Origin of the sequence: Paenibacillus sp. NFR01 (assembly GCF_900111565.1) — a bacterium.
In the GTDB taxonomy this organism is placed as follows: Bacteria; Bacillota; Bacilli; order Paenibacillales; family Paenibacillaceae; genus Paenibacillus_AQ.
This window is the reverse complement of the sequence record NZ_FOIK01000002.1, coordinates 517,360-574,231: the sequence shown is the minus strand read 5'-3', so window position 1 is coordinate 574,231 and position 56,872 is coordinate 517,360. Positions and strand designations below refer to the sequence as shown.

Here is a 56,872-nt window from a genome sequence, read left to right as displayed (position 1 = left end):
GGTGCCAGAGCCGTCCGGGACCTGGAGGGCCGTAGTATCGCTGTCGCTGTCCGAGCCTTTGCTGCTGCCTTCCTGCTCCTGATCGATTAAAGATTGCAGCTTGGCCTCCAGCTCATTGACGTTTTTCAGCTTGTCTTTAATGTTCTCGGCTTCCTCCGATAATTCCGTCACCTGACTGCGGAGCTGCTGTAAGGTCTGCTCTTTGTCGGCCACCTTGATTTCCATCTGCATATTGGTCAGGGACAGCGCAGCCGCCTCCGCTTCGAGATCGGCGATCGAGCGGGAAGCATGATAATGCATGGAGGTGACGAGGCTGGAAATGGAGAGGGCGGCTGCCGCCGGCAGCGCAAGGGCCATCGGTTTGGATAGCTGGAGCTGCCGAACGGGCCGCCCGGCATCGCGGACGACAAGCAATGTAATCCGGTTATGATCCGGCTGACGTTTCATAGCTTCTCCTTTCTGCGGCCGGACGGCCGCCTTTTACTCTCCGGCAAGTGTCCTACTATTCTATGTATTCCATGCCTTGGCCCAACATGACTACCGCTGCCTGAATAAAGTGGATGCGTTCGGGCAAAACCTGTAATAGTCTGCATTTGATTTGGCGAGGGGGGAGCAAATGATCACCGCAATTTTGATATTATCCCTGTTTATCGCGCAGCTGCTGGCGATTCTGCTTCTGGAATACCGCCGTCCGGAACGGGCGCTGGCCTGGCTGTTTCTTTCGTTCTGCTGCCCTCCGCTCGGACTGGCGTTTTATTATTTTCTAGGCGCCGCGTATTGGCATAACCGGCGGATCCGGCGCCGGGGAGCGCCGCTGCTCCGCGAAATCCGCTCCCACGTAGCCGGGAAGATCACGCCGATAAAGGAGGCTTCGGACAGCCTGAACCGTCCAATGGCCGCGCGGGGAGAACTGCTCCGCCTGTTGACCGGTTTGTCCGGAAGCGCCGTCACTGCCCGGAATCGCAGCCGGGTGCTCGGCAGCGCGCAGGAGGCGTATGCCGCCATGCTGGAAGCGATCGAAGCGGCGCATGAGACGATACATATGGAGTTTTATATCTTCCGCGCGGACGCAACCGGCTTGAAGTTCCGGGATGCCTTGATCCGCAAAGCCCGCCAGGGCGTCAGGGTCAGACTGCTCTGCGACGGGCTTGGCAGCCATGGGCTGGGACGAAAATTTCTGCAGCCGCTGCGGCAGGCCGGCGCGGAGGTTCACCTGTTTCTTCCGCCGCTGCTGGCGCTGCTGGAGCGGCGCTTTAATTTCCGCAATCACCGGAAAATCCTTGTGGTCGACGGTAAAGTCGGATTTACCGGGGGACTCAATATCGGGGACGAGTATTTGGGCATAGATCCGAAGATCGGTCCATGGCGGGATACCCATCTGCAGCTTGAAGGCGACAGCGTTTACCATCTGCAGTATATCTTCATCAAAGACTGGCGCCTGGCGGCAGGCGATTGCATGAGCCATCCGCGATTTTTTCCTGCGCATGACTGCAAGGAGCAGGAAGAAGTGCTAGTCGTCGCCGGAGGTCCGGAAGGGGCGATCGACGCCAGCCAGGAAATGTTCTTTACGGCCATCAGCGAGGCCAAGGAGAGGCTGTGGATGACGACTCCGTATTTTATTCCCGATCCGGCGATCAGCCGGGCACTGAAAAATGCGGTTATGAAAGGAGCAGACGTGCGGATCCTGATTCCGGCCAAGCCGGATAATCCGCTGGTTTATCAGGCTTCGCTGGCGTATCTGGATAACCTGCAGGATGCCGGAGTGAAGTTTTACCGCTATACGGCCGGCTTTATGCATGCCAAGGTGATGATCGTGGACGGGCTGTTCGCCGCAGTCGGCAGTGCCAATCTGGACATGCGCAGCTTCTATTCGAACTTTGAATTGACGGCGCTGCTGTTTTCCCCAGATACCGTCAAAGGTCTCGCCGCTGCCTTCGAACGGGACCTCGGCGACAGCGAGTGGATCGACCCGCAAATATTTAAACAGCGAGGCAGGAAAGTCAAGCTCATCCAAAGTCTTTGTCAGCTCTTATCGCCCCTTTTATGACGAAAAAAGCGGGTTAATCCTTCTATTTCAGAGCGCTGAATATGTTCAAGTCACGTTTTAGCGCTCTTTAGCTCTCTTTTATGCTATAATATAGGGTATAGAGAATAAGATTAAATAAGCTCGCAGGCGAGCAGCATTCATTAATCTTGATTCATCCAATATTCATAAGGGGGAGTTCTATGACTGTAATGGAACAAATGTTGACGAACGATGAGCAGAAGAAGCCGCAAATTCCCGCCAACGTCAGGGCTGCAAGGCTGGCCCAGCGCATCGTAATGCTGATTATCGGCGCTGCTATGATGTCGGTCGCCCTTGAAATTTTCCTAGTCCCCAATCATCTGATCGACGGCGGCATCACCGGCATTTCGATTATGCTGTCCCATATTTTTGGCATTCCCCTCGGTATTCTCTTGACCTTGCTGAACCTCCCGTTTCTCATTATCGGTTACAAACAAATCGGTAAAACCTTTGCCTTATCCACTTTGTTCGCCGTTATCCTGATGTCCATCGGTACGCAGCTTCTGCATCCGGTAGCTCCGATGACCGGGGAACCGCTGCTTGCGGCCGTCTTCGGCGGGGTCATTCTCGGCGTCGGCGTCGGTCTGGTCGTCCGGTATGGCGGCTCGCTGGACGGAACGGAAATCGTTGCGATCATTGTAGCCAAACGGATGCCGTTTTCCGTCGGCGAAGTTGTGATGTTCTGCAACCTGTTCATTCTCTCCAGCGCAGGTTTCGTCTTCGGCTGGAACAATGCGATGTTCTCCCTGATTGCCTACTACATTGCTTTTAAAGTGATCGACGTAACTTTGGAAGGTCTGGACCAATCGAAATCGGTCTGGATCATCAGCGATAAATTCCGCGATATCGGCGAAGCATTGACGGAGCGTCTGGGACGCGGTGTAACGTATCTGGATGGCGAAGGCGGTTTTTCCGGCGATAACAAAAAGGTGATTTTCGTCGTCATCACCCGTTTGGAGGAAGCCAAACTTAAGTCTATTGTCGAGGATTGGGATTCTGAAGCATTTGTCGCTATCGGCAACATCCATGATGTCAAAGGCGGACGCTTTAAGAAAAAAGCAATCCATTAGCAGCTGCCCTCACAAAGCTACGGGCGGCGTGGATGAAGGAAGGTATTTTTACGGAAGAAGAATCATTAACCACGCAATAAACCCGCAGCCGAAGCCGGCATGCGGGTTTATTGCATTTCAGGGCAGAATAGGGGGAGTCCGCGTAACTTACCGCAGCCGGGATACGATCTCTTCGACCGGCTGGGGCGGAACGGCAGCGATCAGATCGCCCAGCGTCTCCAGGCGCTTCTCAATGTTGAGAAGATGGAAATCGGTGGGCGAGACATTCCGCGATACCTCTTCCCACAGCAGCGGCGTGGAGACTGTCGCCAGCGGACGCGCGCGCGGCGTGTAAGGCGCGGCCAGTGTTTTGCCGCCGTAATGCTGCAGGTAGTCGAAGTAGATTTTATCGCCGCGGTTTTTCTTGAGCCGCTCCAGCGTAAACAGCTGCGGATGTTTCTCGGTAACATAACGGCCGACCAGATGCCCGACTTTGCGCAGATCCTCAAAAGTTACGCCCGATCGGACAGGGACGATGATCTGCACCCCGGTGGCGCCGGAAGTTTTGGGCACGGAGGCAAGGCCCAGCGATTTTAACACTTCGCCCACGAGATAGGCGGCCTCCATGATCCGCGGCTCCACTTCCAGGGAAGGATCCAGATCGATCATCCATTCGCAGGGGAGCTCGCTGCCGACATAATGCAGGGAGGGATGGAACTCCAATGCGGCCAGATTGCCCAGCCACAGCAGCTCCGGCAGCCCCTCCAGCACAATGTAGGTAATTCCGTCATGCACGGCGGTGCGGACAAAATCCGGCAGCGGCTGGGGCGCGTTTTTCTGGTAGAAGGACATCCCGGAGACGCCGTGCGGATAACGGATCACCGTTAGCAGGCGGTCACGGCAATACCGCAGCAGATAAGGGGAGAGCGCGGCAAGCTTTTGCAAATAAATGCGCTTCGTAATGCCGGCTTCCGGCCATAACGGCTTGTCCGGATTGGTGATGTCCAGTTCCCGGCCGGCAACGACAATACTGCCTTTTACGGTCGTCGGCATGGCTTACCCCCTTTCGCGTGCTTCGAGCAGGCATTGCTTCGGCGATTGATTGACCTGTGCTTGAATGACGGGCTGGCGTAAAGTTCCCGACGGGTTCCATTCCAGAAAGTGGAGCTTGAATACCAGCTCCGGCGCGATCCATAACGCATCCTTGCTGCGTTCCGGCGTATTTACGAACGGCATCTGCCCGATCGCCAGACGGCGCGCTTCTTCGGTCAGCGCCCGCCAGTCCTGGACGGTCAGCTTTCCTGCTCCGGCATGGCCGATATAATGCAGGCGGCCCGCCCCATCGTACAGGCCGAACAGCAGAGCATTAACGATGCCGTCGCGGAAGGTAACACCGCCGGCGACTGCGGTTACATCAAGGATGTTTTTGCGTTTCTGCCAACGCTTGTCTTTGCCTCCGGGAGTATACGTACTGCCGGTATCTTTGCACACGATGCCTTCAAGGCCGGCCTTTTGCGCCGCAGCGAACAATTCTGCGGGATTCGTATAGCTCGGTACGTTCTGCACATGCGGATGCGGAAGCAGGTGTTCGCCGAGCATTTGCTGGCGTACGGACAGCGGCTGATCGAGCAGCCATACCCCGTCGCAATACAGGATATCGAACACCATATACAAAACGGGAATGCGCGGAGCCGTGGCCCGGATGGCGGACTCTATCTTCAGACTGTCCCGGCGCATGATCTCGTGAAAGGACGGCTTCCCGCTTTCAAGGGCAATAATTTCGCCGTCCAGAATGCAGGATTGGGCCCGGCAGTAGCTTGCAGGCTTTGCCAGCTCAGGGTACTGTAGCGTACGGGGATTGCCCCGCCGGTTCACCAGCGCGGCTTCGCTGCCGTCGAAATAAGACAACATTCTTACGCCGTCCCATTTGAGCTGGGCGATCCACGGGTCCCCTGCCGGCAGTCCGGTCGCCAGTACGGGTTCAAAGGGAACAAGCGGCTTCAGTTTCATCGCCGGGTCCCTTACGAAACCGTATCTTTCGTTTTGGCGCTTGTCCGTTTGCGCTTCGGCACAATGACCGGAATCGGGCCGGTGGCCTCGTTCATGACCGCCGTTCCGGCAGGTACATCCGGTGCAGCCGTCTTGGCTTTAGTGCCGGCTTTGCGTTTCGCCGCTGGCTTCGCGGCGGCGGGAGCGGTGCCGGGATCGGCGGGAATGTGCTGGACTGCCTCGATGCTGGCCTGCAGCGCCGCCATTAGATCGATGACGCTGCTCTCCTGCTTCGCCGGGGCGATGTGGAACTCCTCGCCGGCGATTTTGTGGGAGATCAGATCCAGCATCCGCTGCCGGTAATCATCCGTGTATTTGGCCGGCTCGAACGGTGTGGACAGCTGGGAGATCAGCAGCTTGGCCATCTCCAGCTCCTTGTCGTTCACGGCTCCCGGTTCCGGCAAGCCGGGAACCTGGGAGACCGGCCGGACTTCGTCCGGATAGAAGATCGTTTCGATGGCCAGGCAGTCAGCCAGCACGCGGATGGCGGCAAGGCTGCTCTTGGAGCGGATGGAGATTTTGGCGATGCCGATTTTACCCGTTTGGCGCATGGCCTCCATCAGCAGCCGGTAGGCGTTTGACCCGGCCTGATCGGGTGACAGGTAATACGTCTTTTGGAAGTAGATCGGGTCGATCTCCTGCAAATCCACAAAATCGAGAATCGTTATATTTTTGCTGCTTTCCTCGGTCAATTGCTCCAGCTCGTCCTTGTCGAACAGCACGAATTTGCCTTTTTCATATTCGTAGCCTTTGCCGATTTCCTCCCACGCGACCTCCTTGTCGCATACCGGACATTTGCGGACGTACGACAGCGGGCTGCCGCATTCCTTATGGATGTAACGCAGCGAGATATCCTTGTCCTCCGTAGCGGAGAACATTTTGACGGGAACATGGACCAGCCCGAAGCTGATCGCTCCCTTCCAGACCGTATGCATGGCGTTCGCCTCCTGACGATAAGTGCTTTGGTTTAGTATGGGTTGGAAGGGCGACTTCTAGCCTGCCGCATTATTTGTTTGGAATGGGAAAAAATAAAACCGCTGCACAATAAGCAAATGGAGGCGCAGACGTGAGAGAAGACGAGCATGCCATTTCCGACGCGCTGGATGCCCTCTCCGAGCAGGACATTCCGGCGGAGGCGGTAGATTGGGCCAGCATTACGGCCCGGCCGGAGAACGAGACAGAGGATGCTGCTGAAGCGCAGCGGCTGGATGCCGAAGCGACGATCGAATCGTCGCTGCCGGAAATCGAGTAACGGCGCTGGCCGCCGACTAAATTGGAAGGGAGCAACGATAAGGTGGACGTGAAACGCGCAAAAGATATTTACACTTCGAAAGAAACGATTGCCGTTCATTTGGACGGCGAGCCGGTCTGGATCGAGCATGTGGACGAAGCCAATAAGATGGCTACCGTACAGGTAGGCTCGCGGCCGACCAATACGCATACAGTGGGCGTCGAGCGGCTGGAGGAAGGCTAACCGGAAAATACCGCTCGCATCGGGCGGCTATCAAAGACCAAGCCGGATACACGCACGAGAGTCGGAGGACGGCTGAACTGCAAATATAGCAAAAATGGCCTGGGCGGGAAACCGCCGGGCTTTTTTTGTCTCAGGAAAATAGGGGGCGCGATTGGCTGACCCGGTGAGGTTTAATGCCGCCCTGATTTGCGGCTTGACCCCGGCTTCGTGTTCTAACGGACATGAGCGTCGCTATTTGCAGGAAATAGGCCTATTTCCCAGTCTAACGGACATCAAAGCCGTTAATGCCTTCCATAACGCTTGAAATCAGCCCTCTGCAAGGAAATAGCGTCTCTCAGGTCCGTTAGTTCCATTTATTACGCGTTTTGGGCGAAATAACGGCTCCCATGTCCGTTAAGAGCGTAGGAGGATTGGGAGGTATCCGGCGTGCTGCGTGTAACCATGTGGTGACGAGATTGATGTCAGAAACATTGCAAGTGTACCGCGATAATCCAGACGTTTTGGAGGGAATAACAGCCCTCAGGTTCGCAGATCCGCAGGTCCGCAAGGTCGCAGAAAGCAGTATTTTTCGAGAAGTATCGGCTCCTGTGTCCGTTACGGGATCATCCGTTGCTGTACAGTTGGGAAGAAGACCGGGAGTTCTCCCCCTCTGCGGACTGAAGTTGGCGTTGCTCGAGCGGTGTCCCTGTGCCGTAACTTTGAACTGCGGTTCCCTCTGCTGTTGCGGCGCAACTGTCATGCCGATATAATTAAAAGTATTGTTAATCCCGGTAAAAGACATGAAAAAGGGTGGTAGTTGCGGTTTGAATAATTACTCGGAAACGGTGTTCACCTACCGTTCCTTCGGCTTGCAAGATACGCAGCGGCTTGCAGAAGCGCTTGCCGGACTTTCCTTCGGCGGCATGGTCATCGGCCTGGACGGCGACCTTGGCGCGGGGAAAACGGCATTCTCCCAGAGTTACGCCCGCCATTTGGGCGTGGCTGGGATTGTCAGCAGCCCTACGTTTACGATCATAAAGGAATATGAAGGCCGCTTGCCGCTGTACCATATGGACGTTTACCGTATTTCTTTGGCGGAAGCGGACGAGCTTGGGCTGGATGAATATTTTTACGGGCAAGGCGTCAGTTTGGTGGAATGGAGCAGCATAATCGAGGATTTGCTGCCGCAGGAGCGGCTGCAGATCGGCATCGAAACGACGGGGCCGGATGAACGGCTCATTACGGTGACGGGAATCGGGGAGCGGTACGGCGAGGTATGCCAGGCCCTTCAGACGAAATGGGGAAATCAGGATGAACATGAAAAATAACGGGCCGCGCAAGCGGCTTTTGGCGCTGGATACATCGACGGCCGTGCTCGGGGTCGCCATTACCGAACAGGGAGAATTGATCCGCGAGATCAACGCGACAGGCGAACGGAATCACTCGGTGCATCTGCTGCCGATTATACAGGAAGCGCTGCGGGCGTCCGAGACGGCGCCGGACCGGCTGGAGGGCATTGCCGTAGGCATCGGTCCGGGCTCCTATACCGGTACCCGCATCGCGGTGACGGCCGCCAAAACGCTGGCCTGGGCCTGGAACGTCCCGGTCATCGGCATCTCCAGCCTGCATGCCTTGGCTTGGGGCGGGTACCAAGCGGCATCAGCCGAGCGCGATAGTGCAAGACCGGAAACGGAATGGATCGTGCCGCTGATCGACGCACGCCGGGGGCAGGCTTATACCGCCGTATACGCTGCGGAAAGATCGGCGCCGCCCCGCCGCCTGGCGGCGGACGGCATCCGGCTCATGGCCGATTGGGTGCTGGAGCTGAAGCAGCGGATCGCGGAAGCCGAAACCGAAGGCCAAAAGCCCGGGATCATCCGGTTTGTCGGGGAGACGTCGCTGCACGGAAGGAACGAAGTGCTGGAGCCTCTGTTCCTCGAAACCGAGGTGGCAGTCGCTCCTTACGAACTGGAGGGCCGCTGGGTTGGACTTTTGGGGGCGAGCGGCATTTATCGTGCTGCGGATGACGCGCATGATTTAATTCCGAACTATACCCAGCTCTCCGAAGCAGAAGCCAATCTCCGCCGGAGCCGGGAAGGGAGCCTGAATCAGCCATGAGCGAAGCGGAGTCATACAAAGAGCAGGAATCGCGGCTGATTTTCCGGCCGATGAAACTTCAGGACATCCCGGAAGTGATGGAGATTGAGCATGAGGCGTTTACGATGCCGTGGACGGCGGAGGCGTTCCGCAATGAGCTGACCCATAACCATTTTGCCAAATATATGGTGATGGAGCTGGACGGGCGCATTATCGGTTATGCGGGGATGTGGGCGATCGTCGATGAAGCGCATGTCACCAACATCGCGCTGCTGCAAATGTTCCGCGGGCGCAAATGGGGCGAGCGACTGATGGACGAGCTGATGAAAACGGCGGTACAGGTCGGAATGAAGTCCATTACGCTGGAGGTCCGGGTCTCGAACGAGGTAGCACAGAATCTGTACCGCAAAAAAGGATTCCGGCCCGCCGGCACCCGCCGGGGCTATTATTCGGACAACCGGGAGGACGCGCTCATTATGTGGGCGGATTTGCCGGCTTATGAGGAGCCGGGAGTGATGGAAGGAAGAGTGGATTACCCATGACGAAGTTAACGGGCGCGGCTGCGCCCGCATTGATATTAGCCATTGAAACCAGCTGCGACGAAACCTCGGTTGCCGTCGTCAAAGGCGGAACCGAAGTGCTGTCCAACATCGTGTCCAGCCAGATCGAAACGCATCGCGCCTTTGGCGGCGTCGTGCCGGAGGTGGCTTCCCGCAAGCATGTGGAAGTCATCACTCGAATTGTCGAGGAAGCGCTCGCCGAGGCGAAGGTCAAGCCGGCTGAGCTGACGGCCGTCGCCGTGACGCAAGGCCCGGGGCTGGTCGGCGCGCTGCTCGTCGGCGTCGTAGCGGCCAAAGGACTGGCGCTGGCTTGGGACAAGCCGCTCATCGGCACGCATCATATCGCCGGGCATATATATGCCAACCGTCTCGTTGAGGAGCTGCAGTATCCCTGTATGACACTGGTCGTTTCCGGCGGCCACACCGAGCTGGTGCTGCTGGAGCGGGAGGGCAGCTTCCGTATCATTGGCCGCACGCGGGATGACGCCGTTGGCGAGGCTTATGACAAGGTAGCCCGTGCGCTTGGGTTTCCGTATCCGGGTGGCCCGCATGTGGACAAGCTTGCGCGCGAAGCGGAGGAAGCGGTGCCGCTGCCGCGAGTCTGGCTGGAGCCGGGCTCATACGATTTCAGCTTCAGCGGCCTCAAATCGGCCGTACTGAATGTCGTTAACCAGAGCAAGATGAAGGGGCTCGAGCCCGATGTGGCCGGCATTGCCCGCGGCTTCCAGGAATCGGTCGTCGAGGTGCTGGTGGAGAAGGCGGTCCGCGCGGCCAAAGCTAATGACGCTAGACAGCTGCTTCTGAGCGGCGGCGTAGCCGCGAATAAAGGGCTGCGCGAGGTGCTGATCCGCCGCTGCGCGGAAGAGGGCATCAAGCTGATCATTCCGCCTCCGGTCTACTGCACAGACAATGCGGCGATGATCGCGGCGGCCGCCGATGTCAAATGGCGGCATGACGGCGGCGCTCCGCTGGACCTGGTCGCCGATCCGGGGCTTTCGCTGGAGAATTGGTCGGTCAGGGAACCCGCCTATTGACATCCCGGATGGGCGATGGGTATAATGTTCCCAATTATAAAGTGAAACGCAATGAAGGGAAGCAGTAGGGAAGCTCCGGGTCAAGAGAGCTGCGGGTGGGTGCGACGCAGCCGATGGAGTCCTGAACTCGTCCATGAGCGGAACGGTGGAAGCGGGCGGCGCCTAATGCGGGCGGCAGCGCGATGTACATCGTGTACGGGTAGCCTCCGTGATCGGGCATTGAGGTGGGTCTTTGGGCTTCGGGCGAATGTAATGCCTGAGGAGAAGATCAACAAGAGTGGTACCGCGGCGGTCATTCGGCCCGTCGTCTCTTGCAGGAGACGACGGGCTTTTTTGCGTCTCCATCATTTTAGCTGAGATCAAAACATGACTCGTGAAGAACGGGAGCAGTAAATGCCGGGGGCGAACAGAGAGCTGCGGGAAGGTGCGACGCAGACGCCAGCACAGGCATTGAACTCGCCCGGGAGCGGAGCGGCGGAAAGCGAAGCAGCGTACGCCGTTACGGCAGGTCCCCGTTATCGGACTTCATCGCCCTGTTACCGGTTCGGCCAAACCGGCGGCAGGGCGGCGGATAAGCTGGGCGCAGCAGAGGGTATGCCGGTAGGCAGCCTCAAGCGCCAATGAGAGTGGTACCGCGGTGGGGCAACCCGTCGTCTCTTCCGGAGACGGCGGGTTTTTTGCGTTTGCAGGAATAAAGATTGGATGTTAGGAGGCTCACGCACAGTATCGGCATGGCTCAACAGCATGCGCGCCGCTTTGCGAGGATTGTTTAGGGGGACGCTGCCGGCAGCAGGCGGGCGGGGAAAGGGCAAGGCGCAGGTCGACATGCGTTTTGCAGGCAAGTGAATCAGGTGTGAAATCAACTGACCAGGAGGAACGAAGATGATTATTCCCGTGAAAAAACGTATCCAGATTTTTGATACCACGCTGCGAGACGGTGAGCAAGCGCCCGGCGCAAGCCTGACGCCGGAGCAGAAAATCGTGCTGGCCAAAAAGCTGGCCGCCCTGGGCGTCGATGTGCTGGAGCCCGGCTTCCCGGTGTCCAGCCCCGGCGACTTCGCGGCGGTAGAGACGATCTCCCGGCTCGTTCACGGCGTTGAGATCTGCGGCTTTGCACGCGCGGTCAAGGGCGATATCGACGCCGCCGTCCGCGCTACCCGCGATGCCGAACGCCGGCGGATTCACCTGTTTATTTCCTCGTCGGATATCCATCTGCGCCATCAGCTGCGCAAAAGCAGACCCGAAGTAGTCGCGGCTGCGCGTGAAATGACGGCTTACGCCAAACAATTCAGCGATGCCGTGGAATTCACGGCGATGGATGCGGCGCGGACGGGAATCGACGATTTGATCGAAATGGTCGAGGCCGTCATTGAGGAGGGGGCGACGATCATCAACCTGCCCGATACCGTCGGGTATGCGCTGCCGCAGGAATACGGCGAGATGTTCCGCCGCGTGCGGGCCGGCGCCCGCGGTGCGGACCGGGTCGCGTTCAGCGCACACTGCCATAACGACCTGGGGCTGGCCGTCGCGAACAGCCTGGCGGCGATCGGCGGCGGGGCGACGCAGATCGAAGTGACGGTCAACGGCGTCGGCGAGCGCACCGGGAACTGTGCGCTCGAGGAGCTGGTGATGGCGCTGGAGACGCGCGGAGACGCACTGAACGCCAAGACCGGCATCGCCCTGGAGCAGCTGTACGAAACGTCGCGGATGATCAGCGGCGCGATGCATTTTCCGATCGCTTACAATAAGCCGGTCGTCGGCCGCAACGCGTTCCAGCATGAATCAGGTATCCATCAGGACGGGCTGCTGAAGGATCGCAGCAACTACGAGATTATGGATCCGGAGCGGCTGGGCATCCCGCGCAGCATGATCGTGCTCGGCAAACATTCCGGCCGGCATGCCTTGAAGGACCGCGCGGCCAAATACGGCATCGCGCTGGAAGGCCAGGAGCTGGACGCGCTGTATGACGCGTTCAAGGTGGCGGCTGACCGCCAGAAGACGGTCAGCGACGACGAGCTGCTGCGCATGGTCAGCAGCGCCACGGGCCAAGGCGTCCAGGTGTATGAACTGGGCGACGTGCAGGTGCTCGCCGGCAGCGCGCCGCACCGCGTGGCGGCCGTGTCGGTCCGCCACCTCAGCAGCGGCCGCGAGGCATCTTACACGAGCACGGGCAGCGGCCCGCTCGAGGCGGTCATTTCGGCGATTGCCCAAGGCATCGCCGAGGAGATTGCCTTCGCCGGGCTGGAGCTGCACTCGCTGGGCAGCGGTGAGGATGCCCAGGCGGAAGCGGCGGTGATGGTGGAGCGCGGCGGCCGGCCATTCCGGGGGACAGCGGTCCACCGCGATATCGTAATGGCGGCCGGCCTGGCCTACATCGCGGCCTGCAATTCAGCGCTCCTGTCTTCCGAAGAAGAGGAGAATGCCGCAGCGGCTCAATAAATGCCGCAGTCTTGACGAATTCCGGCATTTTTTGGATAAAGGGATTTGTCAAGCTGTGGACAAGGTTATCCACATATTCTTGCGGTTTTGTGTAAAAAGCGTGTAAAATCAGCAAATCCGCCGATTTTTTTAACCCGGTTTTTCCCTGTAAAAGGCGGCGCGCCTTTCTGTGAGAATTGTGGATAATGTGGATAAAATGGTGGATAAAAAGTCCTTGACAATTAAAATGGCGGTATAACGCATAAAAAAGGCCCAATTGGGCCTTTTTTAAACCGCACTTATGCACGGAAACTGTGGATGAGCTTGTGTATAAGCGGATATGAACAAAATCGGAAAGTTAAAAAATATTTCGACGGTGTAAACCGGCACTATTCGCCGGCCAGCGTCTCCCATTCGTCGAACCAGGCGGCAAGAAGTGCCTTTTTCTCCTTCAGCTGACTCTCATGTTCCTGCAGGGCCATGTAATCCTGATACACTTCGGGTTGGGTCATTTCGGCTTCGATTCCGCCAATTTCCGTCTCCAGCCGGGCGATGGATTCCTCCAGCTCCCCAAGCCGCCGCTGACGGTTACGCTCTTCGCGTTTGGCCTGTTTATCGGCTTCATAGGAAGAAGCGCTGCTTTTATCGGCAGACAGGGGATCCGGCTCCGCAGCTTTGGAGGTTTTAAGAGCTGCCTGCTCCGCCTCGTCCAGGGCGATGGCTTCGAGCTCGCGTTTTTTCTCCGTATAGTCGTCATAGTTACCGAGATAATGGTTCACGCCGCCGGGATGCAGTTCCAGCACGCGCTCGGCCATTTTGTTCAGGAAGTACCGGTCATGGGAGATGAACAGCAGCGTGCCTTCAAAATCGATCAGCGCCGCTTCCAGCACCTCGCGGCTGACCAGGTCGAGATGGTTGGTCGGTTCGTCGAGAATGAGCATGTTGGCGCCGCGCAGCATCAGCTTGGAGAGCGCGACCCGCGCTTTTTCGCCGCCGCTTAAGGCGGAGACCTTCTTCAGGACATCTTCGCCGCTGAACAGGAAATTGCCGAGCACGGTCCGGATGCGCGCTTCCTCCAGCATCGGATATTCGCTCCACAGCTCTTCCAGAACTGTATTCTTCGGATTCAGACGCGTCTGCTCCTGATCGTAGTAATCAATCTTGACCTTGGCGCCCCAGTTCACCGTTCCGGCGGAAGGCTGACGGCTTCCGGTCAGGCATTGCAGCAGCGTCGATTTGCCGATCCCGTTCGGCCCGATCAGCGCGGCCGTTTCGCCCCGGCGCAGTTCAAAGGATACGTCCTTAAACAGCGGCGCGGCGCTCTCATTAAAGGCCACGGAGACATTGCGGACCTGCAGCACTTCCTTGCCGGACATGAAATCCGGCTCAAATGAGAAGCTCGCCTTTTTCAGATCGCCGAGCGGTTTCTCGATACGGTCCATCTTCTCCAGCGCCTTACGCCGGCTCTGTGCCCGCTTGGTGGTGGAGGCGCGCACGATGTTCTTCTGTACAAAATCCTCCATCCGCTGGATTTCATCCTGCTGCTTCTCGTATTGCTTCATGCGGGATTCGTATTCCGCCGCTTTCAGCTCGATATACCGGCTGTAGTTGCCGGTGTACCGGCGGGACTGATGGCGTTCGATCTCGACGATGGTCGTCACCAGCCGGTCGAGGAAATACCGGTCATGGGACACGACGAGGATGCCGCCCGGATAGCTGCGCAAATAATCCTCCAGCCAGGTCAATGTCTCGATGTCCAGATGGTTGGTCGGTTCGTCGAGCATAAGCAGATCCGGTGCCTGCAGCAGAATGCGGGCGAGCGCGAGCCGCGTCTTCTGTCCGCCGCTGAGCGTGGCGATCGGCGTGTCCGGGGCAAACGAGCCAAAGCCCATCCCGTGCAGCACGCTGCGGATGCGCGTCTCCATCTCATAGCCGCCGTGGTCCTTGAACCAGTCCGAACGTCGGGCATAACGCTCCAGCAGCTCTTCGTACCGCTTCTCGTCCTCCGCCAGCACCGGATCGGCGATGTCCGCTTCCAGCTGCCGCAGCTCCGCCTCGGCTTCGATCAGCGGGGCGAAGACGGCCAGCATTTCCTCCTGAATGGTTTTGTCGGATTGCAGGCCGCCGTTCTGGGCCAAATAGCCGATCGTCGTTTCTTTGGATTTAAAAATCTGCCCGCCGTCATAAGACATTTCGCCGGCCAAAATTTGCAGAAAGGTCGATTTGCCGGCGCCATTGACGCCGACGAGCCCTACCCGTTCCTTTTCGCCGACCTGCAGGCTGATGCCGTCCAATATGTTTTGAATTCCGTATGATTTTGTGATTCCTGTCGCTTGAAGAAGCATACCGATTGAAACCTCCGCCCTTGCGTATTTCAAGCGGAGCTTGAAGCTCCGCGCGTTTAGACTTTTATCTTCTAGTTTACATGAAAAGCAGCCGCCGCGCGAGATGATTCGCGTAACAGGCGGTATGACACGACCTTGGCGAACCGGGGAGAAGAGTGGTAAACTGAATTTACATACGATGATACGCTTTGCAGAAAATCCATTAGAGGAGGCACGCCGATGGAAGGCAGCCATTCCGCGGCCAGCCTGAAACGGCAGCTGCGTGCCGAGTGTGCCGCCGCGCGGGGCGGCCTGTCTCCTGAAGAAAGACGGGAGCTGTCGGTCCGGGCCTGCGCGCATGCGCAGGATTGGCTTCAGGCCTCAGGCGCGGAAACGCTGCTCGCTTACATGCCGCTGCGGTCGGAGCTGGACACGCGGCCGCTGATTGCCGCGGCCTGGGCGGCCGGGCGACGGGTCCTGCTGCCCCGGGTCATTCCGGGCAGCAGCTCCATGAGTTTGCATGAGGTGCGCTCCTGGGAAGAGCTGGCGCCCGGCACTTACGGCATTCACGAGCCGTTGCCAAGCATCCTCAGCTGGGATGCCGTACCGGATGCCGTGCTGGTTCCCGGGCTGGCCTTCGACCGCCGGGGCGGCCGGTTGGGTTACGGCCAGGGATATTACGACCGGCTGAGGGCGCTGTGGCGCAGCGAAGCACCCCGCGGCGGCGTACAGCCGGTGTGGGCCGGGCTGGCCTATGAATTGCAGCTTGTGACAGAGGTGCCGATGGAACCCCATGACGCCTTCATGGACATGCTGATCACCGAGAATGGCATCTGGCGCTGCCGGAAGGAGAACAAATGACGGAATTCACCCATTTTAATGAGCAAGGCCGGGCACGGATGGTGGATGTGAGCGAGAAGGATATTACGAAGCGCTCCGCCACGGCGCAGAGCATGGTAAAGATGGCGCCAACAACGCTTACGGCCATCAAGGCAGGCAAGATCGGCAAAGGCGATGTTCTGGCCGTGGCCCAAGTTGCAGCAATCATGGCGGCCAAAAAAACCGCCGACTGGATTCCGATGTGCCACCCGCTGCCGCTGACCGGCGTGGATGTCGGCTTCGCGGATAACAACAACGATGAGCTATATATAGAAGCAACAGTGAAGACGACCGGAAAAACCGGCGTGGAGATGGAGGCGTTGACGGCCGTCTCGACCGCGGCATTAACGGTGTACGACATGTGCAAAGCGCTGCAAAAGGATATGGTGATCGGGCCGACGCGGCTGGTTGCCAAGAGCGGCGGCAAAAACGGGGATTACTCGCTGGAAGACAAGTCTTCTTTGGACTCCGGCGAAGGCGGGGCATAATTGAAGCAGCAAGCCTCCGCTCATATACATATATATAAAAAGGGAGGGACCAACCATGGCATGGAAAACAGCGATCCTGACGGCCAGCGACAAAGGAGCCAGAGGCGAACGGGAGGATACGAGCGCCCAAGTCATTCGGGAGCTGGTGGAGGAGGAGCTTGGCGGCGAGATCATCGAATACCGGATTGTGCCGGATGAGCAGGATGAGATTATCGCCGCTTTGATTGAACTGACGGATTATTTCCAGGCCGATTTGGTTTTGACGACGGGAGGCACGGAACTGGCCATCCGCGATGTGACGCCCGAGGCGACGCGGCGGGTCATCGAACGCGAAGTGCCGGGACTTTCCGAAGCGATGCGCAGCACGGTGATGCAGAAAAATCGTGCGGTTATGCTGTTCCGGGGCATTTGCGGCATCCGCGGCCGGACGCTGATCGTCAACTTGCCCGGTACCCCCAAAGGGGTACACGAGAATCTGGCCGCCGTAATGGACCAGCTTCCGGAAGCGCTGTTGATGGTCACCGGACAATATCGGGAGTAACATCCTTTTCTTCTTGCCGACATAATAAAACACTACTGCGCGCTTGGATGTGTGACATAAGTTATGGTATTATGAATATATTGATAACGATACCATGGAACGGCAAGGGACAAGGAGGACTGTTATATGCTCAACTCGATTGGTGCTCCGGGAATTATTTTATTGGTGATTCTGGCGCTTCTGCTGTTCGGGCCGAACAAACTGCCCGAGCTGGGACGAGCGGTGGGACGGACATTCAGAGAATTCAAAGACGGGGCGCGGGAGATCATCAGCGAACCGCAGCCGGCCTCAAAAAGCGAGACGCCCGCAGCAGCGGTTGCCCCGCAAACCGTGGCCGCAGAGCTTCCGCAGGACAAACGCCTGCCGGAATAATATCAGTACCATTTACGCGGGGGCGTTGCACTCAGTGCCGGAGAATCACTGGGAGGGCAGCCCTCTTTTTTTGCGATTGTTAAAATTCCCGGGAGAAGTAAAGAAGGTTTTGGGGTCCCCGCAAAGTACCTGGCCCGGCTTCGGAGCAAATGCTCCACTTTGTGGGGAGATTTTACATATGAATCGGGTGGTGTCTTTCATGGCCGCTATTGACGAAGAAATGTCCGTCGTTGATCATTTGACTGAGCTTCGTAAAAGAATCATTTACATTCTGCTCGTATTTGTGGCGGGTCTCATCGGCGGACTGTTTGCCGCCAAGCCGATTTACGATTATCTCGTTACCGCCGATTCGGTCAAAGGGTTCGTCCTGCACGCGTTTTCCTTCTGGGACGGGATCGGCATGTACATGAAAATCGCCGGTGCCGTGTCTCTGGTGTTCACCGTGCCGTTTACGGCCTATCAGCTGTGGGCGTTTGTCAGCCCCGGCCTGCGCCCGGTGGAGCGGAGCGTAACGCTGCGGTATGTGCCGTATGTCTTTGTTCTTTTCGTGCTCGGGCTTGCGTTCGGCTATTATGTGATTTTTCCGATGGCCTTGTCGTTCACCGTTTCGGTGACACGCAGCATGGGCCTGGAGGAGACGTATGGCATTGCCGAATACTTCAGCTTCATGTTTTCGCTGGTCATTCCGCTTGCGCTGCTCTTCGAGCTGCCGCTGGTTGTCATGTTTCTGACCCGGCTGCGCCTTCTGAACCCGCTGAGATTGCGGAAAATCCGCCGTTATGCCTATTTTGCGCTCGTATTTATCGCGGTGGTTATCACGCCGCCCGATTTCATCTCCGACCTGCTCGTCACTGTCCCGCTGCTGGCGCTGTACGAATTCAGTGTACTGTTGTCGTCGCTGGTGTACCGCAAGCAGCTTGCGGCGGACGCCGCGCGGGAAGCCCGATATGTCCGGGGAGCGGAATCTTGAACCTCTGGCGGCACACTTACCGTGCCGGAGAAGCTGCGGTAACCCGCGCTTTTCCGGCAAGCATATTTTTCCTGACGGTGGCAACAATGTATGAAGGTGTGAAACGGACAGGCCCCCGCACCATATTTTTTCCAAAAACGAAGCGTTTTTACGCAAAAGGACTTGAAATCCGCAGACAGTTTGAGTATCATAAAAATTGTTGTTAGCACTACTGAGTGTCGAGTGCTAACGTAGGAAAAAACATATGGAGCCCCACGGGGCAAACAACATAATTTCAAAGGAGGCTATTTTTCATGATCAAACCACTAGGTGAACGCGTACTGGTACAGCCTATCGAGCAGGAACAAACCACTTCTTTCGGAATTGTGCTTCCGGACTCTTCCAAAGAGAAGCCGCAAGAAGGCAAAGTGATCGCAGTCGGCAATGGCGCTGTAAAAGACGGCGTGCATGTTGCGCTGGAAGTAAAAGTCGGCGACCGCGTGATTTTCTCGAAATATGCCGGAACCGAAATCAAATACGAAGGTAAAGAATACCTCATCATGAAGGAAAGCGACATCCACGCGATCCTCGAATAGGCCGCAGCCGCTTCATAAGCAAGCCGAAGACCAAGTACTTAATTAGCGAATAACCATACATTAGGAGGGTTTACACAATGGCAAAAGAAATCAAGTTCAGTGAAGACGCACGCCGCTCGATGCTGCGCGGGGTTGATGCTTTGGCAAACGCGGTAAAAGTAACGCTCGGACCGAAAGGCCGCAACGTCGTGCTTGAGAAGAAATTCGGTAGCCCGCTGATCACGAACGACGGCGTAACGATCGCCAAAGAAATCGAACTCGACGACGCGTTCGAGAACATGGGCGCACAGCTCGTTAAAGAAGTTGCCACCAAAACCAACGATGTAGCCGGCGACGGTACTACAACTGCAACGGTTCTGGCTCAAGCGATGATCCGCGAAGGCCTGAAGAACGTAACGGCAGGCGCTAACCCGATGGTCATCCGCAAAGGCATCGACAAAGCGGTTCGCGCAGCTGTAACCGAACTGCAAAACATCGCCAAACCAATCGAAGATTCCCAAGCGATCGCACAAGTAGCGGCCATTTCCGCTGCCGACGAAGAAGTGGGCCAACTGATTGCCGAAGCGATGGAAAAAGTGGGCAAAGACGGCGTTATCACCGTTGAAGAATCCCGCGGCTTCCTGACCGAGCTGGAAGTGGTTGAAGGCATGCAATTCGACCGCGGCTATGTGTCCCCTTACATGATTACCGACACCGACAAGATGGAAGCGGTTCTCGACAACCCTTACATCCTGATCACCGATAAGAAAATCAGCAGCACCCAAGAAATTCTTCCGCTGCTCGAAAAAATCGTGCAACAAGCCCGTCCGCTCGTCATCATCGCCGAGGACATCGAAGGCGAAGCGCAAGCGATGCTGATCGTGAACAAACTGCGCGGCACATTTAACGCTGTAGCTGTAAAAGCTCCTGGCTTCGGCGACCGCCGCGAAGCCATGCTGCAAGATATCGCTGCCCTGACCGGCGGCCAAGTGATCACCGAGAAGCTCGGTCTGGACCTGAAGAGCACAACCGTAGATCAATTGGGTAATGCCCGTCAAGTGCGCGTAACCAAAGAAAACACGACGATCGTTGACGGCAGCGGCGACAAAGCCGACATCACGGCCCGCGTGAACCAAATCCGAGCTCAACTGGAAGAAACCACTTCCGAGTTCGACAAAGAAAAACTGCAAGAGCGTCTGGCGAAGCTGGCTGGCGGCGTAGCCGTAGTCAAAGTCGGAGCAGCTACCGAAACCGAGCTGAAAGAACGTAAACTGCGCATCGAAGACGCCCTGAACGCAACCCGCGCTGCGGTTGAAGAAGGCATCGTATCCGGCGGCGGTACCGCCCTGGTGAACGTATATGCTGCTGTGGCTGCCGTAGAAGCAACCGGCGACGAAAAAACCGGCGTGAACATCGTTCTGCGTGCGCTGGAAGAGCCTGTACGCACCATCGCTGCCAACGCAGGCGAAGAAGGTTCCGTTATCGTTGACCGCCTGAAAAAAGAAGCGGTAGGCGTAGGCTACAACGCTGCTACCGGCGAATGGGTGAACATGTTCGAAGCGGGGATCGTTGACCCTGCCAAAGTAACCCGTTACGCGCTGCAAAACGCTGCTTCCGTAGCGGCTATGTTCCTGACCACCGAAGCGGTCATCGCCGACAAGCCAGAGCCTGAAAAAGGCGGCGGCATGCCGGATATGGGCGGCATGGGCGGTATGGGCGGCATGATGTAATAAAGGGTTAAAATCCTCCGCAAGACGTTAAATTAGAGGCTTTGCATGAGTTGTGATAACTTGTGCGAAGCTTCTTTTTTTATTGTCCTGGTAGTTGCATGTATGAGCGTCGGGATTGGTTAATGGGTCCGGAGCCACTAAGTCTGGGTGGACGGGTGATAGGGGGGGCCGGGAGAGGGGCCTTGACAAAAGGTTACCTGCAAAATATTAACCTATTGTACACTATTATGGGGTTAATATGGCTTGGTCGGAGCATCCGGGTGTGATAAAATTAAAGTATAAACTACGACTCGGTTGCTTAAGGAGGACCTTATGACGACTACATTCCATTTCTATTCCGGCAATCCTTCCTTGGACTTGATCAATACCGAAGAAATGAAAAGAGGTAAGCGGGTCGATTCGCTCTCCGGGCCTGAGGACCTCGCCCTCTGGGTGCAGACCTTGATCTCCATGGGTGCCTTCGTACAGGAGCAGTTCGGTGGTTCCACGGAGAAGGTAAATGAGGCTGTGCTGTCCGAGGTGAAGGTGCTCAGAGCCAAGCTCCGCGAGCTGTTCGAGAAGAGTGCCGATGGTGGAACACCGCCGCCGGAATGCATTGGATACCTGGAGCTTCTCCTCAGGAATGCCCCATTGTCATACCAATATAAGGCGGATCGCCTGATTCCTGTACCCTTGGGCTCCTTTCAGGCCTCGCTGCTCTCCTTAATCGCGCTGGATGCGCTGGAGATCTGCACAATCGGCAAGCTGCAGGGGCTTCACCGCTGCGGCAATCCCAGATGCATCTGGCTCTATCTGGATTATACCGGCAAGCGGAAGTGGTGCTCAATGAAGCTGTGCGGAAACCGGATGAAGGCTTCCCGGTTCAAGGTGAAGTCCGAAGGACAGCAGGAGGAGCTAACCTCTCTATAAAAAGCGCAATAGGGCAGGCCTCCACGGTAAGCAAGGAGGCTGCCCTTGTTCTGTGCACCTCTATTACGACGGTGTGTTATGATCGGTGTTACCGGATTTCCACAGCGTGTTGATCCGGTCAAGCTGGCCCAGAGTATAAGCAATATGGCACAGGTCATGCACGAGTACCCATATCGCGGTACGGCCTTCGGGAGGAACCTCTCCCCAGCACAGTACACCACGGCTCAAATCAATAGGGCTTGGCTGCAATTGGCTGTCCTGCAGCTGATCAAATGTCTTGATCAGCCGTGCTCTGGTGTCGGAGAGCAGAATTTCCAACTGCTCATGGTTCCCGGATACGCCGAATTCATTGGCCCGGATGCGGTCTGTTGGTATACCGCCCACTACCTCGCCAATCCAATATCCTGCGGAGCCGAGCAGGTGATAGGCGAGAACATACGGACTATTGTTCATATGCTCCGGCTTCCAATTCAGTGCTTCGGGCGGGAGATTCCGAATGATGCGGAAGACATCCTCCAGCAGGCCTTCCCCAATCACCTTCAAATCTTGGCCGATCTCCGCGGCTACTGCCGTGTGTTGTTCATGTACTGACATATCCTCTCATCTCTCCTTCATTTCGTGTGGAATTCGGTAATGACTGAATCATAGTGGAACAACAGTGGCAGACCCCCGGTATGTACGAATACCACCGCATCATATGAAGTCAACTGTCCTGATTGTCCCATGTGGAGCAGTGCCGCCATCGCCTTGCCGGTGTAGACCGGATCAAGGAAGAGGCCCTCCGCTGTCGCAGCGGTATAAATAGCTTGTCTGCATTCTTCGGTAATCGCGCCGTACCTTTCACCGATAAAACGATCTTCAATCCAGATATCTTCTTGGCTCACCACATGATCGTATCCGGCAAGAAGCAAGGTCTCCGTAGCTACCCGTGCCGTCTTCTCCAGCTTGATCGGCGTTTTGCCGCTCACACTGACCCCCATAATGTCCAATGAAGAGGATAATACGCTTGCGCCTGCCACTAGCCCCGCCTGGGTTCCGCAGGTGCCTGTGGCAACGACAAGCAGCAGACGCTTTCGCTCAAGTCCGAGCGGCTTAAGCTGCTGAATCAACTCTTCCATGGCGAGAATATAGCCGACCGTCCCCAGAGCATCTGTGCCGCCTTCGGGAATAATGCAGGGAATGCCGCCTTCCGCCCGGATCGTGCCTGCTACCTGATCCATGATCTTATTGACCACCTCCAGCGGAGGACGGTCAGCAGGAGGCGTCGCAAAGGTAACCCCCGCATGCATCAGATGATCCAGATACAGGTTGCCGTGTTGTTCTTCGCTGGGGGTACCACTCAGCACGAGATGGGGCTGGAGTCCAAGCCTGCGGGCAGCGGCGGCGGTAAGGTGGGCATGATTGGATTGGATGGCTCCCGTCGTGATGACATGGGTTGCGCCGTCTTGTACAGCTTTGCCAAGCTGGAATTCAAGTTTTCTGGCTTTGTTACCGCCTCCTCCAAGCCCGGTCATATCCTCTCTCTTAATATACAGTGGACATCCCAGTTGCCTGGATAATTGTTCTGCAGGCTGCAAGGGTGTGGGCCAGGTTCCCAGGATGACCCGCGGCAATGAGTTAATTCTGTTCAAGTTCTCACTTCCCTTCAGGGGATTCTTTCAGCAGTGGCCGGTCGGGGCGGATCACCAGCCATAAGACGATGGAGCCGAGAACCGGGAGGATATTCAGCAGAATGGTTTTTTCCCAGCCGAAGGTCTGAGCCATCCAGCCACAGATTATCGGTGCAATAACCCCGCCTGTGCTGCCCCATACGTTCATCCATCCGCTCACGGAACCGGCGAATTCCTTGCCCAGATCATTGGCGAGCGCCCAGGATACGACAAAGGGCAGTCCCAGCGCCCCCAGTCCCACGGTAAGCCAGAGAACATTCAGCGCAGGTGTGCTGGCATAAGCCGCCATGTATAAGCCCAGGATGAAAACCAGAAAACCCGCAATTGCGACATAACCTCTGGATTTCATCAGCGAGCGCGTGGACCGCAAGAGCATGTCGGAGAAGGCTCCGCCGGCGATGGTGACGATACACAGCGCCAGCCAAGGGAAGCTTGCTGCAACGCCCATAGATTGGAGGGAGAAGCCGCGCGCCTCCATCAGATACGTGGGTAGCCAGGTCAGGAAGAACGTGTTCATATACAGAACGACCAGATATTGGCCTCCGATGGCCCAGAACCGGGGATTCCGCAGATATTGTCCCCAGGGCGCCTTAGCGGTTGAGCTGTTCGCGCTCCGGTTCGCCAGAATCAGCCGCTGCTCTGCTTCCGAGATCCAGGGATGCTGCTCGGGTCTGTCGCGGCCAATGATGAACCATACGATGGCAATGAGAACACCGGCCCCGGCGAACACGTAGAATACGGCCTGCCAGCCAAAAGCGGTCATAATGGCAACCCCCAGTGTCGGGGCAATCACCGGACCGAAGAAGGAGCCTGACAGCAGCGCGCTCGCAGCGCGGCCCTTCTCATGCTTCTGGAACCAATAGGAGTTGAAGGAGGCGTTGCCCGGATACATCGGCCCTTCGCCAACGCCGAAGAAGAACCGGACAATGCACATCATGACGTAAGAGGCGGCAGCGGCTGTGAATGCGGTAAACACGGACCAGAAGGTTATCGCGATAGCGATGATTTTGCGGGCCCCATACCGTTCGGCGAGGATGCCCCCGGGAATCTGGGCAAGGCAGTATCCCAGAAAGAAGAGGGAGGTTAACAGACCGAACTGCACCTTGTTGATATTGAGATCCTCCATCATAGGCTTGGCAACGATGGAAATGTTGGAACGGTCCATATAAGCGATGAGGCCGATGACGAAGAAGATGACGGCCATTCCCCAGCGCAGGCCCATTCTCTTCGGTTTCATTACAACAGCCGTACTGGCAGCTTGCAGCTTCGCTCCGGCTTGATTGTTCTCCATGCTGAACCACTCTCCTTCCCGTATTTGGATTGTATCCGATGAAGCGAGCGCTCAACCCCTTCGTGTAACTTAATTTAACATCACCAAAACTAACCGTCAATATAATTTTGAAGGGTTAGTTAATAAATTTTGATTTCTCTTCATTCGGCCTATGCTTTTTTGGGTTGTTGGGGCATGAATGTTACGAAAGATAACACATAATCAGGAGCCCAGCCGACGGGACTGAGTAGCCGCGTGGCTGGACATCGTTGAGCAGCCATAGAGGTACATGGCGATGCTGCTGTATGGCCCTTTCGGCTAAGCAGTCATAGAGCAGCACGAAAGGCACCCCGAAGGGTGCTTTTCGCAGTGATTATAATCCGTGAACCGGCTGATTTTTGGGCTGCTTATTTAACCCATTTATTGGAATATTTACTCTGGATCTGATACAATGCTGTTATAAAGGAGCTGATGGTATGAGTATTCTTTATTCGCTTGGCTTCCTGATTCTAGCGGCTGCTCCGCTGGTGTGGTATCAGGCGGCCCTCGGCAAAAGGATCAGCGAGGAAGAGAGGAAGGCCGGACGCGATCTGACCGGCGAAATCAATCCTTGGACCGGCGGCAGATGAATAGGAACGGCATAGGCTCTGCGGATACCGCAGGGCTTTTTCATTTAAAGTTTTAAGTATCACATGTGATCAAATTTTTATCTTGCGGGATGTGATGGCAATTCTCAGAAGTACCGCTGAATCAATCAAGCTGCAATGGCTTGGGCAAGGATATGCAGTGGTGCCTAAGGCAGTCATGCACTTTTATGTTTTACGGTTTACTTGCTGGTGGGAGGAACAAGGCTGGCCCCCGCTGCGTGGGCAAATCCAGCCCCACCAATATCTATGGGATATTCTGACCAAACCGGCGCTGCATGCGGCATTTGAAGCTGTGACAGGGGTACGCGAGCTTTGGGTCGACTTTGCCCCGCAGCCGTCGCAAGGTGCCTTCGGCTTGCTCCCTCCGTGAAGGCGCCGACCGGCTGACCCTGCTGAGAACGGATGGGGATGTGCGACGGATAAAGGATAATGACGTTGATGACGGTAATTTCAGGTATAATATTATGGGCACTTTTATGTACAGTAATCGTAGTTTCAGCCAGCTATCCGCTCTCCCTCGGGGAGCCGGAAACGGGATTGAAGAAGCGGAGCAACACTGCGCGGGACCCGTTTGCGATTCTGTTTGAAGCGTAGAGGGATGATGTGTGCGGAAAAATAGAAAGCCTCTCCGGGAAGGATTTGAAATGCGCCGCTGGAGAGGTTTTTTTGCTGCCGCTGCCCGGTACAGGTAATATTCCGGGAGCTTGGCAACAAAACTCTCGGAATACCCAAACAGCAATTCTATCAATTGAATATTTTATAGTATAAACCACGGGCTCCCCTGTGTCGTTGATTCGGGGACAAAAGATGGACGAGACCTCCTCCTGCATTACCCGGCGGCAGCTCTTGGCGGATGAATGGAGGGATACGGATGGATGTAGGCGCATTGACTGATCTTTTTAGCCACAATAACGGTTCAGTCGTGCTCAATGTGCTTTTGTCGATTGCCTTGATCTGGAGCATCAGGCAAATCGCCAGCAAGGAAAAGGTCATACAGAATTATCAGAAGCGGGACGAAGAAAACGAAAAGCAGCTGAGCGAATACAACCGTACCCTCGTCAAACTGCTCCTTGAGCGAGGCGGCAGTGAGAAATCAAGCGGTGAGGAGGTCGATCACAAGTGAAGCTCCTCGATATTTTCAGAACACAAGCGATCAAACCTAGCCGGGTCAAGCATGAAATCGACAAGCTGGGAAAAATCCAGAAAGCATTGGAATCCGACGACATGGAGAGCCTTATTGACCTGCACCGTTCGGGGCTGGGCAAGAGAGGAGATGATTTGCATGGACATTATTGATCTGACGTTGATTACGCTCGAAGCGATCGCAATGCTTGTGTTTGCCGCTTATGTGGTCCGCTACCGGAAATTTTTTCTCGGCCACGGGGAAGAGCGGACGTACAATCTATTTTTGCGGAGCGTGTGGATTACGTACGGCGCGGTGGCGCTGCTCTGCATGAATCTGCTGTGGGGCCGGCTTAATATTATTCTGGGCCTGAATTTCGGCAGCTTGTCCAATACGCTGCGGGAATATGTCATGGTTCTGACGATGATCCATCTGCTTTACGCCGGCTTGATGCATAAGGACCTATGGAACAACAATAAGCGAAAATAGGCTTACCGGCGGCTTTTGGATATAATGGATCCAAAAGGAGGCAGCAGCCTATGGAAGAACCGAAGTCGTTGAAAGAGGAGCGGGCCACGTTTGCGGGCGGCTGCTTCTGGTGTATGGTCAAGCCCTTTGACGAGCTGCCGGGCATTGTCTCGGTCGTATCGGGGTATACGGGCGGAACGACGGACAACCCTACCTATGATGAGGTGGGCATGAATACGACGGGGCATGCGGAAGCGGTGCAAATTACGTTTCAACCGGAGCTGTTCCCGTATGAGCGGCTGCTCGACATTTATTGGCAGCTGATCGATCCGACGGACGACGGCGGGCAGTTCATGGACCGCGGGGAATCGTACCGGGCGGCCATCTTCGTGCACAGCGAAGAGCAGCGGCGGCTGGCCGAGGCGTCGCGGGCGGCGCTTCAGGCGAGCCGCCGGTTCAAGAAGCCCATCGTCACGCCGATCCTTCCGGCGGCGGCTTTTTATCCCGCGGAGGCGGTTCATCAACACTACTACAAAACGCATCCGTTCGATTACAAGCAGTATCATAAAGCGTCCGGGCGGGATGAATTCGCGGAGCATCACTGGAACCGCGCGGAGGACCAGCGGAAGCGGCTGGCGGGATTAACGCCGCTCCAGATTGAAGTGACGCAGCGCAAGGCGATGGAGCCGGCATTCGCCAATGCCTATTGGAATTTCAACGGCGAAGGGCTGTACGCCGATGTATTGAGCGGCGATCCGCTGTTCCACTCCGCGGATCAATACGACGCCGGCGACGGCTGGCCGGCGTTCACGAAACCGCTTGCCGAGGGGCTGGTCCGCCGGGAGGCGGACCTTGGCGGCGGCAAGCCGAAGACGGCGCTGCGCAGCCGGCTCAGCGGCGCTTATCTGGGCCGTCTGCTGCACGACGGCCCCGGCCCGGACAAGCTGCATTACCAGGTGAACTCGGCGGCGCTGCGCTTTATTCCGAAGGAAGCGCTGGCGGAGCAAGGGTTCGCCCGATACCTGCAGCTGTTCCCTTAACCTCAAGCAGGCCCTTGCCGGTTCCTACGAACCGGTCAAGGGCCTGCTTTGTTTGTAAGGTAAGGCATGCTGAGCAGCATGCCGCACCGCTTGCCGCATTCCGTGCTGCGCACAGCAATGCCATCACCGGAACTAGCCGCGCAGAATGGTTTCGATCTGCTCCAGCTCTTCGGCGGTGAGCTCCGGCGCATTCAGCGAGGCGACGGCATCTTCGATCTGGCTGACCTTGCTGGCGCCGATCAGGGCGGAAGTTACCTTGCCGCCGCGCAGCACCCAGGAGAGGGCGAGCTGGGACATCTTCTGGCCGCGGGCAGCGGCGATTTCGCTCAGCTTGCGCACTTTGCCCAGCACTTCTTCGGTTACCGCGTTTTCGTTAAGGAACACGCTCGGTCCGGCGGCGCGGGAGTCCGGCGCGATGCCGTTCAGGTAGCGGTCGGTGAGCAGGCCGCCCTGCAGCGGCGAGAAGACGATGGAGCCGATGCCTTCTTCCGCCAGCACGTCCTGCAGCCCTTCTTCGATCCAGCGTGAGAACATCGAATAGTTCGGCTGATGGATCAGGCAAGGCGTGCCTAGGCGGCGGAGAATCTGCGCCGCTTCGCGGGCTTCGGCCGGCCGGTAGTTGGAGAGGCCGACATACAGCGCTTTGCCTTGGCGGACGATGAGGTCCAGCGCGGCCATTGTTTCTTCCAGCGGCGTGTTCGGATCGGGACGATGGTGGTAAAAAATATCCACGTACTCCAGCCCCATCCGCTTCAGGCTTTGATCCAGGCTCGACACCAGGTATTTCTTCGAGCCCCATTCGCCGTAAGGTCCCTGCCACATGTAGTAGCCGGCTTTGGTGGAAATGATCAGCTCGTCGCGGTATGGCGCGAGGTCATGGCGCAGGATTTTTCCGAAATTCTCCTCGGCGGAGCCGGGCGGCGGCCCGTAATTGTTGGCAAGATCGAAATGCGTGATCCCGAGGTCAAAGGCGCGGCGGACCATATTGCGTCCGTTTTCATAAACGTCGATGCCGCCAAAATTATGCCACAGGCCCAGGGAAATGGCGGGAAGCAGCAGACCGCTGCGGCCGGACCGGTTATATTTCATGCTGTCGTAACGTTCGGGGCTTGCAATATACATCTGGATTCCTCCTGTACGTGTAGAGATGTGCCGGGGTGACCCGGGCGAACACTCTAATTGTAGCAAGGAGAGGCGGGGCGGAATATGTCAGCATGGATGATGTTTATAGGACAATGTCATCTTCCTGATGCCGGCTGCGGTATTCCGAAGGCGATACTTGCTTGACCTTCTTAAACATCCGCGAAAACAGCAGCGGGTCCTGGTAGCCCACCGAACGCGAGATTTCACCGACGGTGCAGCGGGTTTCGGCGAGCAGTTCGCAGGCTTTGGCCATCCGGTAGTTGAGCAGATATTGCTGCGGCGGGAGGCCGACGGAGCGCTTGAACAGCGCGGACAAATATTTGCGGTCCAGCTTCAGCGACGCGGACATCATTTCCACCGTCACGTTCTCGTTGTAATGGGCATGCAGAAAATGCAGACATTCCTCCACGTAACGGCTTTTGATCCGCGGCACGGGAAGATTCTCGGGCGCCGCCGGTACGGTCCGCAGCAGCAATGCAAAAAAGTCGTACATGATCGCTTTCAGCGGAAGATCCAGGCAATCCTCCAGCGCCGCGGCTTCGGTCAGCCTGTCGTAAAGCTCCGGCATCAGCAACCCGTCCATCGGGAACACCGGGTGCTCCGGCGTCAGCCGTGTTGCAGCCAGCAGGCGGGCAATTTCATCGCCGGTAAAAGCGGCCCAGGAATACGTCCACGGGTCATGGCTGTCTGCGGCATAATACGTGACGATATGCGGGTAGATGAGAAAAGCCTGGCCCGCGCCGAGCGTATAGGTCCGTTCGCCGACGGTGACGATCCCGGTGCCTGCATGGATAAAATGGACTTTGTAAATATCACGGACGCCGGGCCCGACCGAGTGGCCGGGAGCGCAGCGTTCTTTGCCCCAATAATGAAGATGCATACCGGAAAGCCCTTGGGCAGGCCGGTAGGTATTGTATTTGAAAATAGCCATCGCGGATGCTCCTCTCCCGAATTCATGCATTTCTGATTCGAGGTGATTCCGCAGTCTATTATACAATACCTTGCCGCCGTTCACGCTTCCATTTTCAGCATGACCAGCTCATCCACGGGTTCGCCGCCGATTAAATGCTCCTGCACGATGCGCGGCACATCGTCGGTCGTGACGTTGTAATACCAGACGCCGTCGGGGTACACAATGACAAACGGACCGTTGCCGCAAAGTCCGAGGCAGCTCGTTTTGTTCAGCTTGACCGTTTTGTTGATGCCCTGCTCGACCAGATTTTCCTTAAACGCCTGCATCACATCCTCGACATCCTGATTGTTGCAATGCTCGCTGCAGCAGAACAGCAGATGTTTCTTCAGCACTTTGAGCCGCATATTCATGGACAATCCCCCTTCGGCCTGTAAAAATGGATGGTTTTCTTATGAAGGAGTATAGTCCCTTTTTCGTTGGCTGTAATGCGGCCGGACGCATTGTTCCCAAAGGCTTAACATCTGCTGAAAAAAGGTAAACTTTGTGTAAGTTAAACTTACGCATTTCAGGGAATGTGAAAAATATGTGACCGGAGACGGGCTTTCTGCCGTTTTGCCGTTTAGCGCCGGGCGGCTTGGTTAAGTAAAAAGAAAAGAATGCCCTTACCGGCAGAGACAGCAGGAGGGAAACCGCATGGATACGAAAATCGCAGGTGTGTTTGAACACGAGCATGATGCATCGCAGGCGATCGAGGAATTGAAGCGCCGGGGGTTCTATACCGATGACATCTCCGTCATTGCCCGCAACACCCGGCAGGCGGATGCCATTGCCGATGATACCGGTACGCGGGCGCCGGAGGGACTGGCCTCCGGCGCCGCGACCGGCGGATTTCTCGGCGGTCTGACCGGCCTGCTCGCCGGCATCGGGGCGCTGGCGATCCCGGGGATCGGGCCGATTCTGGCCGCAGGACCCATCGCGGCGACGCTCGCTGGCGCGGCGGTCGGCGCCGGCACCGGAGGACTGGTCGGCGGGCTCATCGGCCTTGGCATTCCGGAGGATGAGGCGCGCAGCTACAACAAGGAAATCGACGCCGGCCGGATTCTGTTGATGGTAGACGCAGAGGCCGGACGGGCGTCCGAGGTGCAGGAAGTGTTCCGCAGCCATCATTCGCTGAATGCCGGGAAGCTTCCGGAACCGCCGATACCCCGCGACATGGCGCTTCCAGATCGGAAGCCGATTGACGCCGAGGACATGGCGGATGCCGCCGCCCATGGGCATGGCCGGGAGGGCCGCAAGGATACCGGGCTGGACACGATGAATGCCGGCCGGACACGGTGAATGCAGACCGGGCAGATGGAATGTGGCCAGACCACGATGGATACAAGCAGTACCTGACCCGGCAGGCTGCAATACGCCAGCGTTTCAGGCGGAAATTAGTAAACGGGTTATTTTTGCGCGAGGGCATCGAGAGATGCCTTTTTTGCTGCGCCGGCTTTGCCCGTCAGCTTGCCGCTGAGCATGCCCTTCAGTGCCTGGACATTGACGAGAATGGTTCCGGCCAGAATCGTAAGCACGCCAAGCAGCGTCAGCCAGGTCACGGCTTCCCCGTAGAACAGATAACCGACGCCGACGGCAATCGGCGGAGATACATACAGCCAGGTCGAAGGAAACACCGGATTGGTACGGGCGACCAGCCAGTAGAACAACGAATGTCCGACCATCGATCCGGCAATTGTCAGATACAGCAGCGCGCCGGCGGGTTTCAAGGCAAACAAGGTTTCGGGATGGATGTCACCGGTCTCCGTGAACATGGACAAGACCAGGAGCAGGGCACCGCCATACAGCATTTGGGCGGCATTTAAGGCAATGGGCGAGACGTCGCTGAATGCGGCGGTTACTTTTTTGGAATAAATCGCGCCTCCGGCATAACAGCATTCACCGATCAGCACGACGACGCAGCCGGTCAGCCAGAGCGGCGAGTAATCGAGCGCCAGGCTGGGCAACACGAGCAGAATGACGCCGGCAAAACCGATGATGCAGCCGTACAGCGAAACCCGCGAAGGCTTCTGACGGAGCGCGGCGGTCTGCATCAGCAGAATCATCATTGGACCGGTGGCGGAGAGCACGGCGGCGAGGCCGGAAGAGACATACTGCTCAGCCCAGTACAGGCAGGAGAAGGTGCCGAAGCTGAGCGCCGCGCCGGTAATCAGCATTTCTTTGCGCAGCAGGAGGGAGAAGCTCGTCTTGCCCCGGGATCTGGCCCACAGCAGAATCAGGCAGCCTGCGAGGAAGAAGCGCACCCCGGCGGAGAAAAAGGGCGGGAGTCCCGCATCCACGCCGACCTTGATCGCGAGAAAGGTAGTGCCGAAGATCAGACAAACAATGGAATAGGCCAGTAAAATCATCAGGATTCCCCTTTACGGACATTTTTGTATATCATAAAGGGAATACCGCAGAACAGATTGGACTGCGCAGAACAGATTGACAGCCGGATGCTGTACAATGATAACAACGTAAATGAAGGCCACCGATTATGGGAGCCGGGGGAGTTGAAAATGAACAGTAAAGCGGGCTCGGTTCAGGGATATCCTTTGTTCCGCCAAGTGCGGGATCACCTCGCCAACCGGATTCAGCGCGGGGAGTGGAAGGCGCATGACAAGCTGCCTTCCGTGCGGCTGCTAGCCGAAGAATTGCAGGTGCACCGGTTAACGGTGTTCCGGGCATGCCGCGAGCTGGCAGACAGCGGAGTCATCTATGTGCGCGACAAAGCGGGATATTATGTCTCGCCCTCGGGCTCGGCGGAACATCGGGCGGATAACGGACGGGAAAGCGGCGAGAAGGCGGAAGTTCCCGGCTACGCCGTGGTCAATCCGCTCTCGGATATCCAGCGGCTGCGGATGAAATACCAGTTCTCGCAGGCGCTGATCGATCCGAACCTGCTGCCGAACCTGTATTTGTCCGACTATGTAAAAAAAGTATTCGATCTGTACCCGAAGGTCATGGGTACCTACGCGTCCATCCAAGGCGACGACGAACTGCGCGAAACGCTGAGCAGGCATTTCCGGCGCCGCTACGGGCTGCAGCTGTCCACGGACGAGCTGATCATTACCTCGGGCGCGCAGCAGGCGATCAATCTGGTCGCCGGGCTGCTCCTTGGTCCACTCGATGTTGTGCTTGTCGAGCGGCCGACGTACAGCGTGGCGATGGATATTTTCCGCCGCGCGGGGGCCCGGCTGCTGCCGGTTGAGATTACGCCCGGCGGCTACGACCTGGAAGCGTTGGAGGCGCTGATGCGCCGTCACCGGCCGCGCATGTTCTACCTGAACCCGACGCATCACAATCCGACGGGGTATACCGTGCCCGCTGTCCAGCGCAAGCAGCTGGTGGAGCTGGCGGAGCGGTACCGCTGCCTGCTGGTGGAGGACGACCCGTTCCGGGACATGTACTTTGGGGCCGAGCCGCCCCCGCCGCTGTATTCCTACGACACGGAAGGCTGGGTCATCTACATCGGAAGCTTCAGCAAATATGTCGCGCCCGGCCTGCGCATCTGCGCGGTCGCCTGCCGCCACCCGCTGATGGAGCGGCTGATCACCGCCAAGTCCATCGCGGACAATGGCACGCCGCTCTTAAATCAGAAAATCTTCCTCCACTACTACACCTCGCCGCGCCTGCAGCAGCATCTCGAGAAGCTGCGGATCGCGCTTCAGGTGCATAAGGAGATTATGGAGGAAGCGCTGGCCGGCGCAGGCTGGGAGTGGACGCCGCCCCAAGGCGGCTTGAACCTGTGGGTGAAGCTGCCGGGGGCGGGCTCCACGGCGGAGCTGCTGCCGGCGGCAATGGAGCAATCCATCACCTTCATCCCCGGCGAGGTGTTCGACCCGCTTGGCGGAATGCGGAATTACCTCCGCCTCAGCTACTCTTATGTCGGCGAGGGACTGCTGCGCGCAGGGATGGACCGGCTGATCCGGCTGGCGGAGGGCAAGCGGCCGTTGTAGGCAGGCAATTAACTACGATGGCCGGTCAAATTTGGAAAGCTGAATAACCCCGGTGCGAATATGCGTGCACATCCATTTCCCCCCTGTTGATCCGGCGGATTGTGGTTGTGCCCCGCATGGCACCGGGGTTATTCGTGTGTGGGAGAGTTATTGGCGCGCAGGTTAGCTTCGATACTTCGAACGGAGTGCGGGCCGACGGAGAAACGGTTAGTGGGATTTCATCCCACTAATTTCGCCTGAAAGAACGAATTGAAGCAATTAGTGGGAAAACATCCGCTTAATTCATGCTATTTTGCGCGAATGCCCGTGTTGGACTTGAATTAGTGGGATTTCATCCCACTAATTTGTTGCTCGCAGAATAGCAGCCGAAATAGTGGGATGTTTTCCGCCTATTTGCTCCGCGCAAGCTCGCTCCGCCAGCCCGCCGCGCCCCCAGCCCGCCGGCCCCCAGCCCGCTGCGCCTAGCTCGCGGTATGCTCGCCGAGCACCAGCTCGCCGGCGGCATCGGCGCGGCGCTGCTGCTTGCGCGCAGCCCCGGCCGCCGCCTTGCGGGAGAGCTTGCCGCCGAGCGCGATGGCGGATTTTTCAACAAACGTGTAGCTGAGCGCAGCGATTGGAATGCTGATTGCCAGCGTGAGGAAGCAGACCGCCCAGTAGGGGAGCGTGCCGCGGAAGATATAGCCGACGCTGAGCAGCACGATGAAATGGTACAGGTACAGGCTGTACGAGATGTCGCCGAAGAATCGGACCGGCTTCTTCGAGAGCAGGGCGATCGTTTTGCCCGAGGCCAGCGCCAGGGTCAGGAAGATCAGTACGCCGGCGGCAATGCCGTAATCGTCGAATACACGGTTAAACGGAACGTGAATCAGATTGGAGACGGCGCGGGAATAGCAGTAGAGCAGCAGGGCGGCCGCGGCGAGCGCCCATTTTTGCCTTACGGTCATGCGGAGATACAGATTCATAAGCTTGTCCCGGTGTTTGGCGGCAAGCGCCCCGATGATGAAAAACGAGCCGTAATAGAGCGTATCGAAAAAGGTAGTGTGGAAGCCCCGCGAGGTTTCGATTTGGAAAATATCATTGACGGCGCTTACCGCCACAAGAGCGGCACATAGACCGAGGTTAAAGCCGAGGCCGCGTTTGATGATCAGCAGCATAATGAGCGGGAAAACGATGGAGATGCGCATTTCATGAATGAGCGACCAGATGACGGTGTTGTAAGCATCGGTGTGAATATTCCCCAGCAAGCCCACATGTTCAAGGATCAGGCCGAGACCGAAACCGCTTTGCCAAAAGGTGTAAAGATGCGAGCCGACTTCCGTTTCGCTGCGGGAATGAAATTGAAAGGCCAGAAAAACGGCGGCTCCGAGGGCCACGAGATAGGGGAGATAGATGCGGAACACTCTTTTGATCAGATAGGAAAAGTAGGGCAGCGACCTGCCTTCAAGAAACGGGAGGGCCAGAACAAAACCGCTGAGGATAAAAAAAAGGATTACCGCCTGGTGGCCGCCGATCAGCGCCCGGGCCGGAGTATAGCGAAAGATTTCGGGAAGTGCGGGGTAATACTGCCAGAGATGGTGGAAAAGCACGGACAGCGATGCAAGGCCTCGCACGGAATCTAGCGGAACTACCCGTTTCATCACATCACTCCTTCTAGATATAGAAATATTTTACTGGTAATCATAACCCAGCTTTTTTGTCAGTTCAAGTAAAATTAATGCAAAATTTAAGTTAAAATTTGTTGGGGTGTCGCTGATATTTTGACGAAAAAGTGAATTTAAGAAAATATTCCCTTAATATTGGGGACTTATGATGTTTTTGGTAAACCTATCTATGTGGGAGGGAAACAATGAACACTCAGAAGAAGAAACGGATGGCAGCTACAGGATTGGCAGTAACCGCAGCTGGCGCATTGCTGGCGACAAACCTGATCGGAGCTCCTGCGGGAAAAACGGCGGAAGCCGCTACGGCAACCACCAAAAATGTAATCATTTTTGTCGGCGACGGCATGGGCACGGCGCAACGCGACGCGATCCGCCTGGCGACGGTCGGCGAAAAAGGCAAGCTGGCGATGGACGACATGCCGTATGCCGGCCTGATCCGCACCAGCTCCACCATTCCGGTTACGGACTCGGCGGCGGCGGCAACGGCGTTCGCAAGCGGTGTGAAGACCTACAACGGGGCTATCGGCATGGATGAAAACAAAAAATCGGTTAAAACGATTATGGAATATGCGAAGGATGCAGGCAAATCGACCGGCGTCGTAACGACCAGCCAGGTGACGGACGCTACCGGCGCCGCTTTCGGAGCGCATGTGGAAGACCGTTCGAAGCAAAGCGATATCGCGCTGCAATTCCTGACTTCAAGCAAAGTGGACGTGCTGCTCGGCGGCGGCGAAGACTTCTGGTACCCGGCAGGCAATCCCGGCAAATTCGCCGATACGCCGGCAGAAGATCCTTCCGAGAAGAGCAAGGGCACGCAAGGCAATCTGATCGATAAAGCCAAATCGCTGGGCTATACTTACGTCACCACGAAGGACGGCCTGAAAAATGCGAAAGGCTCCAAGCTGCTTGGCCTGTTCGCCAATGAAGAGATGTTCCAGCAAAAGCCGGAAGGCGAAGGCGACATCTACAATCCGGTCGTTCCGCTTGCCGAGATGACGCAAAAAGCCCTCAGCACCCTGTCGGCCAATAAAAAAGGCTTCGTGCTTATGGTTGAAGAGGAAGGCACCGACGAATTCGCTCACCAAAACAACGCCAAAATGACGATCAAATCCGGCCAGGAGCTGGACAAGGCGGTAAGCGTAGCTAAAGCGTATGCCAAAACCCATACGGACACGCTCGTCATCGTACTGGCCGACCATGAAACGGGCGGCTTTGCGATTGAATCGGCCGACGACGCCGACGAATCCGGCGACGGCATCTCCAAGGAAGACGGTCCGTTTGCCATCGCGAACTCCAAGCTGAACTTCGTCGTGGACTGGACAACCTCCGGCCACACCGCGGTGGACATTCCGGTAACGGCTACGGGTAAAAACGCGCAGCTCTTCACCGGCGTTTACGAAAACACCGAAGTGTTCAACAAGCTGATGCAGTCGCTGGGACTGAAGGCGAAGTAATAAGAAGGCAGCAAACAAAGGCTTCATCAAACGAAGATTGCGTCCGACAAATCCGGCGTATCTGCAAGCAAGGCATCGGGCCTTTTGCGGATACGCCTATTTTTCATATTGCACTGAAAACGGTTTTATGATATCTTGAGTGAGTAAAAACGTTTTTATAGAAAGAAGAATAACTATGGCGAGAGTGACCATCAAGGACGTGGCACGGGAAGCCGGCGTTTCGATTTCCACCGTCTCCAACGCGCTGAACGATGTGGACGTACTGAATCCGGAAACGAAATCGCATGTGCTTGAGGTGGCCAAACGTCTGAATTACGTGCCGAACCTGAACGGCAAGCTGCTTAAATCGGGAACGACCAAAATGATCGGCTTTTTCACGACAAGCGTGTCCGGTCCCTATTTCTACAAGCTGGTCGAATCGATGGCCAGCACCTGCGACCGCCTGGGCTATGGGCTGAATGTGTTCGTGACCAAGGATAAACAGGTCATTATGAGCAACATCCTCGGCAACCGGGTCGACGGCGCAATTATTTATGAAGAGCTGCGGATCAACGATCTTGATATCGCCGCGATGGAGAAGGGCAAGATCAAGGCGGTGTTTCTGGACCGGCTGATCGAAGGCGATACGACGGGCAGCGTCATTTTCGACTCGTTTGTCGCCGGCTATGAAGCTACGAAATACCTGATCGGACTGGGACATAAGCGGATTGCCTATATCTCGGGCGTCGCCACCATGTTCGACAGCGAGCAGCGGAAGGCGGGGTATTTGGCCGCGCTGCGCGAGTATCATCTGGATACGCCTGAAGAATACATTCTTCAGGGATATTTCGAGGAAGAAGCGACGTACAATGCCGTACGGTCGTTCCTGCGGATGAATACCGACAAGCTCCCGGACGCCTTTCTGGCCGGCAACGATCTCAGTGCCATCGGCTGCCTGCAGGCGCTGAAAGCGCTCGGCTACGAGGTTCCGCGGGATATCAGCGTCATCGGCTTCGACGATATCGACATCGCCCAGTATTATTCGCCGCCGCTGACAACGGTTCGCAATCAGATTGCCCGGCAGGGAATGCTGGCGATCGAGCAGCTGGTGCGGATGATCCGCAAGAAAGAGAAGGGCGCAATGGTGAAGCTGGAAGGCGAGCTGATTGTCAGAGGCTCCAGCCATGTGAAGCTCGACCGCAGCGATATTTTGTAGGCGCTGAGGATGAATGTTTTTAGTAAAGCGGAAGAACCCTGAAATTGGGGAAAGGGGTTTTTGTGCGCAAAAATAAAAACGTTTTTATGAAACGGGATTATTTTAGGAAAAAGGGTTGCAGAAAGGGGAGGTCATTATGGGTAAAGGGGACGCCGCGCCGTCCATCGGCGGCATGCCGAATCACCGGCCAAAGCAAAAGCCGGGCCGAATCAAGGCATTCTGGACCGACTATGCCAGACAGTGGGAGCTTCAGTCGATGGTGCTGCCGGGCGTGATTTTTATGATTATTTTCTGCTACATACCGATTTACGGACTGAGTATCGCTTTTAAAAATTACACGGTGATCGATACGCTGGATTCGGCCCCATGGGTCGGACTGGATAACTTCAAAATCATCGTCGACGATCCGTACTTCTGGAAGGCGGTCATCAATACGCTGGGCATCAGCTTCCTGAAGCTGGCGGTCGGCTTCGTCATTCCGATTATTCTGGCGGTCATGATCTACGAGCTGAACCTCGGCCGGTTCAAGCGCTGGGTGCAGACAATCTCGTATTTGCCCCATTTTCTGTCCTGGATCGTGCTCGGCGGCATGCTGATTACATGGTTCTCGACCACAGGCTTGTTTAACCAACTGCTGCTCGACTTCGGCTTGATCTCCAAGCCGCACAATATCCTGCTTGACGCAGGGAAATACTGGTGGATCGCCACGCTCTCCGACATCTGGAAAGAAGCGGGCTGGGGCACCATCCTGTATCTGGCCATCATGGCGAAGATCGATCCGACCTATTACGAGGCGGCCAAAATCGACGGCGCAAGCCGGCTGCGGCAAATCTGGAGCATCTCGCTTCCGAATATGCGCACGATCATCAGCCTCAACCTGATCCTGACTGTAAGCGGTTTACTCGGCTCCAATCTGGACCAGACGCTGGTGCTCATGAATTCGCAGAACCGGGAAAAAGCGGAGGTCATCAACTCCTACGTATACCGGATGGGTCTCACGCAAGGCGATTTCTCTTACGCGACGGCGGTCGGTCTCGGCGTATCCATCGTGTCCGTTATCCTGCTCGTCTCGGCGAACGCGGTGACCAGCAAGCTGAACGACAATCAATCCGTCTTATAGGAAGGAGGCCCTGGCCATGCATCAAAAAGCGATCAAGGAAGATCTCGACAGCCGGATTTTTAACGCGGTCAATCTTGTCCTGCTGATCTTGTTTACCGTCATTATCGTCGTTCCGCTCTGGAACGTCATTATCTCCTCCTTCAGTTCAGGCCGCGCGCTCGCCGAAGGCGGATTCATCTTCTGGAGCAAGGAATTTTCGCTGGAGAATTACCGCGCCGTCTTCCGGGACAGCAGCATCTGGCAGTCCTTCTTTATATCCGTTACCAAAACCCTCCTCGGCGTTGCTACGCATGTATTTTTCTGCGCCATGGTCGGATATGCGCTCAGCAAAAAATACATCCGCGGCCGCAAGCTGTATGTAGCGATGGGCGTCATTACAATGTTTTTCTCGGGCGGGATGATTCCGACCTACCTGCTGATCAAATCGCTGGGCCTGCTCAACACCTTCTGGGTGTATATCATTCCGGCCCTGTTTAGCTACTACGATGTCGTTATCCTGATGAACTTTTTCCGGAACGTGCCGGATTCGCTGGACGAATCGGCCAAAATCGACGGTGCCGGAGATTGGCGCACCTTTATCAGCATTTTCATTCCGCTGTCGATGCCCGCCATGGCAACGATCGCGCTGTTTAACGGCGTCAACCAGTGGAACGATTTCATGACCACCAAGCTGTACATCACCGATCAGGCCTTGTACCCGCTGCAAATGAAGCTGTATGAGATTATCGTGCAGTCGCAGACCCAGTCGATGCAGAACATCGGCGGCTCGGCCGTGATCGAAACCACCACCAAAGGGGTTCAACTCGCAACGATTGTCATTACGACTCTGCCGATCGTTGTGATGTATCCATTGCTTCAAAGGTACTTCATCTCCGGCATGACGATGGGGGCGGTCAAGGAGTAGGCGATGTTGGAGGGCGGGCGGGGCTTCTTGAAGTCCGTCTCCCTCCGGAAGGCGAAAGGCCTGATGGACCGAAAAAGTCTGCGAGGGCATGCATTCAGAGGTTTGTTCTATAAAAAGGGAGGCTTAATCATGGGTAGAATGTTCAAAAACTTCGGCAAACAAGGGATGAAGATCGGTACGGCAATGCTCGCGGTAGCGCTGGTGGCGAGCGGATGCGGCGGCTCGGGCAATGGCGGCAAGGACACGGCGAAGAAGCTGGAATCGCTGGACGGCCGTTACACGCCAAGCGCCGATCAGCCGGCCTGGCAGCTTGACACAAAGAAAGAGACGACCGACCTGACCTGGTACGTCAATGCCGACTGGTGGAACACCGATTTCGGCAACGACGTCGTGACCAAAAAGATCAAAGAAGATTTGAACATCAATATCAAATTTATCAAGGGCGACGATACGAAGCTGAATACCTTTTTTGCGGGCGGGGAAATGCCGGACCTGATTACCGTATTCGATTCCAATTCGCCGGTGGTGCAAAAGGCCGCCAGCTGGGCGCTGCCGCTGAACGACCTGGCCGAGCAATACGACCCTTATTTCAATAAAGTAGCCGCGGAGGACACGCTGAAATGGTTCCAGCTGAGCGACGGCAAAACTTACGGCTATCCGAACTATTCCAATACGCAGGCCGATTATGACAGCGGCAACATTCCGGCGAAGACGGCGTTCGTCATCCGCAAGGACGTGTACGAGGCGCTGGGCAGCCCAAGCTTCGGCACACCGGCGGAATTTAAGAGCATGATGGATAAAATCAAAACCAGCTTCCCGGATCTCATTCCGTTCGGCTTCAATTCCATCGGTACCGGCACCGGCTCCCTCGGCGATGTGCTGCAGGATTTCCTCGGCGTGCCGCTGGAAGACAAAGACGGCAAGTTCTACAACCGCAACCTGGACGAAGATTATCTGGCCTGGCTGAAAACGCTGAACGAAACGTACCGCAGCGGCGATATCAGCGACGACAGCTTCGCGGATGACGGTCCCGCTTTTGAAGAAAAAGTGAAGTCCGGCAAATACGCGACCATGCTTCTTGACGGTACGCCGCAGCAGGGCGGTAATCTGCAAATCTTTATGAGCGGCAATCCGGGCAAGGAATATATCGCCATCGACGGGCCGCAAAGCACCGTAGGCAACGCGCCGACACTGAATCAATCGGGCATTACCGGCTGGATGATCAGCTTCATTACGAAAAAATGCAAAGATCCGGCGAAAGCGATCCAGATCTTTACGTATCTTTTGAGCGACGAAGGCCAAATGCTGATGAACTACGGCATCGAGGGCGAAACGTACAAAATCAACGACCAAGGCAAAGTCGAGCTGCTGCCGGAAGTGAAGGACCTGCAACTGAACAATGCCGACAAGTTCAAAAAAGACTACCGCATGGGCGAGTTCATGTTCTTCGGGCATGACAAACATAAAGCGCTCAGCGACGACGCGTTCCCGGAATCGATCAAGCAAATGCAAGAATGGGGCAAGGGCAAGCTGAAACCGCACTTTATTCTGGAAAATATCAACCCGGCCCAAGGCACGCCGGAAGCCCGTTCCCTGACTGCCATCGACACGACCTGGAACACCACGCTCGTCAGCCTGATCCGTTCGAAGAGCGACGATGAATTCAATGCGACGCTGGACAGCTATAAATCTTTCCTGGAGCAAAACAACTGGGATAAGATCGCAGCGGTCCGCACCGAAAAAATGCAAGCCAACAAAGACAAACTGGGCTTGAAATAGTGAGGGAAGCGCATTTGAACGTTTCATAAAACAGACAGCAGGAGGGAGCGGAGAGACTGTGCCTACATTAACCATTTATGAATCCCGCGGCGAAGGCGAACTGTTCAAGCTTCGGACGGCGGAGGAACTGGAGCGGTTTAGGCCTGATGCCGAAGCTTGCGCGGTTGAAGTGAATGCACGGGAGGAATATCAGGTGATCGACGGATTCGGTGCATCGTTCACCGATTCCGCGGCCTACCTGATAAATCAGGTGCTGGATGAGCCGCGCCGGGAAGAAGCCATGCAGCGGCTGTTTGATCCGCAGGAGGGCATTGGCTTGTCCGTGCTGCGGCAGCCGATGGGCGCTTCCGACTATGCGCGGACGATCTACAGCTATAACGATCTGCCGGAAGGCGAAAGCGACCCCGGGCTCACCCGTTTCAGCATCTCCCATGACGAAGGGGATATCATTCCGCTGCTGCGGCGGGCACTGGCGCTGAATCCGGACATCAAGCTGTTCGCGTCCCCGTGGAGCGCGCCGGGCTGGATGAAGACGAGCGGCTCGATGATCGCCGGCCAGCTGAAGCCGGAGTATTACGGCGCGTACGCCGAATACTTCGTGAAATACATTCAGGCGTTCGCCGGGCACGGCTTGCCGATTTATGCGGTGACGCCGCAGAACGAGCCTTTGTATGAGCCCCATCATTATCCGAGCATGCTGATGCTGCCGGAGCCGCAGGCGGAATTTGTGCGCGGGTATCTGAAGCCGGCATTCGTGCGAAGCGGCATTGAGAGTAAAATCTTGTGTTACGACCATAACTGGGATCGTCCCGACTATCCGCTTGGCGTGCTGGAGCAGGCAGGGGACAGCGTGGACGGCGTCGCCTGGCACTGGTACGGCGGCGAGCCCGCCGCGCAAAGCGAGGTATACCGTGCAGTTCCCGGCAAGGAAGTGCATTTTACCGAAGGGAGCGGGGGCGAATGGATTCCGCCGTTCGAGCAGGCTTTCTCCAATGTAATGCGCACGGGGATCCGGATTCTGCAAAACTACAGCCGATCCTTCATCCTGTGGAATATGGCGCTGGATGAACGGAACGGCCCGACGGTACCGGGCTTCGGCAAGAGCACCTGCCGGGGCATCGTGACCGTGAATCAGCAGAGCGGTGCGCTGGAGTATACGCTGGATTATTACGCACTGGCGCATTTTAGCAAAATCACCCGCCCAGGGGCTGTTCGCCTCGGCTGCAAGTCGGGCAAGGACAGCGTATACGCCGTAGCGTTCCGCAACCCGGACGCGTCCATCGCCGCCGTCTTGTTCAACGACAGCGAGCAGGCGGAGAACGTGGCGCTAAAGCTGGACGGGGGCGAAGCGCTGAGCTTCCGCATGGGAGCGAAAAGCGCGCTGTCGGTGAAGCTGGATGGATAGGTTCGGGCGCGTCGTCGATCGTGAAAGCACGGTCAAGCCACGGTCGTGGCAAGACAGCCTCGGATCGTGGAAGGGCGGACCGTGTCGGAGTATTTAAGGGCGGAAAACAACATATCGTTGAAGGGAGTGCCCCGTTCGGGGCGCTCCTCTTTGCGTTTAATCCATGGTGGAGATGACCACCGGCCGGAGCGTGGCGGGTGGCAAGCAGTGCTGGATGAGGCGCAGAAGAAGGGGACGGCGGATGGTGCATCGCGATGTTAGGCTGCGGCAGCCGGTCAAGCCCCAACAGGCGTCAACAGGCGTCAACAGGTGCATATTACGATTAGGCGGTGTGTGCGGGATGGAGCCTCGGCGGCGCGGAGTATTTTTTATGGATTAAGGGGAAAAACGCCCACTAATTTGCAGCGAACCGCTTGCCGGGGAAATTAGTGGGATTTGATCCCTCTTTTGCCGCTAGGTCGGCGAAATGGCGGTGAACGCAGAAAATAGTGGGGGGAAATCCCACTATTCCTGCAAATCGGCTGTTTTCTTCGGAATTAGCGGGAGGTTTACCCACTAATTGATTTACGCCCAGCCGAAGAGATAGGCTAGCTGTGCAACGGTGAAGGTAACGGCAAGCGCGATGCCGAGCGGCAGCGCGGCGGAGACGACCGCCCATTTGAGGCTGCGGGTCTCTTTGTAAATATTAACCAGCGTTGTTCCGCATGGATAATGCAGCAAGGAGAACAGCATCATGTTGAGCGCGGTCAGCCAGGTCCAGCCGTGGCTCAGGAAAATATCCTTGATGCCGCCGAGACCGTCGACATCGACCATGGCACCGGAGGACATGTAGCCCATCAGCAGAATCGGGAGCACGATTTCATTGGCCGGAAGTCCGAGAATAAAAGCCATCAGAATAAAGCCGTCGAGGCCGATCAGATGCGCGAAAGGATCGAAAAACGCGGCCATATGGTTCAGCACGCTGTCCCCGCCGACCATCACATTGCCGAGCACCCAGGTGATAATTCCGGCCGGAGCAGCGACGACGATGGCCCGGGTCAGCACATTCAGCGACTTCTCCTTCGAGGAGCGCAGAATGGTCTTCAGGATCTGCGGGCGGCGGTAGGGCGGAAGCTCCAGGGTGTAATGCGTCGGCACGCCGCGCAGCGCGGTCCGCGACATTGTCCACGATACGCCGAGCGTGACGGCGATGCCGACCAGCACGATGCCCATCAGGACCAGCGCTGTCGCCAATGTCTTGACCATGCCGGTGGCTGCGGCGCCGACCATAAACATCGAGGAAAGCAGGATCAGCGTCGGCCAGCGGCCGTTGCAGGGCACGAAGTTATTCGTCAGGATGGCGAGCATCCGCTCGCGAGGCGACTCGATGATGCGGGTGGAGAGGATGGCGGCGGCGTTGCAGCCGAACCCCATCGACATGGTCAGCGCCTGCTTGCCGTGGCCGCCGGATTTTTTGAACATGCGGTCCATGTTGAAGGCGACGCGCGGCAGGTAGCCAAAGTTCTCCAGCAGGGCGAAGACGGGGAAAAAAATCATCATCGGGGGCAGCATGACGCTGATGACCCAGGAGGTACCGCGGTACAGCCCCAGCACCAGCACGCCGTGCAGCCAGGCCGGTGCATGCAGCGCTTCGAAGCCGGAGGTCAGATAGCCCTCGATCCAACCGAAGAGCGAGGCGAGCCAGCTTGACGGATAGTTGGCTCCGGCGATGGTGATCCAGAACACCAGCCCCAGGCCGGCAAGCATTATCGGAAAGCCCCAGATTTTTGAGGTTACAATGTTATCCAGTTTATAAGTGCTGCGGAGTTTATCGCGGTCCTTGTATTTGACGGAACGGCGGCAGATATCGGCTGATACCCCGTAGATGCCGCTGACGATCTCGTCGCGGATCGCGCCCCGGTCTGCGAGCTTCCGGGCAGCGTCCCGCAGGGAATCCAGCGGGTCCGGGCCGTTAATGGCATGCGGTGGCACCATGGCCCAGCACCTCCTTCGGCAGGCTGCCGGGTTTCTGCAGCATGCGGTTTTTGAGCGAAGCCAGCAGGCTCTGATCGCCGTCCAGCAGCCTCAGGGCAACCCAGCGTGCCGGATACTTCGGTCCGAGCACGTGCTCGACCAGCGGCATCAGTTCGGCGATGCCGCGTTCGATCTCTTCGCTGTAAGCGATCCGCAGCGGGGCGCCAGCGAAAGCGCCGGTCGCGACCCGCTCCACCTGCTTCAGCAGCCCGTCGATGCCGATCCGGTTACGCGCGGACACGGCGACGACCGGCACGCCGAGCGCTGCCCGGATGGCCTCCAGGTTGATGGCGATGCCAAGCTTTTTCGCTTCGTCGATCAGATTGATGCAGATGACTGCGCGGCCGGTAATTTCCAGCACCTGCAGGGCAAGGTTGAGGTTGCGCTCCAGCGAGGTGGCGTCCAGCACGACCAGCGTCACATCCGGCTGCTCGAAAATAATATAATCCCTGGCAGCCTCTTCATCGGCGGAATTGGAATACAGCGAATATGTCCCGGGCAGGTCGACGGCGACGTACTCCCGGCCGTTATATTGAAACTCTCCTTCGGCCGTGACGACGGTTTTGCCCGCCCAGTTGCCGGTATGCTGGCGCATGCCGGTCAGCAGGTTGAACAGCGTGCTTTTTCCGGTATTGGGATTGCCGGCAAAGGCTACGGTATAACGTTTCATCACGCTTCACCTCCGATAAGTTCCCCGTAAATCCGCGAGCTTTCTTCGCGCCGCAGCGCGATCGTCGTATTGCTGACCCGGTAGGCGGCGGGATCGCCGAGCGGGCTGCGCCGGAGCACCTCCACGACATTGCCTTTCACAAAACCGAGGTCCAGCAGCCGTCTGCGCAGCACGCCTTCCACGTCCATCCCGCTTATCCGCACCATGCTGCCGATTCCGGCCTCCGATAACGCGAGTGAGTCTCGTTCCATTCCAGTCGCCTCCTTGGATACATTTCGAATTCTTGTTCAAAGCCGAACCACTTTTTTTGAACTCAAACCATTGTTCCATTTCGACCATCGTTACATATCGAACTATTGATTCATCTCGAATTATCGCTTCGTCTCGAACGATCGCTTCATCTCGAACGATCGCTTCTTCTCGAATGATCTATGGTGTTTTGCAGCATTTTTGTAGTCATCCACAAGATTAGTATATGAGTATAACTTTGTCCTTGCAACAAAAAAGTTTCCCTAAGGAAAGATTGGGAACAAAAGGAGTAGAAGGTATGGGGCAAAAAGTCCAGGGACCGGAATGGACTGGCACATGATATTGGTTGGCAATAGAAGAACAAGGGGATCTGGTAAGCAATGATAGCGTGAGAAAGGGGGGCGATGCGCAGGCGTTGGCTGATTTCCGCAGGAGGTTTAGAACAAACTAGGGGGTTGATGTGTGCCTCGTCCAACGTATGAGTATTCCTTTTGGAGGGGATTGTGAGGGGAGCGTGATTGCTGAATGGGCATGTGCTGAAAGTGGGAACATGGCAAAAACCAAAGAACTTACGGACATGAGAGCCGCTATTTGCCAAAGAACAGGCCTTTTTTGAAATTAACGGACACAGGAGACCTTATTTCGCTAAAAATGATGAAAAATAGCCAGAAATAGCACAATAACGGCGCTGGTGTCCGTTGCATCGGGAAATATGGTGATTTTGGAAAAATAACGGCTCTCATGTCCATTAGAGAGCTACACTTGGCAACAGATGCATCCGGCCAAGCGCTTTAGCCCCGGGCCATATTTCGCCCGGGGCTAAAGCTGTTCATAGGAAGCGGAGGAAGCGGAGCATTTCGGAATGCGCGCTGATTCTCTTTTGCAGCAGACATTGATAGCCGGCCTAACGCAGGCTGGCCCTGGAACCCGCTGCGGGATATACCGCATCACGTTGCCAGCTCTGCATCACGTTGCCAGCTCCGCATCACGTCGCGGGTTGCGCCGCATCACGTCGCCGTATGTGCCGCATCACATCGCCAGCCCCGCATCGCGCCACCGGATGTGCCGCATCACTTTGCTGTCTCGGCATCGCGTCGCCGGATGCGCCGCCGCAGGTTGCCGGTACGGCGTCCGCCGCCCCGGCAACCTGCGCCTTACGCAGCCGTTAAGCCTGCACGGCTTTCAGGCGGAACGTGCAGCTGGTGAAATCGCCGCGCAGGTCGGAGACCGTCAGGCCGATCTTCATCAGGCGATCGCCGCCCCAGGCGCCGCCGCCAACCAGGGCGTCGAACGGCGATTGGCCATCGGCCGCCGCGCCGGTTTCGAGCGTGTAGTTTTGGTTCGGGTCGAGCCCTTTGAGCTGGAGCCGGCGCAGCGGGCCGTTCGGTTCGGCGAGCACGCGGAAATAGGCGACAAACGCTTCGCTCTTGTCTTCGCTGACGAACATCCAGGCGGTGTCGCCGCGGCCTTCGAACGGGCTGAGCAGGCGGTACATGTCGCCTTGCTGCACCAGCGTGCGGATCTCCTTGTATTGGGCGATCTGCTTGGCGGCCAGCGCTTTTTCGGCCTCGGTGAACTTGGTCAGATCCAGTTCGTAGCCGAAGTTGCCGCTCATGGCCACGTCGCCGCGCATCGCCAGCGACGTGATGCGGTCGACCTGATGGTTCGGCACGGCGGAAATATGCGCCCCCATGCTGCTGGCCGGGTAGACGATGCTGGTGCCGTACTGGATGGCGAGCCGTTCCACGGCATCCGTATCGTCGCTGGTCCAGGTCTGCGGCATGTAGTAGAGCATGCCCGGATCAAACCGGCCGCCGCCGCCGGAGCAGCTCTCGAACAGAATGTCAGGGAATCGCGAAGTCAGGCGCTCCAGCAGGTCATACAGTCCGAGCATGTAGCGGTGCGCGGTTTCCCGCTGGCGGTCTGCCGGTGCGGAAGCGGAGACGATCTCCGTCATGTTGCGGTTCATGTCCCATTTGACGTAGGCGATCGGCGCGCTCGCGAATACGGCGCTTAAAGTCTCATACAGATAGTCGCAGACATCCTGGCGGGACAGGTCGAGAATCAGCTGGTTACGGCCTTCCGTCCGCCGGCGGTCTGCAGCATGCAGGCACCAGTCGGGATGCTTGCGGTACAGTTCGCTGTCGGGCGAGATCATCTCCGGCTCGACCCACAGGCCAAACTTGAGGCCCTGCGCGTTGACGCGGCCGGCCAGGTCGCCCAGGCCGCCCGGCAGTTTGCGCTTGTCTTCGAACCAGTCGCCGAGCGAGCTGTTGTCGCTGTCGCGTTTGCCGAACCAGCCGTCGTCGAGCACGAACAGCTCGATACCGAGCGGGCCGGCTTCTTTGGCGATCGCTTCGATTTTGTCGGCGTCAAAATTAAAGTAGGTCGCTTCCCAGTTGTTGACGAGGATCGGACGGGCCTGATCGCGGTGTACGCCGCGGCACAGCCGTGTGCGGTACAGCCGGTGGTAGGTACGGGACATGCCGCCAATGCCTTCCGCAGAGTAGACAAGCACCGCTTCCGGCGTCTGGAACGATTGCCCCGGCTCGAGCAGCCAGGAGAAGTCGAATGGGTTAATGCCGAGCGTGACGCGGGTCATGCCGAACTGCTCGACCTCGGCTTCAATGGCGAAGCTGCCGCTGTAAACGAGGCTGAAGCCGTAGGCGTCGCCATGGTCTTCGTCGGTTCCGGGACGCAGCAGGGCAAGGAACGGGTTGAGCTGATGGCTGCTGGAGCCGCGGCGGCTCTCCAGACGCAGCGCGCCGGGGCCGAGGGCACGGCGCTGCACATGGCGTTCGCGGGCCCATGCGCCGGAGAGATACAGCGCTTCATAGTCGGGGTCGGCGAAATCGAGCGAAGCGCTAAGCGCTTGTTCGAGGCGGAGCGCTGCGGCACCGCCGTGCTCGAAGCGGGCCGAACGCGTTATTGCGCTGTGGTTGGCAAATACGGTATAAAGCAGAGCAACCTTCAGGCCCGAGTAGACGTCGACAAGGTTCAGCTCCAGCGTCAAGGCTTCGCTCTCGTTTTCAGCGTATACCGCAGGCAGGCCTTCAAGCGCAGGTTTGCCCGGAATGATCTGATATCCGGCGTATTTCAGCTCGGTAATCCGGCTGCCGTCGGCAAGCAGCGCCTGGTATGCCGGCTGGCGGAAATCGCTCGAACCGTATTGCGGATATTCCTGCGGCAGCGAGTCCAGCGAGATTTCATGTTTGCCTGGAACGGGATTCGGACAGAACGAGCTGCGCTCGCGCAATTCCGGCAGGCTGGCGAGCCCGCGGTCGTGGCGGAGCTGGGAGCCCCAGTAAATGTGGGCAGGATACCCTTCGACAAGCCGGATGATATAGCTGGTTCCTTTGGATTGCAGGTGGAACAAGCCCAGCGATTCGTCAACATGAATGTTCAATGAATGTCACTCCTCTTGGGATAATTGGGGGCTTTGCCCGGAGCTTTCTCCGGAGCTTTCCCGGATAATCAGCTTGGTGCCGATGATGGAATGCGACGGGGCTTCGCGGCCCTCCAGCCGTTCGGCGAGCAGCGTGACGGCTGCCCGGCCCATCTGTTCGGGATAGGCGCGCACCGTGGTGAGCGGCGGCTGGAGATACGGGGCCATCTCGATGTCGTCGAAGCCGACGATGGCCATCTCGCCGGGAACGGCGACGCCATGGTCATGCAGCGCCCGCAGCGCCCCGACGGCGAGCGGATCGCTGGCGGCGAAGCAGGCCGTCGGCCGTTCCGGTCCGGCGAGCAGCTCGGCCATCATGCGGTAGCCGTCGGCACTGTTCCAGCGCCCCGTGCGTACCCACTCGGGACGGTATATGCCGTGCTCGCGCAGCACGCGTTCGAAGTGATGCACGCGGCGCTCGCCGGCGCCGGCGCCGCCGATGAAGGCGATCTTCCGGTGCCCGAGTCCGATCAGGTGCCCGAGCGCTTGGCCGACGGCCTGGCGGAAATGCAGCCGCACCGAATCGAATTCGGCCGGCTCGTTGTACTGATCCACGAACACGACGGCATTTTGGTCGGTATGCAGGGGATCCAGCTGGCTTGCATCGTAGTCGCCGCCTACGACAATCAGTCCGTCGCTCCCGCGCACGGACGGTGCAAGGGTGCGTCCGCGCAGCGTCTGGCCGAGCGTCAGCCCGAGCTCCTCACAGCGCACCTCGACGCCGCGCCGGATCGCTCCGTAATACGGGTCGTCCCGCTCTTCCTCAATGGAGCACCAGAGCAGGAGCGACACCGTTTTGCTCGCGCGTTCGGCGGTACGCTTCAGCTGCCGGACCCGGGCCGGCTTGTACCCGAGCCGTTCGGCGACGGCGAAGATCCGCACGCGGGTCTCTTCGCTGACCGACAGGCTGAGGTCGTTGTTCAGTACCCGTGAGATCGTGGCTGCCGAAACGCCGGCTTCGCGGGCGATGTCTTTGATCGTTGCCAATCGGCTGTCCCCTTTCCATTGTCAGAAACGATTAAGTGTTCAATTATAGTTTAGTTAATAAATTTACTAAAACAACGCTTTCATTCTAGCATTTTGCCCGGCGGGATTCAAGCGGATTTTTCGGCCGACGAACATGCCGAAAGCCCAAGCGGCAAGAGTGATTAGCCTCTTGCCGCTTGGGCAGACAAATATGGATAAGATTCCGGTACTTTATACCATGATTTTGCGCAGACTGTGGATATAGCGGGACCGGACAGCCAGGAAATAGACCGACTGAATGGCCAGGAATGCGCAGGAGGTGACGAGCACCGGCACGGTGACACTCATGATGCCGATTTGATGCAGGATCGGCCGGATGACCACCAGCGTCTGAATCGCGGCGATGAGAATCGGAATGTAGAAGAGCAGCGCCATCTGCCGCGTTGCCGAAGCCGACATCTCCTTGATGCTGAGGCCGATTTTGGACAGCGCATGGTACATCCGCATGTCGGTGTTCAGCTCGGAATGAAGCCGGAAGTACAGGAAGCTCGCGGACGAAAGCGAGAAGATCAGCGCGATGAACACGCCGATGAAGCTGAGCATCATCCAGCTCTGCCGGGTCGCCATAAATTGATCGGCCCGTGCGATCAGCGAGGCATCCCAATTTGAAATTTCCCGGTTGTGGTCCGAGCTCCATTTCGCGAGCTGCATGGAGAGCTCCGTTTCCGGTTCGCCGCTGACCGGCAAGCCTTTGTCCCAGGCGGGAATTTTGTAAAGATACATGATTTTAAGCGCCGAAGCTGATGCATGGGCCGTTTCTTCCGCATACACCCGGTCGTCAACCACAAGCAGCGATCTGGAATAGAGGCCCAGCGGCGATACCTTTACTTTATCCACGGATTGCAAAGTAAGTTCGCGGCCGGGGACCCCGATAACAACGAGGTCCCGGCCCTCTGAATAGCCGTTCAGATGCTTATCCCCGTTGTTGATGAGCACGGCCTGCTGCTCCCCGAGCCCGGAAATCACGGACCGGTTCATCTGCGGTGCCAGTTCGTTATAAGTGCTGAGCGGCAGCATCAGGAGGTCCGTATAAGATCCGTCCTTGGTTTCGGCGATGGAGGTGGTCAGTGTCTCCACGCGGTTCTCGCGGTACTCCACGCCGGCATCGCCGAGCGTGCTGCGGATCATAGCGAGCTCTTTATCGCCTTCCGCGCCGCTATACAGCGTGAGGCTGAAGGCAAAGGGACTTTGCGTATAGTTGGTTTTGTTGGCTTCGGTGAGCGACAGCAGAAATCCGGAGGCCATGCAGGCCAGGGAAGTCACCACCGTGACCATAAACAGCATGCGGGCATTGTCTTTCAGCTTGTAGCCCATCTCCGAAATCCACAGCAGGTTCGTACCCTGCCAGAGCCGGCGGCGGCTGAACTTAAGCACGCGCATCGCCAGAACCGTCAGCTGGGAGTAGAAAAAATAAGTGCCGGCAATGCCGGTGACTGCCGCGGCCAGCAGGGTTAACGGGGACACCGGCATGCGGATAATGACGGCGCCAGCGGTCAGCAGCGCAATGCCGAATAAGGCAAGCAGCCAAGACACTTTCGGCGGCGTTTTCGGTTTGACGGTTCCCGTCAGCAGCTCCAGCACCTGGTTCCGGCGGATAAACAGCAGCGTAAAGACGGAAATCACCAGGAACAGGGAGATGAATGCGGCTGCCGTGATCAGCATCGCCTTTACCGGCCAATAGAAGGGCAGGTTATCGATGCCGATCATCCGCGTGCTCAGCAGCAGGAACAGTCTGGACAGCAGCATGCCGCCGGCGATGCCCGTTGCGATGGAGAGCAGGCCGATAATCATATTTTCCAGAAAAATCAGCCGGTTGATCTGTCCCGGACGCGCGCCGAGAATCGTCAAAATGCCGAATTCATGGTTTCGCCGCTTCAGAAAGGCGCTGATCGAGTAGAGGACAAAGAAGAAAGCGAAAATATACACGATATAAGAAGCGATTTTCATGCCCGCGGCTGAATTTTCGCCCATTTCGACCGATCTTACCCCCGGGTGATACACGAATACGGAATAAGAAAAGAAGATCATGACCATAAAGGCGCTGCTGAGAAAAAAGGCCATGTATGCGCGGCTGTTGCGCCGCACATTGTTAAACGCGAATTGAGGAAAGCTCATGGCTGTTCCCTCCCCAGAAAGAAAGCGTGTCGATAATCTTCTGGAAAAACGCCTGCCGGTTATCTCCGCGGTGGATTTCCGCGGCAAGCTTTCCGTCCTTGATAAACACGATGCGGTGGCAGTAGCTGGCGGCCAGCGGGTCATGCGTCACCAGCATAATGGTGGTGCGCTCCAGGCGGTTGATGTCCTCCAGCGATTCCATCACCTTACGGGAAGCAGCGGAGTCGAGCGCGCCGGTCGGCTCGTCCGCGAGGAGGAGCGACGGCGAAGCAATCATTGCCCGGGCGATGGCGGTGCGCTGGCGCTGCCCGCCGGAAATCTCGTAGGTCCGCTTGTTCAGAATGTCGCGGATGCCGAGCCGGTCTGCGGCTTGCCCAAGCATCACGTCCATTTCGGACAGCCGGCGTTTGTCGAGCGTCAGCGGCAGGACGATATTTTCCGCCACCGTCAGCGTTTCCAGCAGGTTGAAGTCCTGGAACACGAAGCCGAGCCGCCGGCGGCGGAAAAGCGCGAGGTCTTTTTTGTTCATCAAAAACGGATCGGTTCCGCTGATCTTGACGCTGCCCGAGGTGGGCTGGTCGATGGTGGAGACCATGTTGAGGAGCGTCGTTTTTCCGCTGCCCGACGGTCCCATAATGCCGACGAACTCCCCTTCTTCAATGCTCAGATGGATATCGGTGAGGGCCTGCGTATGCACTTTGCCCGGGTATACCTTGTTTAAACCGCTAACTTCCAGTACGTTCATGGGTTTCATCCTTTCGCTCAGAACTCGGAGTTCCTGTTCTTTTGTCATGAGTGTACAGGATGCGCCCCTCCCCAAGCTATGGATTTAACTTAAATGTTTCTTACACCCGGTTTAAGCTTATGTTCGTATCTCGCCGCCGCCCTTCCGCTTCCTTCGGCTCCGCAGCAGGATAGAGAGCGCCAGAAGCAGCGGGATGAGGACCTGAAATACGGGATCGATCTTGAGGCTGGGGCCAAGGCCGATGGAGATATGCTCGGTGTAATCCCGTTCCAGAAAAGAACTGGCGTAAATGGCCAGGCCGACGGGGAAGACCCACAGCTTGGCGGATTTTCCGGTAATGCCGCTCATCGCTTTTACGGAGCAGAAGTAGAAGACCATCATTTTGATCAGCAGGCCCAAATAAAGCTGGACGGTCACCAGGATATCGGCCCGTTCGATAAACCGGAGGGCGGCCAGCGTGCGTGCCGTCATCAGAAAGGGCAGCTGGCTGAATCCGGCGATGGACGGACCCAGCACGGCGATGTTGATGGCATTCATAAACACCAGGAACAGACTGATCAGAATATAGCCGACGGCCGTTGCCTTGACGGGAACGCCGGGTTTTTCCCAATAGCACCACATCATCAGAAAAACCAGCATCTGGCCAAAGGGAAAGGAAACGACATCGGGAAGGGCCGCGTGAAGGACCGGTTTAAAGCCACCGTCAAACATGGGCAGCAGCCGCTTAAAATCAATAAGGCCCATTATCCCGAGCATGACGACCATTAAAGCGTAAAAGCCCAGCACCATCGGAAGCAGAACCTCCGGAAGGCGGAAAACGACTTCAGTCCCTTTCCAGATGGCATATAAGGCAACCAGCACAAACACCAGCATCGTGATGGAGATCGGCGTTGCTTTCAGTAGTGTCAGCGAGGCCAGCTCCCCGAGGTCGCGCACGTTGCGCATGGATTCATAGGCAAAATAAAGGCTGTAGGTGATCCCGATGACCGTACCGGCGATTTTTCCGAAATTCGTTTGGAGCAGTTCAATGAGATTGGACTTCGGCGAGCTGCGCTGAAGCCAGAAGAAGAGCATCAGAAGCAAAAAACCAAAAACGGCTCCGGTGAGCATCGCCAGCCAGGAATCCTGTTTGGCTTTGCCGCCGACCAGAAACAGCGGGGTGCTGCCGATCTCGAACAGCATGACCATGAAAGCAATCTGCAGCTCGGACACCTTTTCCTTCTTGTCCATCGTTCTCCCGTCACCCTCCTAGCCATTTGATGATCATCCGGCCCACCGGCTGGAAATAAGCGATATACGGACTGGAAATGCTGAGATGGGGCGTGTTGGTTATTCCGCACAGGTTCAAATAGACGCACCAGAGGAGGATGAGCCCGAACCCGAGGCGATGCCGTTTTTTTTCTTTTCCCCGCAGCATGCGGCAGCCTGCCAGGAAGGCGGCGATATACGCCAGTATTAAGAGCGCGATCCTCATCGTCGACCCCCCTTATTTCGGCTGGATGGCTTTGTAGGATTTGCTGCTGAGGCCGGTCCGGTCGATCTTTATGGAGACATGCGGACGAATTTCGATGTCCTTGAAGACGGTGTCCCAGCTTTTATCCTTCTGGATCTGCTTCCAGCGCTTGCGGTCGCTGCGGTGAATCTGGACGGCAAAACCGGTGACGTCGGCCCCCAGCCTGTGGACGGCTTGCCAGGACTCGTTGACATATCCCAACACGACCTGTTCGATGGATTTCTCCATCGTGCTGATCGTCTCGCGCGAATTCATATCCATGGCGCTCCCCACCTCGTTCAGGACGCCGTGGCCGTGGATGCTTACATCCATGACGTAATGATCCTTTTCCCAGATGGGGCGGACCTTTGTCGAGCATGTTTGAAGCATAAAAGAGGCGTCGGTCTCATCGCTTTGCTTGGGATCCGAAGGAAAGGCAATTGTTGCGCTTTCGATTTTGTTGGTGAGGAACGTCAGTCCGAACGCCTGCTCCTGCGACAGCCAGCCGATCATCTTGTCTTTCTTCAGCACAGCCAATCGGCCAAGCGCAAGGCGGGAGGGCAAATCGGTTACGGAAACCTCATCGCTGCGGTCCATCAGTTCGCCGCCTGTCAGCAAGATTTGCGGAATGACCGCGCTGGCCGATTCGGAGGCGATATCCATCGCCAGTTCAAACAGCCGGGTACCTGAATAATAGGAGAGCAGCTTTTCTTCCTGCTCCATCATCAGCTGTACGCCGGCGCCCTGATTTTTGGCCATCTGCATCAGTTGGGCCAGAATCTTGCCGGCTTCACCTTCGGCGATGAATACGAAGACCGTTTCGCGCGCATCCTGCTTGCGCAGGAAGAGATCGATAAGCTGATGGATGCCGTGCTTTGCCAGTCCTTCGCCGATGACGGTAATCCGGGAGTGGGCGAAGAACATCTGCCGCGTGCTTAGCAGATTGGTCCGCTCTACAGCCTCCATAATCGTTTTTCCTCTTGCGGTAAAGGTAACAAACGGAGGGGAACTGGAGCTTCCCGCACCGGATCCTCCCGAAGTGCCGCTGACCCCGGACGACGGATTGATCACCTGGTACGTAGCGATCCATTCGTTATCCTTCCAATCATAGGAGGAGGCGGAGGTGATGCCAAGTTCATTCAGTTCCCGGTCATCCCAGCAACCTGACAGAGGCGCGGAACACAGGCAGAGGCACAGCAGCAGACAGACGGATCGTCCCCGGTTCATGTTCCCCATCCCTTCCCTTTGGATTTGCCGCGTACACGGATTAACGCCATGGCGCCAAGGGGCACCAGCAGATTAAACAGAAAAAACACCGGAAACCGTCCCTCCGCGTTGTAGACATTCAATTTGGCGGAGCTTTCCCAGGTATAAAGGCCTTCGAGCATAATCAGAAGCCCCAATGCGCTAATAAACGGCCGGCTTGTCTTTACCTTGAAGGTCTGCTTGAAGCATTCCGTGGTGGCGAACAGAAAAATCGCAAATTTCATGTAGAGGGACAAAACCCAAAACGAAATGAAGAACATGTCCAAATTCTCGATAAACTTGCCGATCTGCACGACGCCGACCGTAGCGAATCCGGGATATGCGCTCATTTTGATATACTGGGGTCCGAAGACAAGCAGCGCCGATATCATGGAGAACAGGAGCAATGCCGCTACGCAAGCGATACCCATCAGGCCGAAGTAGCGGGCAAGCTGAGGTTTTTTCAGGTAAGGCGCCAGAAACAGCAGAATCGCCACCTCCGACATCCAGGTGCCGGGCGTGATGCTGGCCAGCGTAATTGAAGCGGCGGAATGATCGAACATCGGCAGGAGCCGGTGAACGTTCATTTCATG

56 protein-coding genes (2 of these 56 running past the window's edge) are annotated in these 56,872 nt (G+C 56.9%); 32 read left to right on the top strand and 24 right to left on the bottom strand.

Features of this window, described 5'->3' with window-relative positions; all coding sequences use genetic code 11:
• A protein-coding gene (locus BMW84_RS13835; RefSeq protein WP_091069368.1) for a M23 family metallopeptidase crosses the window boundary here: on the bottom strand, window positions 1-447 show its start. Its footprint begins 711 nt before the window's first position; 447 of the gene's 1,158 nt are visible here — the first part of the coding sequence; its start codon is at window positions 445-447; its stop codon lies off the left edge, out of view.
• Between the two features lie 169 nt (window positions 448-616).
• On the opposite strand from BMW84_RS13835, the gene cls reads away from it, so the two are divergent.
• Window positions 617-2,047: a cardiolipin synthase gene (gene cls / locus BMW84_RS13830; RefSeq protein ID WP_091069366.1), complete on the top strand. Its 1,431-nt coding sequence runs from the start codon at window positions 617-619 to the stop codon at window positions 2,045-2,047.
• Window positions 2,048-2,244: 197 nt separating this feature from the next.
• Window positions 2,245-3,135: a YitT family protein gene (locus tag BMW84_RS13825; protein WP_254773002.1), complete on the top strand. Its 891-nt coding sequence runs from the start codon at window positions 2,245-2,247 to the stop codon at window positions 3,133-3,135.
• 147 nt (window positions 3,136-3,282) lie between these two features.
• Here the strand turns inward: BMW84_RS13825 and ligD are convergent, their stop codons facing one another.
• The 3 genes from ligD to BMW84_RS13810 are packed head-to-tail and all read right to left on the bottom strand — an operon-like array spanning window position 3,283 to window position 6,098.
• The gene (gene ligD, locus BMW84_RS13820) at window positions 3,283-4,167 is read right to left on the bottom strand and encodes a non-homologous end-joining DNA ligase (protein WP_091069362.1); all 885 of its coding nucleotides are present in this window, start codon (window positions 4,165-4,167) and stop codon (window positions 3,283-3,285) included.
• 3 nt (window positions 4,168-4,170) lie between these two features.
• Window positions 4,171-5,124, bottom strand: a complete 954-nt coding sequence (locus BMW84_RS13815; RefSeq protein ID WP_091069359.1) for an ATP-dependent DNA ligase — start codon at window positions 5,122-5,124, stop codon at window positions 4,171-4,173.
• Between the two features lie 11 nt (window positions 5,125-5,135).
• Window positions 5,136-6,098 carry a non-homologous end joining protein Ku gene (locus BMW84_RS13810; protein ID WP_091069358.1) on the bottom strand — a complete coding sequence of 321 codons (963 nt, stop codon included), beginning with the start codon at window positions 6,096-6,098 and terminating at the stop codon, window positions 5,136-5,138.
• Window positions 6,099-6,229: 131 nt separating this feature from the next.
• On the opposite strand from BMW84_RS13810, the gene BMW84_RS13805 reads away from it, so the two are divergent.
• The 8 genes from BMW84_RS13805 (at window position 6,230) to BMW84_RS13770 (ending at window position 12,746) form a co-directional block, all read left to right on the top strand.
• A complete protein-coding gene (locus BMW84_RS13805; protein ID WP_091069355.1) occupies window positions 6,230-6,415 on the top strand; it encodes a hypothetical protein in 186 nt (61 codons plus the stop codon).
• A gap of 42 nt (window positions 6,416-6,457) precedes the next feature.
• The gene (locus BMW84_RS13800; protein ID WP_091069353.1) at window positions 6,458-6,637 is read left to right on the top strand and encodes an H-type small acid-soluble spore protein; all 180 of its coding nucleotides are present in this window, start codon (window positions 6,458-6,460) and stop codon (window positions 6,635-6,637) included.
• Between the two features lie 848 nt (window positions 6,638-7,485).
• Window positions 7,486-7,944 carry a tRNA (adenosine(37)-N6)-threonylcarbamoyltransferase complex ATPase subunit type 1 TsaE gene (gene tsaE, locus BMW84_RS13795; protein WP_254773001.1) on the top strand — a complete coding sequence of 153 codons (459 nt, stop codon included), beginning with the start codon at window positions 7,486-7,488 and terminating at the stop codon, window positions 7,942-7,944.
• A complete protein-coding gene (gene tsaB, locus BMW84_RS13790; RefSeq protein ID WP_091069349.1) occupies window positions 7,928-8,734 on the top strand; it encodes a tRNA (adenosine(37)-N6)-threonylcarbamoyltransferase complex dimerization subunit type 1 TsaB in 807 nt (268 codons plus the stop codon). The genes tsaE and tsaB overlap by 17 nt, the downstream gene beginning before the upstream one ends.
• Window positions 8,731-9,255 (top strand): ribosomal protein S18-alanine N-acetyltransferase, encoded by a 525-nt coding sequence (gene rimI, locus BMW84_RS13785; RefSeq protein WP_091069347.1) that lies wholly within the window; start codon window positions 8,731-8,733, stop codon window positions 9,253-9,255. Before tsaB ends, rimI begins: the two co-directional genes overlap by 4 nt.
• A complete protein-coding gene (tsaD, locus tag BMW84_RS13780; RefSeq protein WP_091069345.1) occupies window positions 9,252-10,307 on the top strand; it encodes a tRNA (adenosine(37)-N6)-threonylcarbamoyltransferase complex transferase subunit TsaD in 1,056 nt (351 codons plus the stop codon). The genes rimI and tsaD overlap by 4 nt, the downstream gene beginning before the upstream one ends.
• A 393-nt stretch (window positions 10,308-10,700) precedes the next feature.
• A complete protein-coding gene (locus BMW84_RS13775; RefSeq protein ID WP_091069343.1) occupies window positions 10,701-10,931 on the top strand; it encodes a hypothetical protein in 231 nt (76 codons plus the stop codon).
• A gap of 258 nt (window positions 10,932-11,189) precedes the next feature.
• The gene (locus tag BMW84_RS13770; RefSeq protein ID WP_091069341.1) at window positions 11,190-12,746 is read left to right on the top strand and encodes a 2-isopropylmalate synthase; all 1,557 of its coding nucleotides are present in this window, start codon (window positions 11,190-11,192) and stop codon (window positions 12,744-12,746) included.
• Between the two features lie 368 nt (window positions 12,747-13,114).
• Here the strand turns inward: BMW84_RS13770 and BMW84_RS13765 are convergent, their stop codons facing one another.
• Entirely contained in the window at window positions 13,115-15,070 is a 1,956-nt protein-coding gene (locus BMW84_RS13765) for an ABC-F family ATP-binding cassette domain-containing protein (RefSeq protein ID WP_091069338.1), read from the bottom strand.
• Window positions 15,071-15,289: 219 nt separating this feature from the next.
• Between BMW84_RS13765 and BMW84_RS13760 the strand changes: the two genes are divergently transcribed.
• From BMW84_RS13760 to BMW84_RS13725, 8 genes are all read left to right on the top strand, one after another.
• Window positions 15,290-15,910 carry a 5-formyltetrahydrofolate cyclo-ligase gene (locus BMW84_RS13760; RefSeq protein WP_091069336.1) on the top strand — a complete coding sequence of 207 codons (621 nt, stop codon included), beginning with the start codon at window positions 15,290-15,292 and terminating at the stop codon, window positions 15,908-15,910.
• Complete coding sequence (moaC, locus tag BMW84_RS13755) at window positions 15,907-16,416, top strand: cyclic pyranopterin monophosphate synthase MoaC (RefSeq protein ID WP_091069334.1); 510 nt, start codon at window positions 15,907-15,909, stop codon at window positions 16,414-16,416. Before BMW84_RS13760 ends, moaC begins: the two co-directional genes overlap by 4 nt.
• 55 nt (window positions 16,417-16,471) lie before the next feature.
• Window positions 16,472-16,957: a MogA/MoaB family molybdenum cofactor biosynthesis protein gene (locus tag BMW84_RS13750; protein WP_091069332.1), complete on the top strand. Its 486-nt coding sequence runs from the start codon at window positions 16,472-16,474 to the stop codon at window positions 16,955-16,957.
• A 126-nt stretch (window positions 16,958-17,083) separates the two neighbouring features.
• Complete coding sequence (gene tatA, locus BMW84_RS13745; protein ID WP_091069329.1) at window positions 17,084-17,329, top strand: twin-arginine translocase TatA/TatE family subunit; 246 nt, start codon at window positions 17,084-17,086, stop codon at window positions 17,327-17,329.
• Between the two features lie 199 nt (window positions 17,330-17,528).
• Window positions 17,529-18,299 (top strand): twin-arginine translocase subunit TatC, encoded by a 771-nt coding sequence (tatC, locus tag BMW84_RS13740; RefSeq protein WP_091069758.1) that lies wholly within the window; start codon window positions 17,529-17,531, stop codon window positions 18,297-18,299.
• Window positions 18,300-18,592: 293 nt separating this feature from the next.
• Window positions 18,593-18,874: a co-chaperone GroES gene (gene groES, locus BMW84_RS13735; RefSeq protein ID WP_091069327.1), complete on the top strand. Its 282-nt coding sequence runs from the start codon at window positions 18,593-18,595 to the stop codon at window positions 18,872-18,874.
• 77 nt (window positions 18,875-18,951) lie between these two features.
• Window positions 18,952-20,583 (top strand): chaperonin GroEL, encoded by a 1,632-nt coding sequence (groL, locus tag BMW84_RS13730; RefSeq protein WP_091069325.1) that lies wholly within the window; start codon window positions 18,952-18,954, stop codon window positions 20,581-20,583.
• Between the two features lie 312 nt (window positions 20,584-20,895).
• Window positions 20,896-21,492 (top strand): CGNR zinc finger domain-containing protein, encoded by a 597-nt coding sequence (locus BMW84_RS13725; RefSeq protein WP_091069323.1) that lies wholly within the window; start codon window positions 20,896-20,898, stop codon window positions 21,490-21,492.
• Window positions 21,493-21,555: 63 nt separating this feature from the next.
• Here BMW84_RS13725 and BMW84_RS13720 read toward each other — a convergent pair whose 3' ends face one another.
• Genes BMW84_RS13720 through BMW84_RS13710 form a run of 3 tightly spaced genes read right to left on the bottom strand, consistent with a single transcriptional unit; the run spans window position 21,556 to window position 24,453 of the window.
• Entirely contained in the window at window positions 21,556-22,086 is a 531-nt protein-coding gene (locus BMW84_RS13720; protein ID WP_091069320.1) for a DinB family protein, read from the bottom strand.
• A 17-nt stretch (window positions 22,087-22,103) separates the two neighbouring features.
• On the bottom strand, window positions 22,104-23,105 hold the full coding sequence (locus tag BMW84_RS13715; RefSeq protein WP_302848101.1) for a D-cysteine desulfhydrase family protein: 1,002 nt from the start codon (window positions 23,103-23,105) through the stop codon (window positions 22,104-22,106).
• Between the two features lie 22 nt (window positions 23,106-23,127).
• Window positions 23,128-24,453, bottom strand: a complete 1,326-nt coding sequence (locus tag BMW84_RS13710) for an MFS transporter (protein WP_254772982.1) — start codon at window positions 24,451-24,453, stop codon at window positions 23,128-23,130.
• Between the two features lie 455 nt (window positions 24,454-24,908).
• Here BMW84_RS13710 and BMW84_RS24835 point away from each other — a divergent pair, with 455 nt between their 5' ends.
• From BMW84_RS24835 to msrA, 6 genes are all read left to right on the top strand, one after another.
• Window positions 24,909-25,061 (top strand): hypothetical protein, encoded by a 153-nt coding sequence (locus tag BMW84_RS24835; RefSeq protein WP_175498810.1) that lies wholly within the window; start codon window positions 24,909-24,911, stop codon window positions 25,059-25,061.
• Between the two features lie 94 nt (window positions 25,062-25,155).
• Window positions 25,156-25,449, top strand: a complete 294-nt coding sequence (locus tag BMW84_RS13705) for a hypothetical protein (protein WP_091069315.1) — start codon at window positions 25,156-25,158, stop codon at window positions 25,447-25,449.
• 501 nt (window positions 25,450-25,950) lie between these two features.
• Window positions 25,951-26,202: a hypothetical protein gene (locus BMW84_RS13700; protein ID WP_091069312.1), complete on the top strand. Its 252-nt coding sequence runs from the start codon at window positions 25,951-25,953 to the stop codon at window positions 26,200-26,202.
• A complete protein-coding gene (locus BMW84_RS24830) occupies window positions 26,199-26,375 on the top strand; it encodes a hypothetical protein (protein WP_175498809.1) in 177 nt (58 codons plus the stop codon). Before BMW84_RS13700 ends, BMW84_RS24830 begins: the two co-directional genes overlap by 4 nt.
• Window positions 26,362-26,691, top strand: coding sequence for a hypothetical protein (locus tag BMW84_RS13695; protein WP_091069309.1), 330 nt, complete (start codon window positions 26,362-26,364; stop codon window positions 26,689-26,691). Before BMW84_RS24830 ends, BMW84_RS13695 begins: the two co-directional genes overlap by 14 nt.
• A 50-nt stretch (window positions 26,692-26,741) precedes the next feature.
• Window positions 26,742-27,710 (top strand): peptide-methionine (S)-S-oxide reductase MsrA, encoded by a 969-nt coding sequence (msrA, locus tag BMW84_RS13690; RefSeq protein WP_091069307.1) that lies wholly within the window; start codon window positions 26,742-26,744, stop codon window positions 27,708-27,710.
• A gap of 132 nt (window positions 27,711-27,842) precedes the next feature.
• On the opposite strand, the gene BMW84_RS13685 is transcribed toward msrA, so the two are convergent.
• The 3 genes from BMW84_RS13685 to BMW84_RS13675 form a co-directional block, all read right to left on the bottom strand.
• A complete protein-coding gene (locus BMW84_RS13685) occupies window positions 27,843-28,832 on the bottom strand; it encodes an aldo/keto reductase (protein WP_091069305.1) in 990 nt (329 codons plus the stop codon).
• A 103-nt stretch (window positions 28,833-28,935) separates the two neighbouring features.
• On the bottom strand, window positions 28,936-29,784 hold the full coding sequence (locus BMW84_RS13680; RefSeq protein WP_091069303.1) for an AraC family transcriptional regulator: 849 nt from the start codon (window positions 29,782-29,784) through the stop codon (window positions 28,936-28,938).
• 80 nt (window positions 29,785-29,864) lie between these two features.
• A complete protein-coding gene (locus tag BMW84_RS13675; RefSeq protein ID WP_091069300.1) occupies window positions 29,865-30,176 on the bottom strand; it encodes a (2Fe-2S) ferredoxin domain-containing protein in 312 nt (103 codons plus the stop codon).
• 283 nt (window positions 30,177-30,459) lie between these two features.
• On the opposite strand from BMW84_RS13675, the gene BMW84_RS13670 reads away from it, so the two are divergent.
• Window positions 30,460-31,104, top strand: a complete 645-nt coding sequence (locus BMW84_RS13670; protein WP_091069298.1) for a general stress protein — start codon at window positions 30,460-30,462, stop codon at window positions 31,102-31,104.
• 107 nt (window positions 31,105-31,211) lie between these two features.
• Here BMW84_RS13670 and BMW84_RS13665 read toward each other — a convergent pair whose 3' ends face one another.
• Window positions 31,212-32,171, bottom strand: coding sequence for a DMT family transporter (locus BMW84_RS13665; RefSeq protein WP_091069295.1), 960 nt, complete (start codon window positions 32,169-32,171; stop codon window positions 31,212-31,214).
• Between the two features lie 150 nt (window positions 32,172-32,321).
• Between BMW84_RS13665 and BMW84_RS13660 the strand changes: the two genes are divergently transcribed.
• On the top strand, window positions 32,322-33,761 hold the full coding sequence (locus BMW84_RS13660; protein ID WP_091069755.1) for an aminotransferase-like domain-containing protein: 1,440 nt from the start codon (window positions 32,322-32,324) through the stop codon (window positions 33,759-33,761).
• 461 nt (window positions 33,762-34,222) lie between these two features.
• Here the strand turns inward: BMW84_RS13660 and BMW84_RS13655 are convergent, their stop codons facing one another.
• A complete protein-coding gene (locus BMW84_RS13655) occupies window positions 34,223-35,398 on the bottom strand; it encodes an acyltransferase family protein (protein WP_091069292.1) in 1,176 nt (391 codons plus the stop codon).
• Window positions 35,399-35,607: 209 nt separating this feature from the next.
• Here BMW84_RS13655 and BMW84_RS13650 point away from each other — a divergent pair, with 209 nt between their 5' ends.
• From BMW84_RS13650 to BMW84_RS13625, 6 genes are all read left to right on the top strand, one after another.
• Window positions 35,608-36,876, top strand: a complete 1,269-nt coding sequence (locus BMW84_RS13650) for an alkaline phosphatase (protein WP_091069290.1) — start codon at window positions 35,608-35,610, stop codon at window positions 36,874-36,876.
• A gap of 175 nt (window positions 36,877-37,051) precedes the next feature.
• The gene (locus BMW84_RS13645) at window positions 37,052-38,071 is read left to right on the top strand and encodes a LacI family DNA-binding transcriptional regulator (protein WP_091069288.1); all 1,020 of its coding nucleotides are present in this window, start codon (window positions 37,052-37,054) and stop codon (window positions 38,069-38,071) included.
• Window positions 38,072-38,207: 136 nt separating this feature from the next.
• Window positions 38,208-39,191: an ABC transporter permease gene (locus BMW84_RS13640; protein ID WP_091069285.1), complete on the top strand. Its 984-nt coding sequence runs from the start codon at window positions 38,208-38,210 to the stop codon at window positions 39,189-39,191.
• A 16-nt stretch (window positions 39,192-39,207) separates the two neighbouring features.
• Window positions 39,208-40,095, top strand: a complete 888-nt coding sequence (locus BMW84_RS13635; RefSeq protein ID WP_091069283.1) for a carbohydrate ABC transporter permease — start codon at window positions 39,208-39,210, stop codon at window positions 40,093-40,095.
• 129 nt (window positions 40,096-40,224) lie between these two features.
• Complete coding sequence (locus BMW84_RS13630) at window positions 40,225-41,874, top strand: type 2 periplasmic-binding domain-containing protein (protein WP_175498808.1); 1,650 nt, start codon at window positions 40,225-40,227, stop codon at window positions 41,872-41,874.
• Between the two features lie 58 nt (window positions 41,875-41,932).
• On the top strand, window positions 41,933-43,279 hold the full coding sequence (locus BMW84_RS13625) for a glycoside hydrolase family 30 protein (RefSeq protein WP_091069281.1): 1,347 nt from the start codon (window positions 41,933-41,935) through the stop codon (window positions 43,277-43,279).
• Between the two features lie 564 nt (window positions 43,280-43,843).
• Here BMW84_RS13625 and BMW84_RS13620 read toward each other — a convergent pair.
• The 11 genes from BMW84_RS13620 to BMW84_RS13570 form a co-directional block, all read right to left on the bottom strand.
• Entirely contained in the window at window positions 43,844-45,253 is a 1,410-nt protein-coding gene (locus BMW84_RS13620) for a nucleoside recognition domain-containing protein (RefSeq protein WP_091069278.1), read from the bottom strand.
• Window positions 45,231-45,962: a FeoB small GTPase domain-containing protein gene (locus BMW84_RS13615; protein WP_091069276.1), complete on the bottom strand. Its 732-nt coding sequence runs from the start codon at window positions 45,960-45,962 to the stop codon at window positions 45,231-45,233. Before BMW84_RS13615 ends, BMW84_RS13620 begins: the two co-directional genes overlap by 23 nt.
• Window positions 45,962-46,213 (bottom strand): FeoA family protein, encoded by a 252-nt coding sequence (locus BMW84_RS13610; protein WP_091069274.1) that lies wholly within the window; start codon window positions 46,211-46,213, stop codon window positions 45,962-45,964. The genes BMW84_RS13615 and BMW84_RS13610 overlap by 1 nt, the downstream gene beginning before the upstream one ends.
• Window positions 46,214-47,376: 1,163 nt before the next feature.
• A complete protein-coding gene (locus BMW84_RS13605; protein WP_091069271.1) occupies window positions 47,377-49,617 on the bottom strand; it encodes an alpha-galactosidase in 2,241 nt (746 codons plus the stop codon).
• Window positions 49,618-49,623: 6 nt separating this feature from the next.
• Window positions 49,624-50,643, bottom strand: coding sequence for a LacI family DNA-binding transcriptional regulator (locus tag BMW84_RS13600; RefSeq protein WP_091069269.1), 1,020 nt, complete (start codon window positions 50,641-50,643; stop codon window positions 49,624-49,626).
• Window positions 50,644-50,853: 210 nt separating this feature from the next.
• The gene (locus BMW84_RS13595) at window positions 50,854-52,797 is read right to left on the bottom strand and encodes an FtsX-like permease family protein (RefSeq protein ID WP_091069266.1); all 1,944 of its coding nucleotides are present in this window, start codon (window positions 52,795-52,797) and stop codon (window positions 50,854-50,856) included.
• Window positions 52,772-53,542, bottom strand: a complete 771-nt coding sequence (locus tag BMW84_RS13590; protein ID WP_091069264.1) for an ABC transporter ATP-binding protein — start codon at window positions 53,540-53,542, stop codon at window positions 52,772-52,774. Before BMW84_RS13590 ends, BMW84_RS13595 begins: the two co-directional genes overlap by 26 nt.
• A 117-nt stretch (window positions 53,543-53,659) precedes the next feature.
• On the bottom strand, window positions 53,660-54,772 hold the full coding sequence (locus BMW84_RS13585; RefSeq protein WP_091069262.1) for a GerAB/ArcD/ProY family transporter: 1,113 nt from the start codon (window positions 54,770-54,772) through the stop codon (window positions 53,660-53,662).
• Between the two features lie 10 nt (window positions 54,773-54,782).
• Complete coding sequence (locus BMW84_RS13580; protein ID WP_091069259.1) at window positions 54,783-55,016, bottom strand: hypothetical protein; 234 nt, start codon at window positions 55,014-55,016, stop codon at window positions 54,783-54,785.
• 12 nt (window positions 55,017-55,028) lie between these two features.
• The gene (locus BMW84_RS13575) at window positions 55,029-56,261 is read right to left on the bottom strand and encodes a Ger(x)C family spore germination protein (RefSeq protein ID WP_091069256.1); all 1,233 of its coding nucleotides are present in this window, start codon (window positions 56,259-56,261) and stop codon (window positions 55,029-55,031) included.
• Window positions 56,258-56,872, bottom strand: partial view of a GerAB/ArcD/ProY family transporter gene (locus BMW84_RS13570; RefSeq protein ID WP_091069255.1) — the 3' portion only. Its footprint extends 486 nt past the window's final position; only the last 615 of its 1,101 coding nucleotides appear in the window; its start codon lies beyond the right edge, outside the window; the stop codon is at window positions 56,258-56,260. The genes BMW84_RS13575 and BMW84_RS13570 overlap by 4 nt, the downstream gene beginning before the upstream one ends.

Coding starts and splice junctions, on each gene's coding strand:
- cls (WP_091069366.1), top strand. CDS start 617: ATGATCACCGCAATTTTGATATTATCCCTGTTTATCGCGCAGCTGCTG.
- BMW84_RS13825 (WP_254773002.1), top strand. CDS start 2,245: ATGTTGACGAACGATGAGCAGAAGAAGCCGCAAATTCCCGCCAACGTC.
- ligD (WP_091069362.1), bottom strand. CDS start 4,167: ATGCCGACGACCGTAAAAGGCAGTATTGTCGTTGCCGGCCGGGAACTG.
- BMW84_RS13815 (WP_091069359.1), bottom strand. CDS start 5,124: ATGAAACTGAAGCCGCTTGTTCCCTTTGAACCCGTACTGGCGACCGGA.
- BMW84_RS13810 (WP_091069358.1), bottom strand. CDS start 6,098: ATGCATACGGTCTGGAAGGGAGCGATCAGCTTCGGGCTGGTCCATGTT.
- tsaB (WP_091069349.1), top strand. CDS start 7,928: ATGAACATGAAAAATAACGGGCCGCGCAAGCGGCTTTTGGCGCTGGAT.
- rimI (WP_091069347.1), top strand. CDS start 8,731: ATGAGCGAAGCGGAGTCATACAAAGAGCAGGAATCGCGGCTGATTTTC.
- tsaD (WP_091069345.1), top strand. CDS start 9,252: ATGACGAAGTTAACGGGCGCGGCTGCGCCCGCATTGATATTAGCCATT.
- BMW84_RS13775 (WP_091069343.1), top strand. CDS start 10,701: ATGCCGGGGGCGAACAGAGAGCTGCGGGAAGGTGCGACGCAGACGCCA.
- BMW84_RS13770 (WP_091069341.1), top strand. CDS start 11,190: ATGATTATTCCCGTGAAAAAACGTATCCAGATTTTTGATACCACGCTG.
- BMW84_RS13765 (WP_091069338.1), bottom strand. CDS start 15,070: ATGCTTCTTCAAGCGACAGGAATCACAAAATCATACGGAATTCAAAAC.
- BMW84_RS13760 (WP_091069336.1), top strand. CDS start 15,290: ATGGAAGGCAGCCATTCCGCGGCCAGCCTGAAACGGCAGCTGCGTGCC.
- moaC (WP_091069334.1), top strand. CDS start 15,907: ATGACGGAATTCACCCATTTTAATGAGCAAGGCCGGGCACGGATGGTG.
- BMW84_RS13750 (WP_091069332.1), top strand. CDS start 16,472: ATGGCATGGAAAACAGCGATCCTGACGGCCAGCGACAAAGGAGCCAGA.
- tatA (WP_091069329.1), top strand. CDS start 17,084: ATGCTCAACTCGATTGGTGCTCCGGGAATTATTTTATTGGTGATTCTG.
- tatC (WP_091069758.1), top strand. CDS start 17,529: ATGGCCGCTATTGACGAAGAAATGTCCGTCGTTGATCATTTGACTGAG.
- groES (WP_091069327.1), top strand. CDS start 18,593: ATGATCAAACCACTAGGTGAACGCGTACTGGTACAGCCTATCGAGCAG.
- groL (WP_091069325.1), top strand. CDS start 18,952: ATGGCAAAAGAAATCAAGTTCAGTGAAGACGCACGCCGCTCGATGCTG.
- BMW84_RS13725 (WP_091069323.1), top strand. CDS start 20,896: ATGACGACTACATTCCATTTCTATTCCGGCAATCCTTCCTTGGACTTG.
- BMW84_RS13720 (WP_091069320.1), bottom strand. CDS start 22,086: ATGTCAGTACATGAACAACACACGGCAGTAGCCGCGGAGATCGGCCAA.
- BMW84_RS13710 (WP_254772982.1), bottom strand. CDS start 24,453: ATGGAGAACAATCAAGCCGGAGCGAAGCTGCAAGCTGCCAGTACGGCT.
- BMW84_RS24835 (WP_175498810.1), top strand. CDS start 24,909: ATGAGTATTCTTTATTCGCTTGGCTTCCTGATTCTAGCGGCTGCTCCG.
- BMW84_RS13705 (WP_091069315.1), top strand. CDS start 25,156: ATGGCAATTCTCAGAAGTACCGCTGAATCAATCAAGCTGCAATGGCTT.
- BMW84_RS13700 (WP_091069312.1), top strand. CDS start 25,951: ATGGATGTAGGCGCATTGACTGATCTTTTTAGCCACAATAACGGTTCA.
- BMW84_RS13695 (WP_091069309.1), top strand. CDS start 26,362: ATGGACATTATTGATCTGACGTTGATTACGCTCGAAGCGATCGCAATG.
- msrA (WP_091069307.1), top strand. CDS start 26,742: ATGGAAGAACCGAAGTCGTTGAAAGAGGAGCGGGCCACGTTTGCGGGC.
- BMW84_RS13685 (WP_091069305.1), bottom strand. CDS start 28,832: ATGTATATTGCAAGCCCCGAACGTTACGACAGCATGAAATATAACCGG.
- BMW84_RS13680 (WP_091069303.1), bottom strand. CDS start 29,784: ATGGCTATTTTCAAATACAATACCTACCGGCCTGCCCAAGGGCTTTCC.
- BMW84_RS13675 (WP_091069300.1), bottom strand. CDS start 30,176: ATGAATATGCGGCTCAAAGTGCTGAAGAAACATCTGCTGTTCTGCTGC.
- BMW84_RS13670 (WP_091069298.1), top strand. CDS start 30,460: ATGGATACGAAAATCGCAGGTGTGTTTGAACACGAGCATGATGCATCG.
- BMW84_RS13665 (WP_091069295.1), bottom strand. CDS start 32,171: ATGATTTTACTGGCCTATTCCATTGTTTGTCTGATCTTCGGCACTACC.
- BMW84_RS13660 (WP_091069755.1), top strand. CDS start 32,322: ATGAACAGTAAAGCGGGCTCGGTTCAGGGATATCCTTTGTTCCGCCAA.
- BMW84_RS13655 (WP_091069292.1), bottom strand. CDS start 35,398: ATGAAACGGGTAGTTCCGCTAGATTCCGTGCGAGGCCTTGCATCGCTG.
- BMW84_RS13650 (WP_091069290.1), top strand. CDS start 35,608: ATGAACACTCAGAAGAAGAAACGGATGGCAGCTACAGGATTGGCAGTA.
- BMW84_RS13645 (WP_091069288.1), top strand. CDS start 37,052: ATGGCGAGAGTGACCATCAAGGACGTGGCACGGGAAGCCGGCGTTTCG.
- BMW84_RS13640 (WP_091069285.1), top strand. CDS start 38,208: ATGGGTAAAGGGGACGCCGCGCCGTCCATCGGCGGCATGCCGAATCAC.
- BMW84_RS13635 (WP_091069283.1), top strand. CDS start 39,208: ATGCATCAAAAAGCGATCAAGGAAGATCTCGACAGCCGGATTTTTAAC.
- BMW84_RS13630 (WP_175498808.1), top strand. CDS start 40,225: ATGGGTAGAATGTTCAAAAACTTCGGCAAACAAGGGATGAAGATCGGT.
- BMW84_RS13620 (WP_091069278.1), bottom strand. CDS start 45,253: ATGGTGCCACCGCATGCCATTAACGGCCCGGACCCGCTGGATTCCCTG.
- BMW84_RS13615 (WP_091069276.1), bottom strand. CDS start 45,962: ATGAAACGTTATACCGTAGCCTTTGCCGGCAATCCCAATACCGGAAAA.
- BMW84_RS13610 (WP_091069274.1), bottom strand. CDS start 46,213: ATGGAACGAGACTCACTCGCGTTATCGGAGGCCGGAATCGGCAGCATG.
- BMW84_RS13595 (WP_091069266.1), bottom strand. CDS start 52,797: ATGAGCTTTCCTCAATTCGCGTTTAACAATGTGCGGCGCAACAGCCGC.
- BMW84_RS13590 (WP_091069264.1), bottom strand. CDS start 53,542: ATGAACGTACTGGAAGTTAGCGGTTTAAACAAGGTATACCCGGGCAAA.
- BMW84_RS13585 (WP_091069262.1), bottom strand. CDS start 54,772: ATGGACAAGAAGGAAAAGGTGTCCGAGCTGCAGATTGCTTTCATGGTC.
- BMW84_RS13580 (WP_091069259.1), bottom strand. CDS start 55,016: ATGAGGATCGCGCTCTTAATACTGGCGTATATCGCCGCCTTCCTGGCA.
- BMW84_RS13575 (WP_091069256.1), bottom strand. CDS start 56,261: ATGAACCGGGGACGATCCGTCTGTCTGCTGCTGTGCCTCTGCCTGTGT.